Here is a 57,671-nt window from a genome sequence, read left to right as displayed (position 1 = left end):
GAGGCCGAGGATACCGAGGGTCTTGTTGTACAGTTCGATCCCGCCGCCGAATTCCTTCTTCGGCCACTTGCCGGCGCGCATCTCCATGGTGCTGAGATGGAGGAACCGGCTTACCGCCAGCATGTGCGCGAGGGCCATCTCGGCGACCGATATCGCGGATGCGCCGGGGGTATTGAGGACCGTGATATTGGCTGCGGCGGCCGCGGCCGCGTCGATGTTGTCCAGGCCGACCCCGCCACGGGCGATGACCCTGAGATTCCTGCCTGCCGCGATGACTTCCTTGGTGACCTTGGTGGCCGAGCGGACGAGGATGGCATCGTAGTCGCCGATCCGCTGCAACAACTCTTCCGGCGTGAGCTTCACGTTGTCGACGTGCAGCCCCGCATCCGTGAGGATCTTTGCTCCGTCAGGGGAGATGCCGTCTGAAATGAGGACCTTCATGGGAGACTCCGGTGGCGTTATGGATATGAACCGCAGGTGGAATGTCTCAAGATACCCAAACCACAATCAAGCCGCAACTCTGCCCTCCCGGACCGTCCGCTCTGTTCTCAAGAAATCAGCTCCAACGTTGTATTGATTCTCTGGATGCGTTTGGCTAGGTTGAACGTCAACAGAGTCCCATCCCTCCGTTCAGACAAGGAGCCATCATGCGATACATCCTCCCACGCTGTACGTACATCGTTGCGCTCACCCTGCTGCTGGTGCAGGGAGCCGTTGCTGCCGATACCACGCCGGTCTTCTTCCGGGATGCGGACCGCGCGCGGTTCCACGAGCTCTACATGCATCACCCGGCCTTTGCCGATCTCCGTAAGCAGATGGACACCGTTGACCGGGTACGCGAACGCGCATTCCTGCGCGGGGGTGTCAGGTACAATGACCATCTCTACGACATCGAGCGCATCGGCACACTTGCCCAGCGGATGGCATTGGTGTATCTCTTCACCGGCGATGGAGACGCCGCCGACCTGGCGGCCGAGTGCGTGTCGACGCTGATGAAGTTCCCGAAGTGGGACTACTTCCTGGAAGGCGGCACGGAGGTCATCGGGCTGCAGCGCGCACCCAACTCCGCCCTGGCTGTCGCGATGGTGGTGGAATCACTCGGGGACAGGGTCCCGCGCACAACACGAACCGAATGGTTGAAGACCATGGCGGCCCGGGGAACCGAGCCCTCCTTCCGCGCTGTGTACGGGATGCGGTATCCTGACCGCGTGAAGGGGTGGACGATGGACACGGCGAGCACGTATTTCGAGCACCGTCCTCTCGAACGGGTCACGTCCCTCGCTCGCTGGCCCATCATCCTGAATACGATCAACCTCAAGGCCATTCCTGCATCCGTCCTCGCGCTCAGTGCACTCGTGTACAGGAAGCATCTCGGGCCCGATGCCAATACCGAGCGCTGGCTCGAGCAGGCGGTGTACAGTGTCGGGACGTTCCGGGACATCTATGCGCGGGACGGATCGTACAACGAAGGTGTGTCGTATGCCCACTACACGACCCTGCACCTCATCCAGGCGGTGGAGGCGCTCAAGCTCGCAGGCGTCGCGGACCTTACCGATCTGCTGAACTGGCAGGGATATCAGGACTATCTCCTTGGAATGTCGCTTCCCGCGAAGGACGACCCGACGGCATCCGTGAACTTCGGCGATGCAAGCACCGGTGGCCATGCATCGGTGTCCTACTGGATCGCGCGACAAACGCGCGATGGTGTCGCTCAATGGTTCGGCTCGACGATGGCTGTCTCCCATGATGCGTGGTCGGTGCTGTACTATGATTCGACCGTCCAGGCGACCCCGCCGGTGGCCGGCACGCGGCTCTGGCACTCGGACCTTGACTGGATCGTCGGACGGACAGGATACGGACCGGACGATCTGGTCGTGGCGATGAGGAGCGGACCGCCATTCAATCATGAGCACGCCGACCGGAACGGGATCATCGTCAAAGCCTTCGGTGAACGGCTTGTGACCGATCCCATGCGGCCGCCGTACGCGCGTCTGGATTCCTCCTGGAAGATGAGGCTCACGCCGGGACACAGCGCCGCGCTCGTGGATGGGCAGGGGCATCAGTATGTGAGCGGCATTGACGGCACGAACGCCTCCGAAGCGCACGCCTCGCTCATACGCCACGGCGAACGCGACGGGTACTTCTTCTGGACGAGCGATGCGACACCGGCGTACCGGCTGGTGTTGCCCGACGTGGCCTTGATCACGCGCACGGTGATCACCATGACACGTCTCCCGGCGGTGATCGTGATCGACAAGCTCGTGAAGAAGACGACCCCATCAACATTGCAGGCACGCTTCTATGCGTACAACAATGATGGGAAGGGGAGTGTCGCAACATCCGAGGAGGGCTTCTCCATTACCCGGCCGCATGCGTCACTCCGCGGGCTGGCGATCGGCGGGACCGGTGTGAGTGTTCGCACCGCCGTGCCGGACATCCCCGCGGCGAAGGCGGCGATGTGGCCGTTCATCGAGGCGTCGACGGCACGTAGCGCGAAGGAGTCGTTCCTCGTGTCGGTGCTTGAGCCCGTGCGGGGCGGCGCGCGCGGAACGGCGACGGTGACGCATGAGAATGGCATCTACACCGTGGTCTTCCCGCGCGGCGGTGTCCCGGTGACCGTCCGGATCCAGGATGCGGGGCGCGTACCCGTTTTCGAAGTGCGGTGAGGCACGGGGGCCAGGGAGCAAAGAATCCGACGATCGGGCGATCGCGCCTGGCGCCGTTCTCTTTGCTCCTTTGCTTCCTTTTTCATAACTTCAAAAGAAATACACCCCACACCGTCACACCGTCCCCATGACCTCCAAAGAACGCGTCAAACTCGCCTTTGCTCACGAAATCCCGGATCGCGTACCGATCGACTACCTCGCCAATCCTGGCATCGATGCCCGTCTGAAAGCGCACTATGGCCTGGCGGCGAACGACGACGAAGGCCTGCGCCGCACGCTCGGCGTGGATTTCCGCGAGATCGTTCCGGCGTACATCGGACCAACCCTGCATGCCCCGGTGGAAGGCCGCATGATCGACCTCTGGGGGATCCATACGCGTTGGGTGGAGCATGAGAGCGGCGGGTACTGGGACTATTGCGACTTTCCGTTGAAAGACGCCGACGTTGAGGCGGTGAACGCCTGGCCGATGCCGTCGCCGGACGACTTCGATTATTCCGCCATCCCGGCAATGTGCAAAGCGATGGAAGGGTACTGTCTGATGGTCGGCAACCCCGGTGCCGGGGACATGATCAACACCGCCGGGATGATCCGTGGTGTGGAGCAGGTGCTTGTGGATCTCATGACCGATGATGAGGCCTGCCTACGCTTCATGACGCGGAAGAACGAAGTGCAACTGGCGATGCTCGAGCGTGCCCTGGAGGCAGCGAAGGGGGCGATCGACATCCTCTGGCTGGGTGAAGATCTCGGCACGCAACGGGGGCCGATGATCGGGCTGGACCTCTTCCGGAAGCATGTCCGTCCGCAACATCAGCGCTTCTCCGATCTTGCGCGGCATTTCGGCATACCCGTGATGATCCATTCCTGTGGCTCGAGCAGCTGGGCGTTCGATGATTTTCTCGAGATGGGGATCACCATTGCGGACACGCTGCAGCCGGAGGCGAAGGACATGGCGCCGGCCTATCTCAAGCAGCGCTATGGCGACCGGATGTCCTTCCACGGGTGCATTTCAACGGCCGGCGTGGTGGCGCGTGGAACGAAGGAAGAAACGGTGACGATGGTGAAGGAAACGCTCGAGATCATGATGCCCGGCGGAGGCTATGCGCTGTCGCCCACGCACATGCTGCAGGACAACTCGCCGACGGAGAATGTTGTTGCGCTGTATGATACTGCGAAGAAGTACGGAATCTACTAATTGCTCATTGCCTGTTCAATTCAGATATCTGAATTCAGATATCTGATATCTGAATTTCCTGGGAGGCTTTGCCATGCACATAGGAGTGCCTCGTGAGATCCGGGCCGACGAATATCGCGTTGGCCTGACCCCCGCCGGAGTGGAATTGTTGACCCACGGCGGGCATACGTGCTATGTGGAACGTGAGGCAGGGCTGGGTGCGGGTTTTTCGGACCTCGACTATGAACGCGCGGGGGCGCGCATCGTCTATTCTCCCTCCGAGCTCTACGGCCGTTCCGGGATGGTGATCAAGGTCGGACGTCCGACGGCCGAAGAGCTGGAGATGATCCAGGACGGGACCATCCTGATGGGCTTTCTGCATCTGCCCGTCACCCGCGCCGAGAAGATCGCCAGGATCCTCACAAAGAAGATCACGGCGTTCTCCTATGAGTTGATCCAGGAAGAAGATGGCACCCTGCCCGTCCAGGTGCCCCTCAGCATCGCCGCCGGCCGCATGTCGCCGCAGATCGCAGCGATCCTGATGCAGAACAATCATGGAGGGAAAGGGATCCTGCTCGGTGGTGTGCCGGGTGTCCCGCCGGCCGAGGTCGTGCTCATCGGCGCCGGACGGTATGGTACGTCGGCCGCCCAGGCGTTCCTGCGCCAGGGGGCGAGCGTGTATGTGCTCGATCAGGACCTGAAACGGCTGGAAGCGTTGGACGAACAGGCCGGTGGCGGTGGACGTCTTGTGACGATGGTGTCGCATCAATTCAATATCCGCAAGGTCATCAAGTTCGCGGATGTGGTGGTCGGTTCGGTGTTCGTTCCCGGCACCCGTTCCCCGATCCTCATCACCCGCGAGATGGTGAAGCTGATGAAGCCGCGGTCGATCATCATGGATGTGTGCATCGACCAGGGCGGGTGCGTCGAGACCAGCAGGCCGACGTCCCATCGCGATCCTGTCTTCATCGAAGAGAACATCATCCACTACTGCGTGCCCAACATGACCTCGGCGGTGGCGCGCACGGCGACGCATGCATTCAACAACGCCGCGTGGCCGTACATTCAACAGGTCGCGAAATACGGATTGGACGATGCGATGGCGCGCTCGCATCCCCTGTCGCTCGGCGTCGCGATCCACAACGGCCGCGTCCTCAATCCATCGCTTGCGGCGTCCCTCAGCGGGAAGGAGCGCCCCCGATGAGCTGGATGGATATCTATCGTGAGCGGACGGTCACGCCGGCACAGGCCGTGACGACCATCCAGTCGGGCTTCCGTGTGTTCCTGACGGGGAACTGCTCGGTGCCCCAGAAGGTCCTGGGCGCATTCGTTGCCCGCGCACCGGAATTGAAGGATGTGGAGGTGGTGCAGGTCCTCACGGTGGGCAGTGCGGACTATGTTGCGCCGGCGATGGCCGGACACATCCGTGTGAATACGCTCTTCATCAGCGACAATGTGCGCCTGGCCGTGAACGAAGGACGGGCGGACTTCACGCCGTGCTTCCTGTCCGAGATCCCCGGGCTGTTCAAGAACGGGCAACTCCCGCTCGATGCGGCGCTGATCCACGTCAGCCCGCCGGACGAACACGGCTTCTGTTCTCTCGGTGTCGAAGTGGGCGTTACCAAGACCGCCGCACAGTCGGCACGCATCGTGATCGCTGAAGTGAACCCGAACATGCCGCGCACGCTGGGGGATTCGTTCATCCACGTTTCCAAGATCACCCACATCGTGCCGGTCGATTATGAACTGCCCGAGACCCCGATGGGGGCGGTATCGGAGCTCTCGGACCGGATCGCCAGGCACATTGCCGCGATGATCCCGGACGGCGCCACGCTGCAGATGGGGATCGGCGGCATCCCGGATGCCGTCTTGAATCAGTTGAAGAATCACAAGCACCTCGGCGTGCACAGCGAGATGTTCTCGGACGGTGTCATCGACCTCGTCGAGCGTGGCGTGATCGACGGAGAAATGAAAACGCTGCATCCCGGGAAGATCGTCGCCGGTTTCATGCTCGGGACCAAACGGTTGTACAATTTCGTGCATGATAATCCGATCGTCGAACTGCATCCCACGGAATATGTGAACGATCCGTTCATCATCGCACGGAACGAGAAAATGATCGCGATCAACAGCGCGATCGAGGTGGACCTGACGGGCCAGGTCTGCGCGGATAGCATCGGTCCGCGGTTCTACAGCGGTGTGGGCGGGCAGGTGGATTTCATTTACGGTGCCTCGCGGAGCAAGGGCGGCATTCCGTTCATCGCCCTGTCCTCCACGGCCGATGTGAAGGGCGTTCCGACCAGCCGCATCGTCCCGACGATACGGCCGGGCGGCGGCGTGGTGACGACGCGGAGCCACGTGCGCTACGTCGTGACGGAGTACGGTGTCGCGGAGTTGTACGGGAAAAAGGTGCGGGAACGGGCGAAGGCGCTCATTGCCATCGCCGCTCCGGAATTCCAGGAAGACCTGGAACGGAAGGCCCGTGAGATGAAGTACATGTGAGGATGCCCGGCCGGCCCGATGGGTGCTGGCACACGACGATGGATAAGAAAGAGATCATCGATCTGCTGGAGGAGATGGGCACCCTGCTCGAGCTGCAGGGCGCCAATCCGTTCAAGTCGCGCGCGTTCCACAACGCCTCGCGCGCCCTCGAAGGGGTGACCGAAGATATCGCGCAGGCGGTGGAGTCCGGTTCCATCAGGTCCGTGAAGGGGATCGGCGAAGGGATCGCGCGGGTGATCACCGACCTTGTGCGCACCGGGAAGTCGAAGGACTATGATGAGGTCCGGGGGAAGATCCCCGATGGCGTGCTGGCGATGCTGCGCATCCAGGGCCTGGGCCCGAAGAAGGTCAAGCTGCTCTACGAGAAACTGAAGATCGATTCCGTGGAGGCACTCGAACGCGCTGCTGCTGCCGGGAAGTTGGCGGATATTGAAGGGTTCGGCGCCAAGACCGAAGCGAACATCCTCGCAGGGATCCAGGCCGTCAGGAGCAGGGGAGAGAAGGTCCTGTACCCGTTGGCGGCCGGGCATGCGCAGAGGGTGCTGGAGGAGGTGCGGAAAGTGCCGGGCGTCATCCGTTCGTCCCTCTGCGGGAGCCTCCGCCGCCACAAGGAAGTGATCGGTGATATCGATGTGCTCGTGAGCGCGGAAGAGCGGCACCGGCCGGCGATCATGGAACGCTTCGTCACGCTCCCCGGGGTCTCCAGGGTCATCGCGCGCGGAGACACGAAGTCGACCGTGGAACTGGACACAGCCATCACGTGCGACCTTCGCGTCGTTGCCGATGCGGAATTCCCTTTTGCCCAAAACTACTTTACCGGGAGCAAGGAACACAACGTCGAAATGCGCTCACGGGCCCGGAAGATCGGGCTGAGCCTCAATGAGTATGCGTTCACGCCGCTTGACGGCGCGAAAAAGAAACGCATGCCGCCGGTGAAGTCGGAGGAGGACCTGTACCGTGTGCTCGGGCTGGCATACATCCCGCCCGAGTTGCGCGAGAACACGAAGGAGTTCGAGGCAGCGGAGAAGGATGCGATCCCCGCGCTGATCGAGGCGAAGGACCTCCGTGGGACGTTCCATTGCCACACGACCTCCAGTGACGGTGTGAATACCCTCGAGCAGATGGTGTCCGGCGCGCGTGCGCTCGGATGGGAGTATCTCGGTATCGCGGACCATAGCCAGGCCGCGTCGTATGCGGGCGGACTCAAGCCTGCGGATGTCGTGCGGCAGGTGAAAGAGATCGATGCCGTGAACGATTCCCTCAAGGGGTTCACGGTCTTCAAGGGAACGGAGTGCGATATCCTTCCGGATGGTTCGCTGGATTGGCCCGAGAAGACGCTTGCGCTCTTCGACTATGTGGTCGTATCGGTCCACAGCAACTTCAAGATGACCGAAGCACAGATGACAAAGAGGATCATCACCGCGCTGAAGCACCCACGGGTGACGCTTCTGGGGCACCCGACGGGCCGGCTGCTCCTCTCGCGGGATCCCTACCCGGTGGACATGCTCCAGGTGATCCAGGCCGCCGCCGACTTCGGGAAAGCGATCGAGATCAATGCTCATCCGATGCGCCTCGATCTTGATTGGCGGCTCGTGGCCCACGCGCGCGACCTCGGTGTGCCGATCTTCATCGATCCTGATGCCCACAGCGTGGATGGCCTGCGGGACACATTCTACGGCGTCGGTATCGCCCGCAAGGGGTGGCTCACGGCGGCGGATGTGGTGAATACCCGGACGACCGCAGCGGTGCGTTCGTTCCTTGCCCAGAACAGGAAGTGAGGGGATGATGCGGCTGACCGGACGGGTATGGTGGGGAGTGTTGCTGATCGTGCTCGGCATCCTCTTCATCCTCGATGAACATTCGAAATTCCATATCAGCGCGGTCCTGCTCTCGCTCTGGCCCGTCGCGATCGTCGGCGCGGGTGTCTACCTCATCATGCACGCCCGCCGGCCGGTGGACGAGTCGGCCCTCGAGACCGCCCCTCTCGCGGATATAGGGATCGGACGCCGTGTCGTCGAGACAGCCTCCTCGAGTATCCGGGTGGCCAATGTCTTCGGAGAGGTCCGGTCACGGGTGGAGGCGCGCAATTTCACCGGGGGGTCTCTTTCCACCGTCATGGGGATCGCGACGGCGGATCTCACCAGGGCTGCTCTCGCGCCCGGTGAACACTCTCTCAAAGTGGATACCGTCATGGGATCGGTGATCGTGCGCCTCCCGCGGGGGATGGCGTATACGGTGACGGCGGACGGCGTCATGGGGACCGTGCGGGCGGGCACGGCGGTGCGCAACGGGTTCTTCCCCTCGGTGCACTATGTGTCGGAAGGGTACCGTGATGCTGCGAGCCGGATCCATCTCGACCTCTCGACCGTGTTCGGCGAGGTCCGTGTCGAAACGGATGCGGAGCCCTCGTAGATGCCTGTCGTACGGTTCATGCCCTCAGGGACGGAACGGGCCATACGCGCCGGGGCAACGATCCTGGCCGCCGCCAATCAGGCCGAGATGCCGATCGGTCAATCGTGCAGCGGTGATGGGATCTGTGGCTGGTGCCGCGTCACGCTCCTGGCGGGAGCGGAGAATATGCTTCCGCCGGGGCCGCTGGAGAAGAAGTTGATGAAGGAGAAGGAGTTCACGGGGAACGAACGTGCCGCGTGCCTCGCGAAAGTGAACGGTGACGTCACGGTCACGACAACATACTGGGGTCATGAACATGTATGAACGCCATGTCTTTGTCTGTACCAACGAACGGGCCAAGGATCATCCCCGCGGGTGCTGCCACGCGAAGGGATCGATCGAGGTCCGTGATGCGTTGAAGGTTGCGATCGGCGCCCGCGGACTGAACAAGATCGTTCGCGGCAACGCCGCGGGATGCCTGGATGCGTGCGAGCACGGGGTCTCCATGGTGATCTATCCGGAGGGGATCTGGTACGGGCATGTGACGGTTGCGGATGTCCCCGAGATCGTCGATCGTACGATCGTCCAGGGAGAGGTGATCGAACGCCTTCTCATCAAGGATGACCGGTACAAGCCCGCATCGCTGTCATTCCCGAAACTCACGATCTGAACCTCACTGCGGAGCACGAATGGCAGGGACACGAGCAGCGAAGACTCCCGTGCGTACGACCTCACGCGCGGAATCCATGGAGAAGAAGCAGCAGCGGGCGCTGAAGGTCGTCAAGTCGCTGCGCAAGGATTTTCCGGAAGCCCGCACGGCGCTCACGCACGGGACGCCCTTTCAGCTTCTGGTGGCAACGATCCTGTCCGCGCAATGTACGGATGAACGCGTGAACATGGTGACCCCCGTCCTCTTTGCACGGTACGCGGGGGTGCCTGCACTCGCCTCGGCCGACCAGGCCGAGCTGGAGGAGATCATCCGCTCGACCGGATTCTTCCGCATGAAGGCGAAGAACATCATCGCCTGTGCGAAGGGACTCATGGACCGGTTCGGTGGCGAGGTCCCGTCGACGATCGATGAGCTCGTCACTCTTCCCGGGGTGGGGAGGAAGACCGCGAACGTCGTCCTCGGCCAGGCGTTCGGTATCTCCTCCGGCGTGGTCGTTGACACCCACGTACACAGGCTCTCGCGCCGGTTGGGATTTTCCCAAAGAGAATACTCCCGAGAAGATCGAACAGGATCTCATGGAGGTGTTCCCGAAACGTACCTGGATCGAGATCTCGAATCTGCTGATATTGCACGGCCGCCGGACATGTCCGGCACGGAAGCCGAAATGCGATATGTGCCGTGTGGCGGAGGACTGTCCGCAGATCCTGTAGCGCATCCGGTCCTCTCGCATTGCTGGCCATGATCACCCGTCCTGTTGCAGAAATCAGCAGTTGCGCCTGTTTTGCATCTATAAGAACTTTACGGGGTGTTTCTTGTCATCGGTGCGAATGATGCATTGATGCATGGGTGGTCTTCCCCGGTTTGGCAGGTTTTTCGGCCTCCCTCAGTTGGCACACCTTCTGCACTTCAATACTATCCCATCGCATATCCATCCTTCCCATCGTCTGAGGCACGCACATGCAAATTGTGGAGCTCAACGATCTTCAGGACCTTCTCGCCGCACTTATGACGCAGGGCTATACCGTGATCGGACCGAAGATCCGGGACGGTGCCATCTCCTTTGACACGGTGGAGCGTGTGGAGGAATTCCCCCGGGGGTGGACGGATGTGCAGGATGCCGGCACGTATCGCATCGCCCCCGGTGCCGACGATAGCCTCTTCATGTTCACCGTAGGGCCACATTCCTGGAAACGCTACCTCTTTCCCTCGCGTCTCCGGCTTTTCGCAGCCCGGAAAGAAGGGAAAGGATTCGCTGTAGAGCCGGAGGACGCTGTTCCCGCGCGGCCGTTCGCATTCATTGGTGTACGCGCCTGTGAACTCGCTGCGCTGGCCATCCAGGACAAGATCTTCATGTCCGGCGCGTACAGGGACCGGCACTACGCACAGACGCGCTCTTCGGCGTTCATCGTTGCGGTCAATTGTGCACAGGCAGGAGGGACCTGCTTCTGTGCCTCCATGGGGACGGGTCCGCGTGCGCGCGAAGGCTTCGATCTCGCGTTGACGGAAGTGAGGGAGGGCACCCGCCACTATTTCGTTGTGGAGATGGGGAGTGACCGGGGACGGGAGGTCCTGGAGCACGTGACGCATCGCCCCGCGGAGAAGGAAGAAGCGGAACGCGCGGCGGCGGTCGCACGGCGTACCACGGCAGCCATGGGGCGCACGCTCGAGACAAAGGGCCTCGCAGGCATCCTCCGCGACAATTTCGAGCATCCCCGCTGGGATGACATCAGCAAGCGGTGCCTCTCGTGCGCGAACTGCACGATGGTATGTCCCACCTGTTTCTGCTCGACCGTGGAAGATCTCACAGACCTGACGGGCGATCACGCCGAGCGCTGGCGCCGGTGGGACTCCTGTTTCACTGCCGACTTCACCCGTGTCGCTGGTGGGAACATCCGCATGAGCACCCGCACGCGGTATAGACAATGGCTGACACACAAACTGTCGAATTGGGTTGAGCAATTCGGCACCTCGGGATGCGTCGGTTGTGGCCGGTGTATCACCTGGTGCCCTGTGGGGATCGATATCACTGCGGAGGCCACGGCCATCCGCGAATCCACCATCGCCACCACCAACGGATAGGAAGTGCGCCATGGAAAAAGACGACCTTTCAGAGATCATGCGCCAGCATCCCTTCCTGGCGGGATTGTCATTTGAACATATGCAGACCCTCATCGGTTGTGCGAGCAATGTGCGGTTCGCCGACGGTGACACGATCATTCACGAAGGACAGGTTGCCAATAAGTTCTACCTGATGCGCAGCGGCCGCGTGGCGCTCCAGATGGACGTCCCGGGAAAGACCGCGCTCCGGATCCAGACCGTCGGGCCGGGAGAGATCCTCGGCTGGTCGTGGCTGATCTCGCCCTTCCGGTGGCATTTCAGCGGCATCGTCGTCCTCGAAACGCGCGCGATCGCCCTGGACGGCGAATGTCTCCGCGCCAAATGTGAAAAGGACACGTCCTTCGGGTATGAGATGTTGAAGCGCCTCTCGCAGGTGATGGAACGAAGGCTCGATGCGACACGCCTGCAGCTGATCGATCTCTACGACACGACCGGCGGGGTTGCCCGATGACACGAAAGGTGCACACGCAACCGGAGATGATCGGCGACCCCATGACCACGCAGCCGGTCGTGATACGCAAGATCATCTGGGAGAATGACGACACATTCACGCTCACGCTGGACCTGGATGGGATCGGAGGGGGATATGCGTTCCTGCCGGGGCAATTCAATATGGTGTATGTGTTCGGTACGGGCGAGGCCGCGGTCTCGATCAGCTCCGATCCTGCGCGTCCGGGAACGCTCGACCACACCATCCACCGGGTCGGGTTGGTGACCTCAGCACTTGCGCAGAAGAAACGTGGGGACCTGATCGGGATCCGGGGGCCGTTCGGCTCCTCCTGGCCGATCGAGGTTGCGAAGGGGAAGGATGTGTGCATTGCTTCCGGCGGCATCGGCCTTGCGCCGCTCCGTCCGGTGATCTACAGCATGCTCAAGAACAGGAGCGCCTACGGCCGCATCATCGTTCTGTACGGAGGAAGGAGCCCTCTGGACCTGCTGTACCGCGTGGAACTCGAGCGGTGGGCGAATGATTTCGAAGTGGAAGTGCTCGTGACGGTGGATCGGGGCGATTCCTCGTGGAAGGGGCACATCGGGGTGGTGACGTCGCTCTTTCAATACATCAAGCTGGACGCGCGCGAGACCATCGCGTACGTCTGTGGGCCGGAGATCATGATGAAATACACGATCGACGAGCTTGAACGGCGCGGCGTTCCGCAGGAACAGATGTACGTGTCGATGGAACGCAATATGAAGTGTGCCATCGGATTCTGCGGCCACTGTCAGTACGGGCCCACATTCATTTGCAAAGAAGGGCCGGTCTATCCGGTCCCACGTGTGCGTCCACTCCTGGACAGGAAGGAACTCTGACATGGCCACCAAGAAACCGAAGATCGCCGTCTTCAAGTTTGCCTCCTGCGATGGCTGTCAGCTTTCGCTGCTCGATGCCGAAGACCATCTGCTTGCCGTTGCGGGGGCCGTGGATATCGCGAATTTCCCCGAGGCATCCCGGCGCGTGGTGAAGGGCCCCTATGATATCGGCCTCGTCGAGGGGAGCATCACCACGCCGCACGATGTGGAGCGGGTCCGCGAGATCCGGAAGTCCTGCCGCGTGCTCATCACGATCGGTGCCTGCGCGACCGCGGGTGGCATCCAGGCATTGCGCAACTGGAAGGACGTGAAGGAGTTCACGCGGCTGGTGTATGCATCGCCGGAGTACATCTCAACGCTCGACCGCTCGATGCCGGTCGGGTCCTATGTGCACGTGGACTTCGAGCTGCGCGGATGTCCGATCAATAAGTTCCAGCTCCTGGAAGTGTTGAACGCATCGTTGAACAAGCGGAAGCCGACGATACCGTCGCACAGCGTGTGCATGGAATGCAAACTCCGTGGCACCGTCTGCGTGCTGGTGGCGAAGCAGACCCCGTGTCTCGGTCCTGTCACACAGGCCGGATGTGGCGGGCTCTGTCCTTCGTACGACCGCGGATGCTATGGGTGCTTTGGACCGATGGAAAACCCGAACCCTCCTGCCCTCAGCAAGCGGTTCCTCGAGCTGGGGAAGGACCGCCGGGACGTGATGCTCATGTACCGCGGGTTCAACGCGTATGCGGAAGCATTCCGCAAGGAGAGCGACGCCCATGAAAAATAGGGTCATCAAGGTCGACACCCTCGCCCGCGTGGAAGGGGAAGGCGGGATCTTCATCAAGATCACGGACGGGAAGATCACCGACACGAAGGTGCGCATCTATGAGCCACCGCGCTTCTTCGAGGCATTCATGCGCGGCCGGAGCTTTGCCGAGGCACCCGACATCACGGCGCGCATCTGCGGCATCTGTCCCGTCGCCTATCAGATGAGTGCGGTGCACGCCATGGAGGACGCCTTCGGAGTGGTCGTGGACGGACAGCTGCGCGAGTTGCGCCGTTTGTTGTACTGCGGGGAATGGATCGAAAGCCATGTCCTGCACGTGTACATGCTGCATGCCCCTGACTTCCTCGGGTATGAGGATGCGCTGCAGCTGGCGAAGGACAAGCCGGAGCTCGTGCGGAATGCGCTGCGGATGAAGAAGATCGGGAACGAGATCGTGAGTGTGATCGGCGGACGCGAGATCCACCCGATCAGTGTCCGCGTCGGCGGCTTCTACAAGGTCCCGTCCCGACAGGATCTGGAGAGGCTGGTGGAAGACTTGAAGTGGGGCAGGGACATGGCGATCGCGACGGCAAAAGCTTGTCGCGACGTTCGAGTTCCCTGTGCTCGAAGTGGACTACGAGTACGTTGCGGTCCATCATCCGTCCGAGTATCCCATGCTTGGCAACCGGATCATGACGGGGCACGGACTCGACATTGCGGTGCGGGAGTACGAGTTCCACTTTGAGGAGCGGCATATCCCGCATTCCAATGCGCTCCACTCCGTGCTGAAAGGGCACGGGAACTACCATGTCGGCCCACTCGCGCGGTTCAATCTGAGCTTCGACAAGCTCTCTCCGATGGCCAGGCAAGTGGCCGCCGATGTCGGGGTCGTTCCGCCGGTCATGAATCCGTTCAAGAGCATCGTCGTGCGCGCCATCGAAACGGTCTACGCCTACGATCTGGCTCTCCAGATCATCGCGGACTATGAACCGCCGCCCGAACCCGCCGTCCCTGTCGCCCCGGTGCCGGGGATCGGGTTCGGAGCGAGTGAGGCCCCGCGCGGAATGCTCTATCATCGCTACCGCCTCGATGACGAAGGAGCCATCATGGACGCCAAGATCGTGCCGCCGACGGCCCAGAACCTCGGGACCATGGAGAGCGATCTGCGGAAGTTCGTGACAGCCAACATCGACATGGAGAGGGAACAGCTGACTTGGAAAGCCGAGCAGGCCGTGCGCAACTATGACCCCTGTATCTCCTGTGCGACCCACTTTGTGACGATCGAACGGGAATGAACAGCGGGATCCTTGTGATCGGCATCGGGAATGAGTTCCGTTCGGACGATGGGCTCGGACTGTATGCCGCGCGGGAGTTGAAACGGCGTGGCTGTGCCGGCGTGACCGTGATCGAGCATCCGGGCGAAGGGTCATCCCTTCACGAGGCCTGGCAGGGGTGCGGCTGCGCCATGCTCATCGATGCGGTCAGCTCCGGGGGTACGCCGGGCAGCGTCCACCGGGTCGATTGCCATCGTGATCCGGTCCCGCATTCGCTTTTTCGGTCCTCAAGTCATACCTTTGGGGTGTCAGAGGCGATCGCGCTCGGGCGAACCCTGGGGTCTCTCCCCGGTGTGCTGCTGCTGTACGGCGTCGAAGGGCGCACCTTTGAGCCCGGACGCGGCCTCAGTGAGGCCGTCGTGCGCGGCATTCCCGCGCTCATCGCCCGGATCGAGGAGGACATTGCCGACCTGACGCACCGTACGCAACCAGCCGGAGGATATGCGTGACACGACAGCAAGCACTCGACCTGCTCCACGAATACACTCTCACCGAACCCCTCCGCAAACATGCCCTTGCCGTGGAAGCGGCGATGAGCGCCTACGCCCGGAAGTTCGGGGAGGACGAAGAACTGTGGTGCGTTGTCGGCCTGCTGCATGACTTCGATTACGAACGGTTCCCTTCGTATCCTGACCATCCCACGAAGGGGTCGGAGATCCTGAAGGAGAAGGGGGTGGCTGACGAGGTGCGGCGCGTGATCATGTCGCACGTGCCGGACACAGGGATCCCCCGCGATACACGCATGGCGAAGGCGCTCTTCGCCTGCGACGAATTGTGTGGTTTCATCATGGCCGCTGCCGTGATCCGTCCGAACAAGATCGCCGACCTCGAGGTCTCGTCCGTCAAGAAGAAGCTGAAGGACAAGGCGTTCGCGCGTGCCGTGAGCCGGGAAGACATCACCGGCGGTGCCGCCGACCTCGGCGTCCCCCTCGAAGAACATATCGGCTTCGTCATCGCGGCGATGCGTGAGCGCGCGAGTGTCCTCGGCCTCTGATCCAGTTGTTACCGGGAAGGCGGCGCAGGGAATTCTCACGTGCTCCTTCCGCTGATCGCCGAGTGTCGCGTCCGTGCACACCTGCGCGCCTTCCTGGGAGCACCAACGTCGTTCCTTCCTGGCATCAGTCTTGCTATCCAACCGCGGGGGGGGGGAATTTTCCCCCCCCCCCCCCCCCCCCCCCCCCCCCCCCCCCCCCCCCCCCCCCCCCCCCCCCCCCCCCCCAAAAAAAAACCCCCCCCCCCCCCCCCCCCACCCCCCCCCCCCCCCCCCCCCCCCCCCCCCCCCCCCCCCCCCCCCCCCCCCCCCTCCCCCCCCCCCCCCCCCCCCCCCCCCCCCCCCCCCCCCCCGCCCCCCCCCCCCCCCCCCGGGGGGGGCCCCCCCCCCCCCCCCCCCCCCCCCCCCCCCCCCCCCCCCCCCCCGGGGGGCCCCCCCCCCCCCCCCCCCCCCCCCCCAGCGGCCCCCCTCCTCCCCCCCCCCCCCCCCCCCCCCCCCCCCCCCCCCCCCCCCCCCCCCCCGGGGCCGGGGGGCCCCCCCGGCCCGCGGGCCCCGCGCCCCCCCCCCCCCCCCCCCCCCCCCCCCCCCCCCCCCCCCCCCCCCCCGCCGGGGCCCCCCACCCCCCCGGCCCCCCCCCCCCCCCCCCCCCCCCCCCCCCCCCCCCCGCGCCCCCCCCCCCCCCCCCGGGGTCCCCCCCCCCCCCCCCCCCCCCCCGGGTTTTCCCCCCCCCCCCCCCCCCCCCCCCCCCGGCCCCCCCCGGGGGGGGGGGGGCCCCCCCCCCGCGGTCCCCCCCCCCCCCCCCCCCCCCCCCCCCCCCCCCCCCCCCCCCCCCCCCCCCCCCCCCCCCCCCCGGGGGCGGGGGGGGGGGGGGCCCCCCCCCCCCCCCCCCCCCCCCCCCCCCCCGCCCCCCTTTCCCCCCCCCCCCCCCCCCCCCCCCCCCCGGGGGGGGGGTTTTCCTTTTTTCTTTTTTTCCCCCCCCGCCGGGGGGGGGGGGGGCCCCCTTTTTCCCCCCCCCCGGGCCCCCCCCCCCCCGGGGGGGGGGGGGGGGGGGCCCCCGGGGGGGGGGGGGGCGGCGGGGTCCCCCCCCCGGGGGGTTTCCCCCCCCCCCCCCCCCCCCCCCCCCCCCCCCCCCCCCCCCCCCCCCCCCGCCCCCGCCCCCCCTTGGCCCGGCCCGGGGCCCCCCCCCCCCCCCCCCCCCCCCCCCCCCCCCCCCCCCCCCCCGCCCCCCCCCCCCCCCCCCCCCCCCCCCCCCCCCCCCCCCCCCCCCCCCCCCCCCCCCCCCCCCCCCCCCCCCCCCCCCCCCCCCCCCCCCCCCCCCCCCCCCCCCCCCCCCCCCCCCCCCCCCCCCCCCCCCCCCCCCCCCCCCCCCCCCCCCCCCCCCCCCCCCGCCCCCCCCCCCCCCCCCCCCCCCCCCCCCCCCCCCCCCCCCCCCCCCCCCCCCCCCCCCCCCCCCCCCCCCCCCCCCCCCCCCCCCCCCCCCCCCGCGCCCCCCCCCCCCCCCCCCCCCCCCCCCCCCCCCCCCCCCCCCCCCCCCCCCCGCCGCCCCCCCCCCCCCCCCCCCCCCCCCCCCCCCCCCCCCCCCCCCCCCCCCCCCCCCCCCCCCCCGCCCCCCCCCCCCCCCCCCCGCCCCCCCCCCCCCGCCCGGGCGGGGCCCCCCCCGCCCCCCCCCCCCCTGACCATGGCAAGCTCCAGGGAGCCGTCATTCAGCGCGAGGATCTTCCTCTCCACGTCACGCGCCTCGGCACCATTCCCCATCGCTTCGTGAACCTCCATGAGACGGAACAGGGTCCTCGCATTGGACAGGTTCGCATGCTGCAGGTCATCGAGCGCATCCTCGTACCGCTTGTCGGCCATAGCGATCATCGCGCGGACGGTCGCCGCATCCTGGAGTGCACGCGGGTCGCCGGTCTTTGATGCCAGGGCCCGGTGTTCATCCGCCTTCCGCCGTGCCGCGGTCAGGTCGTTCTCCTGCACTGCCGCCTCGATCTCCGTGAACAGCAGGCCAAGCCGCGTGCCGATCCTGGCAGGTTCCGGGACGGCGGCGCCGTCGAGCGTCCGGTACGCATCATGCAAGGTAGCGCGAACCTGGTTCGCTCTGCGGACATCGGCGGTTCGCGATTTCAGATAGACGCCGGTCTTTGGATCGGCGGAGCCCGAGGCAAGTATGAGTGTGCCGATGAGGTTCAGGTCTGCGGCCGCCGCCACGGCATTCTTTTCCTTGAGCGCCATGTCCCGCCGGCGTTTGGCTTCGGTGATGGCGCGTTCGAATTTACCTTCGGACACGAATGCCCGGATCAATCCGCTGAGCGCGGCGCGCTTCCACTCGGTCGTGCCGACGTTCTCATAGAGTGTCTGGAAGCGGAGCCGCGCTGCAGCGGGATGTCCCTGCAAGATCAGATCGTTGGCGATCCCGATCGTCGCGCTGTGAAAATGCTTATCGATCGCCAGCGCCTTTTCGTAGGAACGGATGGATTCATCAAAGCGTCCGAGTTTCATCAAGAACTCTGCATACGAGTCGTACGGATTGGGTTCATCGGGGATGGCCTCCACATACCGCTTGAATGCGGTCTCGGCGGCCTCGTTCCGGCCCAGGGCCATGTTCGCATACCCCAGAAGGTTCAGCGCCGGTGGGCAGCCGGGCTGTATGCTCAGGATGTTCTCAAACTCGGTGATGGCTTCGTCATTCCGGTGTGTGGTGTAGAGCAGCGTACCGAGTGTCAACCGTGCCCAGACATCCTCGGGATGCATCACGACAACATCCCGCGTCAATTCCTCGGTCCGTGTGGTACTGCCGGTGATGAGTGCGTGATGGGCCTCGATCAGAAGACGCTCTCCGTCGGTCACCTTCCCCGTGAGCGTCATCGCCGCTGCGATGTGGGTCATGGCCACCTCCTCGGACGGAGCGAGTACGGACAGGAGGTACCGGGCCATGGCGAACTCCTGGTCGAGGTTCGTGGCGTGGATGAGGACCGTGCGGGCCTCATCGAGCCGGGCGTTATATATGAGTGTGAGGGCCCTGGTGTATTCCGCGCGGGCCTCGGGCGATGTGGTGGTGATGCGTACCTCATCGGATACCGGCGAGGCGGACGCGGGAAGACTGATGACGGCGCACAGAGCCGCAACGAAGAGCAGAAGTACAACGCGTGCCTTCATGATGGGACCTCCGTAATGGTATGCACAGGGATGTCGCGGCACTGTGCGCGACATGGATCCGCTCTGACGGGTGGCACGCAGGGCGCCGTGCACCATCCGCGATGGAGCGTTCACTGCGACGTGTTCCGGGTATGGTCCTGCGAAGGAGGGGGAGAGGCGTCTGGCATGGTGCTGTCCTCGCGTCATGATCGTTGTCTCCGATCCGGAACACGCACGAAGCAAGGAAGGTGGGGTGATGGTGCGGCTTCACCCGCGGCGTAACGTACCGAGCAGCCCGATCAAAGTCAAGTGGTCGCGTTCGAAGAGAAACGTACGTGAGGCAACGGGGTGGTCACTGCAGGTGCGATCGCAGGAACCGGATATAACTCCGGCTTGCGAGGAGATATCCTTCGGTCTCCTCGATGCGGCGATGCACGATGTCGTGCGGGACGCCACGGAAGACGAGCCCATGCGTGTGCAGGTAGTGCAGGTATTCGTGCATGAAGGTGTCGTCGGATTCATCCTCGCCGACGAGGACGATAAGGGCGGGCGGAATGAATGCTCCGGTGAAATCCTTCCCCTGAAAGCGCCCCGGATTGGCGGCGATGATCCGGTCGCTGGTCTCCTGATCGACAAAAACGACATGCAGCCGTTCTCCGCTGCAGGTAACGCCCATCTCAGAATCGACCACGGCGCACAGCGCCGCATAATATGCCGTGCTCCTGTGCAGGCGTCCATCGTATGCGACGACATGCAGTCCGGGGGTTTCGTTGAAGCTGGACGGCAGACGATCCTGCGAAAGACCGGCAGCCGCGGTTCCTACGAGAAGCACATAGACCATCACTGCACAACGTGTCATCCCACCGATCCCTGGTTGTTCTAGTGTATCCGGTTCAGGAACCGTGCCAGACTGAAAACGGTGAGCACTGATCGGAAACAGCGATCCAGGGGGAGCGCGCCGGAAATCTGTACAATCGACCCAACAGGCGGACGCCAGCGGTCAGGTATCCATCCACTTCCGAAACGTCGCCGCGCGTTCCACGCTGACAAGGGCTTCGATGCCTTTCGGTTCGGCAGGTTCAAGTGTGAGCCGGAGCCGGGAGCGCGACCAGGGGACCATCGCGTGGATGGCCTTGAAAGAGACGATCATCTTCCGGTTGATCCTGAAGAAATGCTCCGGGTCGAGGAGCTCCTCCAGTGCATCCAGGGTCTGATCAACAGGGTAGCACTGGCGTGAGGTAGTGGTGAGGAATACGGAGCCCTCCAGGGCATGAAAGTACGCCACGTCGGGGGTCTCCACGATACGTATCTTTTCCCCGAACTGGATCAGGAACCGCCGCTTGTACTGCGGGGATGAACCCTTCACCTGCCGGAGCAACTCCTCCATATCGGGTTGCAGTGCCCGGGCCATGCTCCCGACCTTCGCCAGACTTTCCCGGAGATCGGCAGCGCGGATCGGCTTGAGGAGGTAATCGATGCTGTTGACCTTGAAGGCGCGAAGCGCATACTGGTCGTAGGCCGTCGTGAAGATGATCGGGCTCTTGACCGTGATGGAATCGAAGATGTCGAAGCTCAGTCCATCGGCAAGCTGGATATCCAGGAAGAGGAGGTCCGCCGTGTGCAGACGGAGCCATGCCACGGCGTCAGCCACCGATCCGTGTATTGCAGCGATGCGGATGGCCGGATCGATCTCGCGCAGGAGATCCGCGAGACGATCCGCGGCGAGCTGTTCATCTTCAACGATGAGAACGTCCATGGTCATTCGTGGATGATGAGTGGGAGTTCTGCTATGAACTGGTCATGCGCCAGTGTGAACCGTGGAGGAACTGTGCCAAGGTGGTCGAAGCGCTTGCGGAGATTGTTCAGGCCGATCCCCGTTGAATGGGTCCCTGCCGACCGGAGTTGCAGGTTGTTCCGCACGACCAGCAGGCCGTCCCTGGCTGCAATGGTGATGTGGAGGGGGGCTTCGGCCGTGGCCCTGTTGTGCTTGAAGGCGTTCTCCACCACCGTCTGCACGGCGAGAGGCGGAACGAGCAGGTCAAGCTGGTCGGTCGCGACCTCGATATCGACGTGCACCGCATCGGTGAACCGGAGAGATTGGAGGTACAGGTAGGATCGGACAAATGCCAACTCGCGGCGGAGTCCCACGAGCGGGAGGTCGATGACCTCCAGGATGTACCTGTAGGCGGCCGCGAACTCGTCCACGAATTGCTGCGCACGTGCAGGATCCCGGCCGATCAGTGAAGAGAGGACGTTCAGGCTGTTGAACAGGAAATGCGGATTCAATTGGGTCTTCAGCAACGTGAAGCGGATCTCCGCATTCTCGCGCTCAAGCACCTCGGCGCGCCGCCGCTCTTCCGCGGTCCTGCGCGATGCCATGAATGCCTCCAGGCCGGCCATGATGATGACGTTCAGGACCCCGGCGATCAAGGCGTTGTTGACCACATTCTTCATGAGGCTGTCCGCATAGGGGGCCAGCGCATGGACGGCAACAGTGAGAGCGGCCCCGGGCACGGAGCCGATCACGGTGGCCAGCAGAGCTTCGCCGGGGATCCGGGTGACAAACGCTCGCTCCCATGGCATGAGCCTGTCAAGCGTCCGGATGACAGCGCCGTTGATCAGGAACAACAGGATAGCAACAGGTGTCGCTGCGAAGGTGCCGAAGGCGAGCCGGAAGAGGAATTCGAGTGGCCCGCCCAGGAGGATGTAGCCTGTCGCATTGTTATACAGGATGATGATCGCCTCGATGGCGGCGACGATCGCAAGGATGAAGAGAAAGGATGTGCGGTTGAGTTTCATGATCGATCCAATGTCGGGAAAAAACACGAAAAATGCCGGAGGCGCCCGACGCATTGCGCGCCGGGCGCTTCCATGGCATGCCTGCTCAGAAGAGGTCCCACCGTGCGGTCATCCCGACGCCGCCCTTGCGGAAGATGGACTCGGATGTCCCGAGCAGCTGGACCGGTGACGTGTTGCGGATGGTTGCCGTGACGCCCAGCCAGAAGGAACCACCGAAGCGGTACTGGGCGCTGATGGCAGGCTCGAAGACCGCGAACGTGGTCTGGTCGATCACTTCGTCCCTCCATGCCTTCTGCGTACGGTATTCCTTGTCATACTGATACATGATGACCCCCTGGCCCATGAGCACGGACGCAGACGCAACAAAATCATCGCTGAAACGGAAGTATCGTTCGATGTAGATCCCCGAGTACCCGGTCGACATGTGATACGTCCCATCCGCGACGAGGGCGGTCAACCGCTTGTCCAGGTACGGTGCGGCAAAGCCGAAGCCGATGCCCCACGTCTGGTCGAGCACAATGCCTGCTTTCACGTCCAGGATCCCGGATGCCACGCCGTCGATCGTGGTGTAACGGCCTCCCACCGTGATGGTGCCGCCCACGGTTGTCGACCCGATCTTCAGCCCTTCCTGTTCGGTGGGCCCCTGTGCGCCCGCGGTGCCGGTGATGCTGAGTGCGATCGCGCAGGCGATGGCGAGTGTGCGCTTGAGTGTCATGATGTCCTCTCTTTCGTGATCGTGTGGTGTATGTTGATGCGTGGCCTGGTGAACACACGCAAGATACCACACGACCCCGGCGGGAGAAAACAAAAGGCAGTGAACCTGCAGAATGGGGAGATGAACCTGCGTACAGGAGGATGAACCGACGGGATGTGCCCCGGATCAGAGGTCGAGCGAGAACCCGATCCCGAGGTCATTACGCTTCACGTCGAAATATTGATGATACATTTCGACACCGCTGTGATAGCTGACGAACACCCGGATGCCGCTCTGTTCCCAGGTGCCGAACTTGATGCCCCCTTCGGCGACATTCGATCCGGACAGGGTGCCGACGCCGGTGAGGAGGAAATGATCCGCAAGGTAGAGCGTGGTGGCTTTTCCGAAGAGCGGGCCTGTCCATCCCGACGTGCGGGCAACAAATCCCTGAAAGGCGTTGAACCGGAGCATGCGTGCCGGGCGGCAGAACCATGCCTGCTGGAATCCTGCATAGAGCAAAACGCCCCAGGACTCGCCATGCGGTTCATATGCAGCAGTGAGTTCTCCGTAGTCGCGGGAATAGGGGCGGGGGAGTTGGCCATCGATCCAGGTCTCGGTCTCGAGACGGAAATGGCCATCGATGAAGTGAGAACTCAGGTGGAGGATGCGCATGCGGAGGTACACCGTGGATGACGCATGCTGCTTGCGGAGGGTGATATGCCCGCCGAAATATCCGTCCACCGCGTCGACCTGAAGATGCAGTCCCTGATACGACGTCGTGAGAGCGAAGACGAACATCTCGGCGCCGATGCGAAGGGATATGCCGGGATCGGATGCCGGCTCATAGCCGATCAGGTCCAGTGCGCTGCCGATATCGAGCCGCATGCGCGTAGACCCGAATTCCCGCCGCACCCCCACACGGACCTCCTCGGGATTGGCGGCCAGGGGGGTGAAAATGCTTGCCCCCGGAAGGAATGTGACGCCGCCCGTGCGTTCCGGTTCTCCGGCGGAGCATGCAACGGTCGAGGCGCAGGTGACGAGGATCGCACAAAGGGCCGCACGTGGTCGCACTGGGTTCCGCAGGGAGTGGCACAAGGATGGCATCATATGATGGCATCAATATAGAGAACGGTGGCTGGAGTGTCAATGCGCCGATTGAATGTCACTTCCCCGTTTCGTACATTCCACAATTCACATCAACACAGTCAGAGTCCACCCGGAGTACACCGATGAAACGCTTGCTGCTACTGCTTCTTTGTGCATCATTCATGGCACCGCTGGCAACGACCCAGGAGGAGCCCATTCCACCGAAGCGTTCGCGCATGGCGAAGATGGGGCTCTTCGGCGGGTTCACTCCCGGCTACCTGTTCATGGATGTGAAGCCGATCAATACCTTCCTCGCTGCAGGGAAGGGCGCTGCGTTGAGTGAAGGCGGCGTCTTCATGACGGGTGGGGCGGGTGCTGCCTACATCATGGTCCTTCAGAATGTCCGGGTCGGCGGTATGGGTCTGTCGGGCGGACTGAAGAGCTCTTCCCCGGATATCTCCGGCCTCCGCCGCGATGCGGAATTGAGTGTCGGCATGGGTGCGTTGACCGTGGAGTACGTGCTTCCCCTGGCCGTGCATCTTGACCTGGCGTTCGGTGCCACGTTGGGCTGGGGGTTCATGGACCTGACGTTGCGCCAGAGCAACGGCGGGTCGAACACCTGGATCGGGGAGCAGCAGGCCTTTGGCGGGACCGGCACAACGGCGGTACCGAATGGCACACGGATCCTGAACGGGTCCTTCCTCCTCTGGGCACCCACCGCGAACGTGGAGTATGCGGTGCTGAGCTGGCTCGCGCTCCGCGTCGGCGCCACGTACAGCATGATGTCGTTCCCGTCATGGCAGGTGGACGGCAAATATGAACTTCTCGGCGTTCCGTCGGAGGTGTCGGGAAAGGGACTGATGCTGCAGGGTGGGATACTGATAGGAACCTTCTAGGGATAACACCAATTGTCCATTGAGGATTGAAGATCGAGGATTGGCAATGAATTGTCAATCCTCGATCTTCAATGTTCCATCTTCAATTTCCTTTCCGGCCCTCCACAAAGAAGTACTTCCTGCCTTCGCCGTCGTATTTCCAGCTCCCCATGTCCCCGGTCATGAACCAACCATTCCGGAATGCCGCGCGGGTCGCCTCCGGGTCCGCATCGTAACACCGCATCACGTTGTGCCCGCGCACACCGATCTCGCCGCTCTGCCCTTCCTCCGTTTCCTTTCCCTCTCCGTCAAGCACGGTCACCTCGTTCACGGGCAGGGGCATGCCGACCGACGCATGCGCATGGCGCGTGAGCCATTGCTTGTGTTCGCCCGGTGGAAGATCCACGGGCACACAGCATGAGCATGCAGTTGCTTCGGACAGTCCGTACGCATGGATCACCGGACGCTTGAAGATGGTCTCGAAGCGTTGGACCAGCTCCACCGTGAGCGGGCCGGCCCCGCAGATGAGATGACGCAGGTGAGCGAGTCTATAGGCGTCGACGGACAGCTTGGCATGCAGGAGTGCCTCGAGCAATCCGGGATCGGTGCTGACCACCGTGATGCGGTCGGAAGCGATCCGTTCAAAGAACTTCTCAGCCTGGAATGACCGCGTGAGGACAACACCACCGCCGGCGGCGAGCGGAGTGATGAGAGAGAGGACGATGCCTTTGACATGGTGCACGGGGAGGATGCACATCAGCCGCTGGTCGCCGGACAGCCTGTGCCATTCGCCGATCGCAAGGGCTTCCGAGAGAAGATTCGCATGTTCGAGGACGACGCCTTTCGGCTTGCCGGACGGGGGACAGCTGTACATCACGAGTGCTTCATCGACGGCGCCGATGATGCGTTCGGGTGTGAACCGGGTACTCAACCTGGCAGCGTCCGATTGCACATGGGGGAGATCCTGCCGTAGCCGTGCACCCACCTGTACGATGGTGCGGCATGATGGGGCATGCTCGCGCAGGGCGGTGATGCGCCCCAGGTACGTATCGCGGACGCACGCATGCGAGGCACGGGACGTCCGGAGGATACAGGCAATGGCGGTGTCGTCGAATGTGGGATCGATGGGAACCACCGATGCCCCGAGGAGGAAGGCCGCGAAGTACATGATGACAAGGTCCGGGTGGTTGTCATCCACGGTCGCGATCCTGTCGCCCGGCCGGAGGCCCAACCCGGCGAAGAAATTCGCAGTGCGGCAGGCCTCCTCATAGATCTCACGGTAGGTGAATTCGCGCCGCTGGCCGTCGGCGCCGTAGAAGATCAGGAAGATCTTCTGTTCATGGACCTCTGCCTGCTCCTCCAGCAGATGGCCAAGGGTCCGGTAGGGCAGGCCCGCCTCTTCAATGGGGATATCATGGAGACTCCGCGCTCGCGCGATGGTTGCGGCCATCGCCTGGTCGATATCAGCCGTGGACACGTCAGCGTGCTCCCTGCAGTGGTCTGGATCGGACATGCCAAAGGATGTCCGCTACTTCCCCCTGAATTCTCTGTCGATGATGTCGATCTCGCCCGGATACGTGAGCGGCCCGAAATCCGTACGGATGGTCGGCTTCGCGCGCAGTGTGACTCGGGACGCCGACCCGCTGGAACCGCCAAGCGCCAGGGCAAGGTCGAGGATCTTCTCGTATCCTTTGTCCTTGAAGAAGGAGTAGAGATCGAGGTTCATCCGCAGGGGGATCATGGCCTCCTGTCCGGTGCCCGGGATGCTGATCGGTTCGGCGATGTCGCCGGCGATGGTCGGTGTGTCGTCGAGACGGAGGTTCCAGGCGAACGACGTCAGCGTCGCAGCGGTTTTGGTCGACCCGCCCGATCCGTCGTTGGGATTCTTTGCGGCGACGAACAGCGTGAACTGGGTCGGCAGTTCGCCCCTGGCAAATGCCGCGACCGCTCGCGCGCCATCGGCGAATCCGAGTTTCGACTTGCCGGTCAGGGTGATCCCGGCGACCTGGAAATCGCCGATGTGGTCAAGCTTGAAGGAGCAGCGCGAAAGATTCATCGCCGCGCCGCTGACCTGTTGCAGGACCGCGCAGGATGTGAGGGTGAGGGTCAGGGCCGCCAGCAGTACGAGTGCGGCGAAGGTGGGTATGAGGGTTCGTGACTGCATGGTGATTCCTTGTCTATGAAAGAACATACGAGAATGTACAAGCGTTCCGCACTATCCATGTCCGGTGGCCGGGAGGCACCGGATGGTCATCCGAAGATCCCGGCCGCTTTCAGGCTCGCCAGTGCCACCAACAGCATGGCATTCTGTTCTTGCGTTCCGATGGTGATGCGCAGGCAGTGGGGGAGCCCGAATGCCTTCAGGGGGCGGACGATCACGCCGTGCTGCAGCAGGCCGTTGAAGATCCTGTTGACGGCGTCCTCGCTCTGGAGCGGCACGCAGAAGAAGTTGGCTTCGGTCGGCACGACGGCCAGCCCGAGTGCCGTGAGGGCATCGCCGAGGGTTCTCTTCCCGGCGGCGTTCACGGCCAACGAACGGTGCAGGAACTCCGCATCTGCCAGTGCACCGATCCCGGCCGCGGAGGCGGGCGTGCTGGGCTCGAAGGGAAGCTTCACCTTCAAGAGGTTCCGTATGAGGGCATCGTGTGCGAACCCATAGCCGATGCGGATGCCCGCAAGCCCGTAGACCTTCGAGAATGTCCTGAGCGTGATCACGTTATCGTACCGGTAGTGCATGGAATCCGGATACGAGGGGTTGTCCCGTGCATACTCGAAGTAGGCCTCATCGAGGATGATGAGGACGTGTGCGGGAACCCTCCCCATGAAATCGTCGAATTCGCCGCGGGTGAAGATCGTTCCCGTGGGGTTATTCGGGTTGACAAGATAGATGATCTTCGTGTGCGCCGTGATGCGGTCGGCGATGGCCGGAAGGTCGAACCGGTACTCGCGCAGGGGAACCGTGATGAGCCGCGTCCCGCGTGAGCGTGCAAGGACGTAAAATCCGATGAATGTCCCTTCGGAGGTCAGCACCTCATCATCGTCGCACAGGAATGCGCGGATGATGTTGGACATGATGCCTTCGGAGCCGCTCCCGGCGATCACATTCTCGATCCGAAGGTTATACTGCCGGGCGAGCATGCCCCGCAGGTCCAACCCGCCGTTCGGGTAGAGCTGCAGATCGTCCATCGCGGCACGCATCGCAGCCAATCCCTGAGGAGACGCCCCGATGGGGTTCTCATTCGATGCCAGCTTGACAACGCGCGTGATGCCGAGTTCCTGCTGCAGCTCAGCAATGGGCTTGCCTGCCTTGTACGGCTCGAGGGACTCGATGTATGGAGGGACCAGTGGCACGGGTGCTATGCGATGTTCTTTCAAAAAGATACACGGATTGCGAGAAAAAGGCAAAGGGAAAAGGGCGTCAGTCCGCCTCGGTCACATCGAGATGCTGCATCTTTCCCTTCGCGATCAACCCCGTGATCACCGCATTGCCGGAAGCGTGCAGACGGAACGCGACGTCCCAATTCGCGGGCCATGCCGGCAACAGGATCGCTTCGCCGTCCTTCTCCTGCAGCACCATGTTCTGCAGCGCCAGCATCGCCACCGAGCCGTGGTCCTGGTCGGGGGTCCAGTCGTAGTTGGGCCCCCAGAATGCCGGGAAGCGGCAGAGAGTATCGCGCCGCGAAAAGTTGTCCACCATGAACGCCATCGCCGAGTTCGTCAGTCCGAGGATCGCCGCCTGGACGCTGTGCTGCTGCCAGCCGCCGTTCTCGGTGGTCACCCGTTTCGCAAAGCTCCGGCGCGCGAGCTGAAGCCCCGGTTTCTCCACGCCAAAGATCCGGTAGGGGAAGATAGCGTAGAGTTCGGGATTCTCAATGTTGCCGGTCTTGCCATAGTGCGCGGCCGGAGCAAGCAGCGTATCGCCCCCTTCGATCCGCAGTGGCAGGGGGGGAAGTGCTCTCAAGAGGCTGCGCCATTCATCGCGGAGAGCGGGTGTCGTCAGCGAGTCGGGCAGCGCGAGCATCCTCGATGCCACGACACGCACGCCGGCGACATCAGGCATCGGGTCAACAACACTGTCCTGGTAGGTTTCGAGTGCCTGCGACGGCGAGAACCGGATGATGCCCTCTGCGGTCCGGGGCCAGTGTTGCCCGAAGAAGCGGAGGACGTCCGAGGCGACCGGGAGGAGCGTTGTCTGCACGAACCGTCTGTTGGGACGGAATGCGTAATGGTCCAGCATCATCAACGAAAGTTCGAGTCCGCTATTCCAATGGTACCGTATGTAACGGTTCGCGGTCAACCCCGGCGTGAGGCCGGTGCGGTCCATGCCGTAGTTCGTGTTGGTATAGGTCCCCCAGAAATTCATGGTCTCGGGGAAGTACGCGCCGTCATGGCCGTAGTAGCGTTTGGTCGCGGCACGGCGCAGTGGGAGTGCGGCCGCATACATCGTGAAGAGCGGCTTCATCAGGTCGGGGTCGCCTGCCGCGAGCATGGGCCAGTACGCAAGCCGTGTGTTCTGGAACCAGTACGGTCCACCCCAACGGCGGAAGTCCGCGTCGAGTCCGCCTGCGGGCCCGGGCCGGCCGTAGGTATCCACGGTGAAGAGCGAACCGTTGAATTTGATCGGGTATGCTCCGCGCCCCGCGCACGCGAGCATGTAGCGTTGCAGGGCATATCCGCGTGTCACGGTCGCCGTCGCGGACCGCTGGGTGGAGTCCTCGGATGACACGATGATATAGCTCCGCTCCCAGAACGACGCCCACCATTTCTCGTGGGCAGCGCGCAGGTGCGTTTCCCTGGCCTTCGCAACGGCGGTCGCCCGGGCGTCTGCTTCGGCGAGCCATCGCCCCCTGGTATCACGCTCGGCCGTGTGCAGAGTGATCACCAGACGCATCGTGCGCGATGGTGCGCGGGTGACAAGGACAGAGTCTGATTGCGCAATGAATCCGGTACCTTCCATGATCCCGCCGGAGGTCGTGCCCAGCAACGGGTCGGGGCCCGCGGTGGCAGGATCGAGATCCTGGAGTCGCAGGTTGTCCGCCCACACGGACCGCTTGTTCCTATGGAACCAGCGGATGCGGTTCCCCTTCGTGCGCAGAATGGAATCCGGATCGACGACCACGGGAACGCTCTCGCCGTCGCTGAGGCCATACGCCGAATGGATCTCCTCGCCATCCTTCAGCGCACGCGGTGCGGTACGCCAGAGTTCGAGCGAGACCCGTGCGGAGAGGGGAACGGGGGATGTCAGGGTTGCGACCACTGCCGGGTGGTTCGCGTCAACCCGCAGGTCCAGTCGCGGTGCATCGGGCCCGGTGCCCGCCGAGATCGAGAACATCCCGCGGACGATGTTCAGCGCCTCGCGATAGGACGTCGTGGATCCGAACGGCGAAGGAGTGAGTGCGATACGGATCCGCCCCAGCTTCTGAAGGCGGCCGTTCTCCGACCAGGCATCCGACTTCGCGAGGTACAGCAAGATGTCACCCCGGTCATCCACCCACGCATTCACCGCACAATCGCCGTTGCCCAGGGGGATGGAGTTCAGGGAACTCATCCCGGGGGCGTCCCAGGAGAGGAGATAAACCCCTTCCATCGAAGCCGCGGTCAGTCGGGGCGACGTACCGCCGCTGTTCGGCTGTGCCGCAGCGTGGACAAGGACCAGGAGCGAGAGGACAGTGGTGGCAATGAGGAACTGCGCGAACTGTTTCAACAGGATGCCCTTGCCTTAGTGTGTTGAGCGTGTCAGTTGGACATCGATCCGCTTCCATCCGCTTTCCGGTGGCGTGACGCCCGTGAGGACCTGAGTATCATACCCCGGCCGGGAGACGATCACCTGATGAGGCGCAGGAGGCAGGAAGCGATACAGTGTACCGGTCGCGGGATCCGTCGTGCGCCGTCTGACCTCCTCCGTTTCGATCCGCGGAACCCATACGGTGGCTTCGAGGGCGACGCCTGTCGACGCGTCGGCCACGTGGATCGCGACGCCCGGCCCTTCCGCGCGGCGCAACATCGTGCGGATGCCGTTCAGATTCGCGTCGACGATCCCCTGCACTTCATGCGGAGGGAAGAAGGCGGCCCCGAGCCCCGTCTCGACGATGAAATCGAATGTGCCGAGCGTACCGTACAACCAGGGGTACGACTGTCCGACAAGCCCCGCGCCTGGTTCCGCGTGGTAGCTTGTATCTCCCTTCATCGTTGTGATCGCACCGGCAAGCGCACGGGCCATCGGGGTGAGGAGCGCATCATCCGGCGCGGCTCGCCCTCCCCAGTTCCACGGATAATAGATCACTTCACCCTGACTGTGGTAGGTGATGGAAAGAAGGAAGCGCTCCTTGCGCGCGAGTTCAGCGATCGCGCGGGGTTCATTCTCGGAGAAGGGGAACGGGCCGCGATACCGCCCGCTGGTGGGTTCTCCTGCGCCGCCCCCGCCCCAATTGAAATCGTAGTTCCGGTTGATGTCGACACCGTCCGGATGGTTCAGGACCCCGTTGCCATCCGTGTCGCGCGTGTTCTTCCGCCAGCGCGGATCCTGTCCGGACGTCACGATATCATGCCCGTCAACGTTCACCACCGGCACGACGATGATGCGGAGGTTGTCGACCCACCGTGTGACCTCCGGATCCGTCCCATACGTCGTCACGAGCATTTCCGCTGCAGCGAGGGAGATCTCCGCACCCATGAGCTCGTTGCTGTGATGACAGCCATCGATCATGAACGCGGGGACGTCGCGGCGTGTCCCGACATTCCTGGAGATCACGAAGGCGTGGATCGGTTGGCCCTTCTGCGAACTCTTGCCGATCTCGATCACGCGGACGAGGGAAGGGAATCGGGTTTCCAACTCCTTGCCCCTGCGGACGATCTCCGGATAGGTATGATACGGCTTCTGGATCCTCATGCCCGGCCCGTACATTGCACGGCGGACCAGGGTCACGAAGCTGGTATCTTCCATGACAAGAGTGGACGCAAGTCCACGCTCCGCCAGCAATGCCCGTTCAGCGGGAGTGACCACCAGGAGGGCGGTGTCGCGGACCAGCGTGGTGAATTTCCGGTAGTCGTAGTCGTCGAACGTGAATATCCCGGTCTTCCGCAGGGTCTCGGGCTTCACGTTATCGATGCGGATGAGCAGTGATCGTTGTGCCGGGGGCGGGGACCCCGCAGAGGAGTCCGGATGGACGAGACACATGGCAACGAGAACACAGAGGATCTGCTGGAGCATAGGCCGGCCTGTATGGAGGAAGAGGTTGAGGTACAGCTCGCAAGATAGAGACACCGTTCGACAGAAGCAACGAGAGGTCGCTCGCACCGCCTGCCCGTCGCCGCCCGGATCGATGCAGTGCGGGACCATCCCTGAGCGATGGTCCATCAGCGCGCGGGGATGGTGTGGCGATACCGGTCGTGGATCAACCCGATCTCGTCCATGGGTATCTGTTGGAAGGCCGCCTTCTCCGCGCGCGATCCCGGGCGCAGGCCGAAGTTCCCGTGCTCAGGATCGATGAAGGGGTGATCATCGATGACGTTGCCATGACGGAGAAGTTCGCCGGCCATCGCGGTATCGGTGCGGGTGTGCGTTGACGCGTATCCGATCGCGTACGGATCGTAGTCGGGTGTCCACTTTCTGGTGAACACGGCCAGCATCGAGTCTCCTATCAGGTTCCCTTCGATCTGCACATGCGTGAAGTCCATGCCTTCGGAAAGGTCCAGCCATGTCCCTCCGGCACTCACGTTGCGCACGACCCGGTGGCCGTACGGCATCCCGAGGCCCGCCGTGTCGAGGTAGTGGGGGAGCCGGGGATAACGGATGCTGTAGGGCGGCTGTGTGAAGTGGACGTCCTGGAGCTTCTCGTGGATCTTCCAGGCTCCCCCCGGAGCGAAGTAGGACCTGTGCGGCCAGATGTAGATGTTCACCGACGGGTGGCAGTTGTAGAAGATGTTGTTCTCCACCACATTGTCGCGCCCGCTGTTGAAGAAGACGCCGATGTCCACGTTCGCGAGGATGTTCCCGAAGATCGTCGTGTTGGATCCGGGAAGATCGAGATAGATCCCGCGGAACCCGCCCTCGCCATACCCGTGCGTATCGTGAATATAGTTGTGCCGTATGACGGTGCCCATCTCCGTATAGTCGCCACCGGTGTTGATGCCCCCCACATCCCCGGACTCGTGCGCAAGGTCGTACAGGTCATTGTATTCGATGCGATGGTCGTTGCCATAGTACTGGATCCCGGAGAACGGCGCATCATGGATGCGGTTGTGTGCCACGATGTTCCCGACCCCGTGAAGGAAGATGCCGCCGTTGAAGCTCTGCAGGATGCCACCGTACCGGGTGATATGATTGTTGATGGCGAAGTTCCCCGCGGGCGTGAGCGTCGTCCGGTCACCGCCAACGACCCTGATCCCTGTGCCGCCGATATCGTGGAGGTCACAACTCTGGACCCCGTTCTTCGTGCCCCCATCGATGATGATGCAGGTGTCGTTGTCAATGTTCCTGACCGTGCAACCGGCGATCAGGTTGTCGCTGCCGCCCCTGATCCTGACAGCGCTTGCCCTGGAGCTTTCGAAGATGATGTTCTCGATGCGGACGTGCGACGTCCCGATCATCTGCACCATCGGCTCCCTCAAGAGGGAGACCGTAACGTCGCCGGCCGTGGGAGGGGACGGAGGCCAGAAGTAGACAAGTCCGTGTGCGGCGTCAAGATACCATTCGCCCGTTTGGTCCAGCTCTTCGAGCACGTTCAGGAAACGGTAGCGTTGCCCCTTCTGATACCCATAGTGATGATGGGGAGGCTCGGGGTACACCGTGTGCGATGCCGTGTCGATCCTCGCCACCTTCTGATAGGCATCCCGCCAATCCCATACCCAGTAGCCATGCATCCAGACATCCGTCTGGTCCTTCCAGTCTGAGGGGTGTTCACCATCGTACCGGAACATCCCGCTGTGTCGTCCGGCAGGGAGGCCATTCTTGATCACTTTCCTGTCGCCCGGGTTGAGGATCTGTGCTTCGATGAGAGGGACATCGGCGATCCTGAGCCATCCTTCGTTCGGGTACCGTGCAACAGGCATCCGTGCGCCGCGGAAGAAGAGATTCATGCGGTCGGGCGGTGTGCCAACGTCGGTGATGCCCTGCGCGCGAAGATCGGCGACGAGGACGGACGAGCGGGCGTCCGGATGCAGCCGTGCCATGACGGCCGGGTCGCGGACAGGGGAGAATCCTTCGATGGTCTTGCCGCCCAGAAAGCGCACCGTCTCGCCCGGGTATGCGCTCCAGACAGCATCGTGTCCGGGGCTCCCCGAATCGGACGTATCCAGAGTAAGTGTGGCGGTGCACGCATAGTTTCCCCCACGGATGAGCACGGAAGGCCGAAGGCCTGCGCGCCGTTGCATGCGGGCTACGTCCCTGGCTTTGCCCGGCGTGGCGAGGGGCCCATCGGTCTTCGTGGCGTTGGGTGCAGGAAGCGCCCCTGACCAGAGATCGTTGCCGTTGGGAGCGACATACACGATCCCCGGATCATCCTGTTGCATGGTGGCAACGGCGCGGGGTACCGGCCAGGTCAGGTTCACGAGGAGCAGGGAGAGGCTGAACCACGTGCGGAACAGCAGGGCCGGGCGTGACCGGTGTGCACTATCATGCGAGATCGGGGTAGGTGTCATGCGGCTCCCATGCGAGAGATCGTCAGTAAGGTTCAGTGTCGGGCCGGTCCGGCGAATGCAGATCACGGCCGATCAGGCGGAGAGCGAACTCTTCTTTTCTTCCAGCTCGTGCCACCGGGCATAGATCCGCTCCACTTCGCTGCGTGCGCCATCGAGCTCCGCGGTGAGCTGTGCCGCCCGCTCACCGTGTTGCGTGTAGAAGTCCGGGGACATGAACAACGTCTCGATCCGCCGAACCTCATCCTCGGCCCGCTGGAGGTCCGTCTCGATCGTTGAGAGTTCCTTCGACTCCTTCCAGGTGAGCTTTGCGGTCTTCGGCTTCGAAGGACCTGCCGGCCTTGCGGTGGTCGGGGCAGGGGAGAGTGACGCGCGACGTGCGGCGCGCTTCTCCACATAGTAGTCGTAATCGCCTTCGCTGAAATGCACCACGCCGTCACCCTCGAATGCCAGGATGCCGTTGCAGACCCGGTTGAGGAAGTAGCGGTCGTGGCTGACCGCGATGACGCATCCCTGGAAATCGACGAGCGCCTCCTCCAGGATGCGCAGTGTGGCCAGATCGAGATCGTTGGTGGGCTCATCGAGGATCAGGAAGTTGCCGCCGTTCTTCAGGATCTTCGCAAGGAGCAACCGGCTGCGTTCGCCGCCCGAAAGGTTGCCGACCTTCGTATGCATGCGGTCGTCCTCGAAGAGGAACCGCCGCAGGTACTTCCACACCGTCACGCGCTCGTTGCCGATCTGGAGGTATTCGATCCCTTCCCCGATCTCCTCCAGGACAGTATTCCCCTCGTTCACGGAAGCGCGTGCCTGATCGATGTAGTTGAACTTTGTCCGTTCACCGACCACGACGGTGCCTGCCGCCGGTGCAAGCTCGTTGAGGATGATCTTCAGCAGGGTGGTCTTCCCGAGGCCATTGCGTCCGATGATCCCGAGCTTTCGCGTGTCGTTGAACTGGAACGTGAGTCCGCTGAACAGTTGACGCGCATGCCGTTCTGCGGCGAGGTCCTTGAATTCCAGGATGGTCGAGCCATGCTGGTCCGCCGGCGGGATGACCAGGTCCATGTCGCGCTGCCGCTCGCGTTCCGGCTCTGCCACCATGTCGAAGTACCGCTGGAGGCGGTCTTTGGATTTCGTGCGGCGTGCGCGCGGGCCCTTGCGCACCCATTCCAGTTCGCGCTTGAGATAGCTGCGGCGCTTGGAATCCTCGACATCGAGTTGTGCCTCGCGCTCGGTCTTGTCGAGGAGGAAGTCCGTATAGTTGCCGGTGTGCGTGGTGCACGTTCCGGCATCGAGCTCAACGATCCTGTTCGCGATGGAATCGAGGAAGTACCGGTCGTGGGTGATGAACAGGCACGCTGCCGGCCAGGTGTTCAGGAACAGTTCGATCCACTCGATCGACTCCGTATCCAGATGGTTGGTCGGCTCATCCAGCAGGAGCAGGTCGGGGCGTGCGATGATCGCACGGCAGAGTGCGACCCGCCTGCGCTCGCCGCCCGAAAGCGTCTGCACATCCCTGTCCTTGTCCGGAACGTTCAGGGAATGCATCGCCGTTTCGATCCGGTTCTCGAGGTTCCAGCCGTCGCGGTGCTGGATGAGGTGTTCCAGAATGTGGCGGCGGTCCGAGATGGGGGGGAGAGCTTCGTACTCTCTGAGGATATCGAGGACGTCGTGGGCACCTTCCCGGATGTTCTCGTACACCGTCAATGCGGGGTCCAGGGCGGAATCCTGTGAGAGGTATCCAACCACCGTGTCGCGCCGGAGCGAGACCGTCCCGTTGTCGGGTTGCATCAACCCGGCAATGATCCTGAGAAGGGTGGATTTACCGGACCCATTATTGCCAATGAGTCCTACCTTGTCGTTCTCATGGATGCTGAGGGAGGCGCCCCTCAGGACCTCGCGTTCTGCGTATGAAACCTCAATGGAATGGGCGGTCAGGAGGACTGCGCCCTGCTGCTCGGGCATGCTGCGGATCCGGTCGGTAGTGAATGCTACAGGGTACGAAGAATCGGGATGTAGGGCAATATGGCCCCGCAGCAGTTGCACATCAGCGAAAAATGAGGTAGGTTATATGACCGTTCATATATAAAGAGAGTAGGTAACCATTGGCTTTTTCGTTCATTAAGAAGATCGGGGACATCGTCCGCGGGCTGACAGGTAAGCCCCGTGGCACCCCGACAATTCCTCCCCAGGTGACACATATTCGCCCCGCTCCGGGTCCGGACCGTCCCGGGCGAAGCAGACGTACCTCCGGTGGGCCGCGCCAACCGCGTGAGCAGCAAGAAGGGCGCCGGGATCAGCGCGACAGTCGCGAACGCCGTGACCAGCGCGAACCCCGCGAGCCCCGCGAACCACGTGAGGCCCGCGAACCACGCGAAGGCAAGGTCCAGAGTGGCCGCCCTCCTCAGGAGCGGAAACCCCGCCCCCCGCGTACCCCGCGGCCGAAGGCCGAGCACGCAGGAACAGCTCCTGTCCTCGCTACACCATGGGATCCGTCAGCATTCATCGTTTCTCCAGCGGATGGCCGTGTCCGCTTTCATGACCTTGACCTTCCGGAAGAGATCATGCGCGCAGTCTATGATCTCGGATTCCAGTACTGCACCCCCATCCAGGCGGGCATCCTCCAGCACACGCTGGGCGGGGCCGATGCCACGGGCAGGGCGCAGACGGGAACGGGGAAGACCGCTGCGTTCCTGATCACGATCCTCACCCACCTGATGCGCAAGCCGATACAGGGGGAACGCAAGCCGGGCGTGCCACGCGCGCTCATCCTTGCGCCGACCCGCGAGCTCGTCCTCCAGATAGACAAGGATGCAGCGTTGCTCGCCAAGTACACGAACCACTCCAACCTGGCGGTGTTCGGCGGCATGGATTACAAGAAACAGCAAACACGGCTTTCTTCCTCGCCGATCGATATCATCGCCGCGACCCCGGGCCGGCTGCTGGATTTCAAGCGTCAGCACGCGATCGATCTGAGCAAGGTCGAGATCCTCGTGATCGATGAAGCGGACCGGATGCTGGACATGGGATTCATTCCCGATGTCCGCCGCATCATCGAAAGCACCCCGATGAAGGGGACCAGGCAGACGATGTTCTTCAGTGCCACGCTCACCCCCGAAGTGAACAGACTTGCGGCATCCTGGACACGCGACGCGGTGGAAGTGGATGTCACGCCGCCGAGTTCCCTCACGCTGGCGAGCATCGACCAGCGGGTGTACATCACGACCGACGACGAGAAGTTCACGTTGCTCTACAACATGGTCACGAAGCTGGGGCTCGACCGTGTGATGGTGTTCGCCAACCGGCGCGATGAGACGCAGTTCCTCAAGGACCGCCTCGCTGCGCGCGAGATCTCCTGCGGGCTGCTCTCCGGCGACGTCTCGCAGGAACAGCGCGTGCGCACCCTGGAGTCGTTCCGCAAAGGGAGCATCAAGGTGCTCGTGGCCACCGACGTTGCTGCCCGCGGCCTGCACATCGACAATGTGAGTCATGTCATCAATTACTCGCTACCGAAGGATCCCCAGGACTACGTCCACCGGATCGGCCGAACCGGCCGCGCGGGGGCGAGTGGCATCTCGGTGAGCTTCGCAACGGAAACGGAAGCCTACGAGATCCCTGCGATCGAGGAGTTCATCGGGCGGCCTCTCGGTGCAGTACATCCTGAGGAAGAAATGCTCACACCTCTGCCGGACCTTGCTGAGGGCGTGAAAGAACCCGGCAAGCGGCCGCGCAAGCGGACGGGCCCGGGTGGCAGCGGAGGCGGTGGGGGAAGAAGGCGTCCCGGGGGGCCCCGACGACATAGTTCGTGACGGCCGTCACTTGTGCATATCACGGAAAACCCTTATTTTTGATTCAGCATTCCCCCAACCAACAACATTTGTAAAAGGAGACACAGATGAAGAAGTTGCTCACCCTGTGCGCCGTCGTGCTGCTGGTGTCATCTCTGGCAATCACGGGTGCATCCGCTCAGGCCAAGAACGGCGAGAACGTCATCACCGCCGGCCTCGGACTCGGCTACCCCGGCCTCTATGGTACCTCCGGTATGCCGCCGGTATTCCTGGCCCTCGACCATGGTATCGTCTCGAACTTCTCGGTTGGCGGCATCGTGTCGTACTCCACGTCGTCCTATGACTATGGAACCGACTACAAGTGGTCCTATTCCTACATCTTCATCGGTGCACGTGGTGCATACCACTTTGGCCCGATGATGAAGGAACTGCCGAAGAACATCGATCTGTATGCCGGCCTGACCCTCGGCTACCACATCGTGAGCGCAAAGTACGATGGTCGTGGCGAAGAACGCCTCGCATCATTCTACTCTGCAGGCGCTTCCTACTTCGGATTCGGCTTCTTTGGCGGCGGTCGGTACTACTTCACGCCGAAGTTCGCGGCGACGGCCGAAGTCGGCTACGATATCGGCTATCTGAAGATCGGTATCTCGTACAACCTCTGATCCCCTGATCAGCAGCATGTGACTCAGAGCCCGTCCCGCTAAGCGGGATGGGCTCTGTCGTATTGCACCGGTCCCGGCCGCACACTCCGCAGGTGCGCCGAGGGGCCGGTCAGCATTCCCTACCACCCGTCACACGTCGTGCCTGGAGTCCAAGAGCGATGATACACTTTCCGTCCGGATTCACCTGGGGAACTGCCACCGCGAGCTATCAGATCGAAGGCGCGTGGCAGGAAGGAGGAAAGGGGCTTTCCATCTGGGATGCATTCAGTCACACGCCCGGTAAGATCATCGATGGCTCCACGGGCGATGTCTCCTGCGACCACTACCACCGCTGGAAGAACGATGTCGAGGGCATGGCATCCATGGGCCTCAAGGCCTACCGGTTCTCGATCGCCTGGTCAAGGATCCTCCCTGCGGGCCGCGGCGAGGTCAACCGGGAGGGTATCCGCTTCTATTCTGAGCTGATCGATGCACTTCTGGAGAAGGGCATCGAGCCCTGGGTAACGCTCTATCACTGGGACCTGCCGCTCGCACTCCAACTGGAAATGGACGGCTGGCTGGATCCACGCCTCGCCAGCATCTTCAAGGAGTACGCCGCAGTATGCTTCGAGCATTTCGGCGATCGCGTGAAGCACTGGATCACGTTCAATGAACCCTGGGTCGTGTCGATCCTCGGATATGGACAGGGGATCTTCGCTCCGGGCCGCGTGTCGAACGATGAACCGTACCTCGCTGCGCACACCATCCTCCGCGCTCACGGTATGGCCGTTCGCGAGTATCGCGAACGGTTCCAATCGGTGCAGAACGGTATCATCGGCATGACCAACAACTGCGATTGGCGCGAACCTCTCTCGCGCGCCCCTGCCGATGTGGAGGCCGCTGAACGGGCTCTGGAGTTCTTCCTCGGGTGGTTCGCCGATCCGTTGTATCGCGGTGACTACCCTGCGTGCATGCGCGACCGTGTGGGGACGCGGCTCCCCGCGTTCACCCCGGCTGACCGTGAGATGATCAAAGGCTCGCAGGACTTCTTCGGACTGAACCACTACACGACGATGTACGCCGCGCACCGGCGCGCGGATGCCACCGATGAGACCTCACCATTCGGCAATGGCGGGATCGCGGGTGATCAGGATGTCCATCTGTCCGCTCACCCCACCTGGCACACGACGGATATGGGATGGTCCATCGTGCCCTGGGGCTTGCGCAAGCTCCTGCACTGGATCGACGCGCGGTACGGGCATCCCCCCATCGTGATCACCGAGAATGGCTGCGCATTCCCGGATGTGCCCGCTCACGGCGTCATCGACGACACCCAGCGCATCGGATTCCTTGATGCGTATCTGTCGGAGGCGCACCGTGCCATGGACGAAGGCGTTGATCTCCGCGGGTACTTCCTCTGGTCGCTCATGGATAATTTCGAATGGTCGTCAGGGTTCACACGCCGGTTCGGCCTGTGGCATGTGGACTACGCGACGGGGGTGCGGACGCCGAAGTCGTCCGCTGCATGGTTCGCACGCCTGAGTGCAGACAACGGTTTCATTCCGATGGCCGGGAATCCGTATCGCTCCGTCGCGGGGGAGGCCGGCCATGATTGAGCGGACGCGCGTCGGCACCTGGGAGAAGGTCGCGTACGGGCTTGGCGATACCGCGACCAATCTTGTCTGGCGAACACTGATGGTGTTCCTGCCCGTCTTCTATACGGACGTCTTCGGTATCTCGGCTGCGGCCGTGGGCACCTTGTTGCTCGTCTGCCGGTACTTTGACGGCATCACCGATCTCCTCATGGGTCTCATCGCCGACCGGACCGACACGCGCTGGGGAAGATTCCGACCCTGGATCCTGTGGTCCACGATCCCATTCGGGATCGCAACCGTCGCAACGTTCACCGCCATCGACGCCACACCGGGTTGGAAACTGCTCTACGCGTACGTCACGTACAGCACACTGATCCTTGCGTTCACGGCGAATAATGTGCCGTATTCCGCTCTGACCGGCGTGCTGTCCGCCGATCCTGCAGAGCGGACCAGCATTTCGTCATTCAGGTTCTTCTTCGCGTTCCTCGGCGGGCTCCTGACACAGGGATTGAACGTGCCGCTCGTCGCCTTCTTCGGACAGGGCAATGATGTGGTCGGCTATAGCTGGACAATGTCGATCTTTGCCGTCGTCAGTGTCATCCTGCTCTTTGTCACATTCGCGTCAACGCGCGAACGGGTGATCACCCCCATCCCCACATCCGTCTCGTTGAGGTCGGATGTCGGCATGCTGCTGCGCAACCGCCCATGGGTGATCGTGTTTGTAACCGGACTCATCTTCGTGACGATGACGACGCTGAAACAGGGTGTCACGATGTACTACTTCAAGTACTTCGTCGGGAACACCGGTTTGGCAACCCTGTTCATGGTGACGGGGCTGCTCGCAGCGATGGCCGGGTCGGCCGCGACCGGTCCGCTCAGTCGATGGCTGGGGAAGAAGGCTCTCATGCAGGCCGCGTTCGGCGTCGCGCTTGTTTCCAGTGCGGCGTTGTATGTCGTGGGCCCGGGGGATGTGGCGCTCATGGTCATTCTCAGTTCGATCACGGAGTTCTCCACGGGCCCGATCGTTGTTCTGTTCTTCGCCATGCTCGGGGATGTCGCCGACTACGGGGAATGGACGCAGCATCGCCGCATGACCGGCCTGGTGTTCTCCGCCGGCACGCTCTCCATGAAATTCGGCACGGGCATCGCCGGGGCACTGACGGGGTGGCTGTTGACGGCATTCGGTTACGTCCCGAATGTGGCGCAGTCCTGTGAGGCTCTTCACGGGATCAGACTCCTTATCAGTGTCTTTCCGGCGATCGCTGCTGCCGCGGCGATGGTGGTGGTCTTCTTCTACCCGCTCACCGGGCACACAACAACCGAAATGGAACGGGCACTCTTGCACATACGGAAGGAAGGATCGGCATGACCAGGAAGCGGATGAACGCCCGTGGCTGGCTGGTGCTCGGTGCTCTGTCAGCATACGCTGCCTTCCCCGGATGGTCACAACCGGGAACAGTCCTGCGGACCGCGACCCTCTATCAGGAACCGGGCGTCTATTGTGCATGGCCTTCGATCGCACGCATGGCGAACGGCGACCTGCTGGTGGCGTTCACGGCCACCGAGGAACACCTCGCACCCGATGGCAGGATACTCATCATCCGATCGGCCGATGAAGGCCGGACATGGACCGGGCCGGATACCCTCCTGGACACGCCGATCGATGAACGCGAGTCGGGATTCACGGCGGGCGCAGACGGCGGGTTGGTCGCCCATCTCTGGTCAACCCGGCATACGCCGGAGTTCTACCGTGGATTGCCCCCGGGTGCGTACCGGAAGGGTGTCCTCGATCGTTGGATCGCCCGTGTTGGATCAGGTTCGTACCGCGTCTGCACGACGTTGCACGGCGCGTGGCAGCGGACGACGACCGACAATGGTCGGAACTGGTCCGATCCTGTGCGGAGCAGGGATGCCGTTCATGGAGGGATCCGGCTTCCGAACGGGACACTGCTCATCGCGAGTTATCGTGACGATCAACCGATGATCGGGATCCACGCCGCGGGGGCGGGCGACACAGGATACGTGCGGATCGCGACCGTCCGCTCCCCGCAACCCGACAGCATCGCATTCGGGGAGCCGCACCTTGCGTTGCTGTCGACGGGCAGGATCATCATGATGATCCGTGCGACGGCACTTCCGTACAACGACAGGGATCCGCGCTGCGTGCTCTGGGAAACCTACTCGGATGATGGCGGCGTAACGTGGGTACGGCCGTTTGCAACCAGGTTGTGGGGCTTTCCGCCGCATCTGCTGGTCCTCGAAGACGGCCGCGTCGTCTGCTCGTACGGGTACCGTCGCATGCCCTTCGGCGAACGGGCCTGTGTAAGCATCGACGGGGTCACATGGGACCCTGCGAACGAGACCGTGCTGTCGGATGAAGCGCCGAACGGGGACCTGGGATATCCCGCATCGGTCGAACTGCGCGATGGCTCCATCCTCACGGTGTACTACCAGCCGCCTGTCGTTGCGGGGACGGTGCAGGAGATGCATCCGCCGGATCCCGGGCGGACGAAACCCGCCATCATGGGTACGGTCTGGCGGCCAACGCCGCCGGTCAGCCGGTAAGCCGCTCCCGGCACGGAGGCGGCGCGCCGGGCCGGATACAGATGATAGCCGCTCTCAATCGAAAGGAGTTACTCTATGGAATCTGCACCGCAGGTCGAACGCTTTCGCCCGCTGCGCGCGCTTCTGAACGGGCTCGTCGCCGTGCTGCTGGGTTGGATCATTTTTCTTATTCCCGCGTTCACGATCGCGATCTCGATCGGATTTGACCTCGGGCCGCAGGGGGTGGAGCAAGCGGAGATAAGCAGGGTGATCTCGAACCGCATCAGCGAGTTGTATCGTGGCAGCCTGCTCGTCCAGCTCGGTGGCACACTCATCGTCGCTCTTCTGGTCTATTGGAGAGCCCGGGTATGTGCATCTGGCGCAGGTGCGCATGCCGTGCGCACCGGTCTCGTCGTTGCCGTCGTGCCCGTGATCTGGGACCTCATCTCCACCGCGATGACGGGCGCTGGTATCGTTGCATTCCTGATGCCTCTCGGCTATGTAGCGGCGGGATACTTCGGGGGCGCAGCGAAACGTGCGCGGGTGACTCCGGGAGCGTGAGTTGCATCCCCCCCCGCATTTTTTTATCTTAAGCATCATTCCACATTGTGAAGACCTTCATGCGCCTGAGTTCCGGATTCATTCCCACTGTCAAAGAGACCCCCGCGGAAGCGGTCATTCCCAGCCACCAGCTCATGATCCGTGCGGGCATGGTTCGCCCGCTGGCTGCAGGCATCTATTCGTTCCTTCCCCTGGGCTACCGGGTGATGAAGAAGGCCATGGAGGTGATCCGGGAGGAGATGGACGCCATCGGCGGGCAGGAATTGCATCTGCCGGCGCTGAGCCCCATCGAGCTCTGGGAATCCACCGGCCGCGTGAAGGCATTCGGCGACATTCTCTTCCATGTGAAGAACCGTCCGCTTGTTCTCGCCCCAACCCATGAAGAGGTGATCTGCTGGCTCGCGAAGAACAACGTCTCCTCCTACAAGGAGATGCCGCAGATCTGGTATCAGATCCAGACGAAGTTCCGGAATGAGCCCCGCCCGCGCTCCGGGGTGCTGCGCGGACGTCAGTTCCTGATGAAGGACAGCTACAGCCTGGATGCGACGTGGGAAGGGCTCGACAAGAGCTACGACCTGCACGCGGATGCCTACAAGAAGATCTTTACGCGGTGCGGACTGAAGTTCTTCATCGTGGGTGCCTCCAGCGGTGCGATGGGAGGAACGGGATCGCAGGAGTTCATGATGGAATCTGCCGCGGGCGAAGATGTGATCGCGGTGTCGGAAGACCTGAGCTACGCGGCGAACATGGAAGTGGCGACCTCGCTGGTGCCGCCGGCACCGCGCGAGTCTGCCAGTGCACCCATGGAGGAGATCCTGACACCGGGCGTGAAGACCATCGACGAGCTCGTGGCCTTCCTGAAGGTGGATGCATCCCGATTTGCAAAGTCGGTGGTGTACTGGTCGGAAGAGACCCCGGTACTCGTGCTGATGCTGGGCAACGACGAACTGAACGAGGCGAAGCTTTCCGGGGTGCTCGGAACGGATGTGCGTCCGATCGAAGCCGAGAAGCTGCTCGCGTTGACCGGCGCCGACGGCGGATCGATCGGCCCGGTGGGATTGCGCGAGCGGACACCCGCCGCGAAGAAGTTCCGTATCATTGCGGACAGGCGGCTCCAGGGGGCGAACAACCTGATCAGCGGCGCGAACAAGAACGACTATCACATCAAGAACATCGACCTCCAGCGCGACTGCACGATCGATGGCTATCACGACCTGCGCGTCGTGCAGGCGGGCGAGCCGAGCCCGAATGGTTCGGGAGCTCTCCGCGTCGTCCCCGGCGTCGAACTCGGCCACATCTTCAAGCTCGGGACGAAGTATGCGGATGCCATGCACGCGACGTTCCTGGATGAGCAGGGGAAAGAGAAACCGATCATCATGGGCAGCTACGGGATCGGCGTGGAACGCATCGTCGCCTGTCACATCGAGCAGAACCATGATGCCGATGGCATCACGTGGGATCCCGTCCTCGCACCCTTCCTCTTCCATCTCATCGCGGTGGGCACGAAGAGCGCTGCGGTCGTCCAGACCGCGGAAGAGTTGTACACGGACATGAACGCTGCGCGGATGGAAGTGCTCTTCGATGACCGGAAAGAGGTGAGCCCGGGGTTCAAGTTCAAGGACGCCGATCTGCTCGGGATGCCGTACCAGGTGATCGTGGGCGACAAGAACCTCTCTGCGGGCAACATCGAGGTGAAGGAGCGCCGGACGGGCAAGCGGTGGCTGCATCCGCGTGCGACCATCATGTCGCACCTCCAGGAACTCGCAGGAAAGAAGTGACCGATGGGGGCCCGACCGATCCTGGTGTGTGGCGCATGGCGCACCACCGCGCACACGCGCCCGGTGCTCAACCCCTTCGACGGATCGGTGGCGGGAGAGGTGTGTCAGGCGGGGAAGCGGGATATTGACGACGCCCTCGCCGGTGCCGTGCGTGCATTCCGGACGTCGCGCAGCCTCGCCAGCCATCAGCGCGTGGATGCGCTCTATGCCATCGCGCGGGGCATCGGGGCGCGGAAGGAGGCACTCGCTGCGATGATCACCCGGGAAACCGGCAAGCCGATCACGCTGTCCAGGATGGAAGTCGATAGGAGTGAGTTCACATTCCGGACGGCGGCGGAGGAGGCGGGGAGGATCTACGGCGAAATGCTCCCGCTCGACATGAATGCGGCGTCCGCCGGGCGGTTCGCCCTCGTCAAGCGCTTCCCGATCGGCCCCATCGCAGCCATCACGCCGTTCAATTTCCCCCTGAACCTCGTGGCGCATAAGGCGGCCCCGGCCTTTGCCACAGGGAACCCTGTGGTGGTGAAGCCATCATCGAACGCGCCCGGGACGGCACTCCTTTTGCGGAGATCATTCTGGAGAGTGGCCTTCCTGTGGAGATGATTTCAGTGCTACCCTGCGCGGGAGATGAAGCTGGTCAACTCATTGAAGATGAACGGGTTGCCCTTATCACCTTCACGGGAAGTCCTGCGATCGGTTGGCCGATGAAGTCCCGGGCAGGCAAGAAACGGGTGACGCTGGAATTGGGCGGGAATGCCGGAGTGATCATTGATCGGGGGGCGGACCTTGCGTTCGCTGCCGGGAAGGTGGTTGCGGGCGGTTTTGCGAATGCAGGCCAATCCTGCATCTCCGTGCAGAGGGTGTTTGTGCACCGGGAGCACGAAGAAGAATTCCTCGGGCTGCTCGTCCCGCAGGTGAAGGCCCTGGCAACCGGCGACCCCTGGGATGTGAATACCGTGGTGGGGCCGATGATCACCGCGCAGGCTGCTGAACAGGCGGAGGGATGGCTCACAGAGGCCATAGCCGGAGGTGCGAAAGTGTTATGTGGCGGACGGCGACACGGCGCCATCCTGGAGCCTACCATCCTTGCGGACGTTCGCCCGGACATGAAGGTATGCTCTCAGGAAGTGTTCGCACCGATCGTTACTGTCGGATCGTATGCGGAGTTCGATGAGGCCTTGGCGGGGGTCAATGACTCGATGTATGGATTGCAGGCAGGAGTGTTCACTCCGGATCTCCGGCACATGCTCCGCGCATTCGAAGAACTGGAAGTGGGCGGCGTGATCGTGAATGATGTCCCGACATACCGGATGGATCATATGCCGTACGGGGGCGTCAAAGGTTCCGGGTTCGGCAGGGAGGGCGTGCGCTATGCAATGGAGGAGATGACGGAGCGTAAGCTCCTGGCTGTCAACCCCCGGTGAAACATCACGTTATCTCACGCTGCCTCATGCCGGCTCTGCCGGCATTCGTGTGTTGAAGATCATCTGCAAAAGTTGTTCACAACTTCCCGCCCGGGCTCCTTGACTTTCCCTGACGACGTTGATACTATGAGCAAAGTCCTATCACAGAACCGTTCGCAATGAGCACGTTCGTCCACCTTCATAATCATTCTCACTACAGCCTCCTTGATGCGGCGACGCGCATTGATGATCTGATCCATGCTGCGGTTGCCGACGGGATGCCGGCGATCGCGCTGACCGATCACGGCGTGATGTTCGGTGCCCTCGAATTCTATAAGAAGGCGAAGAAGGCCGGGATCAAGCCGATCATCGGGATGGAAGCGTACATCGTCACGAAGGGGAGCCGTCTCGAAAAAAGTCTGCAGCAAACGGAAGGCGGCGGGCGACGCGGAGCATATCATCATATCGTCCTCCTCGCGAAGAATGCGACGGGCTACCAGAACCTCATCAAGCTGTGCTCGATAGGGCATCTGGAGGGATTCTACTACAAGCCGCGGATCGACACGGAAGTGCTCCGGCGGCACCGCGAGGGGATCATTGCGCTTTCCGCGTGTGCCGGCGGCGTGGTGTCAGCGCATCTTGCGAATGGGAACGATCAGGAGGCCCTCGAAGCCGCGGAGATCTACAAGGGGATCTTCGGTGACGACTTCTACATCGAGATCCAGGATCACGGGATCGACCGCGAAGCCACCATCCGGCAGAAGGCTCCGGCCCTTGCCCGGAAACTCGGGCTCAAGCTCGTGGCGACGAACGACATCCATTACATGAAGCAGGCGGATGCGATCGCGCACAACGTCCTCCTCCTGATCCCCGATTCGACCGGTGGTGGGACCACGGATTATACTCAACTACGGTATCAGACGGACCAGGCGTACTTCAAGACCAGCAAGGAGATGGCCGAGCTGTTCAAGGAATGGCCTGATGCCATCGGCAACACGTTGGAGATCGCTGAGAAGTGCAACCTCGAACTGAAACTCGGCGAGAATCACATGCCGAAGTTCCCGATCCCGGAAGAGGCGGGGGTCGAGACGTTGCCGGAGTACTTCGAGCTCCTTGCGAGGCAGGGCTTTGCGAACCGGTACCCCGGTGCGACGGAGGCGATGAAGGACCGCCTGGACCATGAGATCTCCGTCATCACCAAGATGGGGTATTCCGGATACTTCCTCATCGTTGCCGACTTCATACGGGCCGCGCGGGAGATGGGTGTCGCTGTTGGCCCCGGCCGCGGAAGCGCCGCCGGGAGCATCGTTTCGTATGCGCTCGGGATCACGAATGTCGATCCTCTGAAGTATGACCTGCTCTTCGAGCGCTTCCTCAACCCCGAGCGCGTGAGCATGCCCGATATCGACGTCGACTTTGCGGATGAGAAGCGCGAGCAGGTGATCCAGTATGTCCGTGATAAATACGGGGCCGAGTCGGTCTCGCAGATCATCACCTTCGGCACGCTGTCGGCGCGCGCCGTCCTCAAGGACGTCGGGCGCGTGCTCGGCATCCCGCTGAGCACGGTGGAATCCGTCACCAAACTGATCCCCGTCGAGCAGGGGAAGGTCCGCCCTCTCAAAGAAGCCATCGAGACGATCCCTGAACTGAAATGGGTCAAAGACAGCGATGACCCGAAGATACGGACGCTCGTTGAAGTATCGCTGACCCTGGAAGGATTGAACCGTGGGGCCGGCATGCACGCCGCCGGCGTGGTGATCGCGCCGGGGGTGATCAGCGACTATGTGCCGCTCTACCGGACCCCGCAGACCGAGGTCATGACGCAGTACAATATGAAGGATCTTGAGGCAGCCGGCCTTCTCAAGATGGACTTCCTCGGCCTGCGTACGCTGTCGGTGATGGAGAATGCCCTCCGGATGATCAGGGAAAACCATGGCGTGACCATCGATCTGGACACGTTGCCGGAGGATGATGCGGACACGTTCGCCCTGTTCACGAGGGGCGACACCGTCGCGGTGTTCCAGTTTGAAAGTTCCGGCATGCGCGATTGGATGCGGAAGCTGAAGCCGACGTGCATCAGCGATCTGGTCGCCATGAACGCCCTCTACCGGCCCGGGCCGATGGAGATGATCGGCGACTTCATCGCCAGGAAGCACGGCCAGCAGAAGATCGTGTATCCCCATCCGAAGCTCGAACCGATCCTGAAGGAGACCTACGGGGTCATCGTGTATCAGGAACAGGTCATGAAGATCGCGAGCGAGATCGGAGGGCTGTCGCTCGCCAAGGCCGATCTGATGCGCCGCGCGATGGGGAAGAAGGACGCCAAGTTGATGGCGGACATGAAGAAGGAGTTCGTGGACGGTGCCGTGCGGCTCGAAGTGCCGAAGAAGGCCGCCGAGGACATCTTCGACCTCATCGAGAAGTTCGCGAAGTACGGCTTCAACAAGTCGCATAGCGTCGCGTATTCCGTGATCGCGTACCAGACGGCGTACCTGAAGGCGCACTATGCCGCGGAATACATGGCCGCAACGCTCACCTCGGAGATCGGGGATACGGACAAGATCGTTCCCCTCATCGACGATTGCCGCCGCGCGGGCATCCGCGTGCTCCCGCCGGATATCAACGAGAGCGGGAAGGACTTCACCGTGGTCGGCGGGGTGATCCGCTTCGGCCTCGTCGCGATCAAGGGTGTCGGAGGGAGTGCGATCGAGACCGTGGTCGCGGCGCGCGTGAACGAGGGGCCGTTCACCAACATCTACGACTTCTGCCGCCGGGCCGACCTCCGCCTGGTGAACAAGAAGTGCCTCGAGAGCCTGGTGCAGGCGGGTGCCTTCGATTCCACCGGTGGCGGACGTGCGCAGGTCTTCGAGAGTGTCGAACGCGCGATGCAATACGGGCAGAGCATGCAGGCGCAGGCCGAACGGGGGCAGGACTCGTTGTTCGATATGCCCGGCACGTCCACGAAGCCGGAGCTGAGTGCTCCGCAACTCGCGGACGTACCCTCGTGGCCGGAGATGGAGAAACTTGCACGCGAGAAGAGCGTGATCGGCCTCTATGTGTCCGGCCATCCCCTCCTTAAATTCGAGCGCGAGGTCGAGGAATTCGCGAACGTGCGCCTCGGCGATCCGTCAGGGTTCACGAACCTGGCCGGTGTCCGCGCGTGCGGGATCATCACGGCTATCCGCCGCAAGGTGGACAAGCGGAACAATACGATGGCGTTCGTCACCATCGAGGATTTCAGCGGAAAGGCCGACTGCATCGTCTTCTCCGACCCGTTCACCAAGTTCCAATCGATCATCCAGCCTGATGCCATGGTGATGGTGGCAGGGAAGGGCGAACTGAATGGCGATGCCCTGCGCATCATTGTGACCGATGTGTTCCCGATCGAAAAGGTGCGCGAGAAATTCGCGCGGAGCGTGATCCTGTCGCTCCATGTCGATGCCGTTCAGGATCAGACCATCAAGGAACTCCGCTCGCTGCTCGAGCAACACCGCGGGAACTGCCCCTGCTACCTGAATGTTCAGGGATTGCCCGCACCACAGATGTTCGCTGCCCCCAGATACGGCGTGGATCCGTCCGTGCGTTTCCAGGAGGCGGTCACACGGGTGCTCGGAACGGACGCCGTGCGCTTTGTTGGAGAAGTCCAAACGTCACAAGAAAAATCAGGGAAGAGCAATGAAACCTATCGTCGTCACAGACAGCACGTTTGAAGCTGAAGTGTTGAAGTCCCCGATCCCGGTGCTGGTCGATTTCTGGGCCGTGTGGTGTGGCCCGTGCAAGACGATCGCACCCGTGGTGGAAGAACTCGCCGCGGAATACAACGGTAAACTCAAGGTCGTCAAACTCGACGTGGACGGCAATCCGGACACCTCCATGAAGTTCGCGATCCGCAGCATCCCGACGCTCATGGTGTTCAAGGGCGGCACGGTGGTGGAACAGATCATCGGTGCCGTGCCGAAACGGAGTCTGGTCGACAAGCTGGCCCCGCATGTCGGCTGATCGCGGTCAGGGTGTGTCCGATGTCGCCGCGCGGTTCCGTATAGCGCAGACCTATCAAGAGTACGAAGAAGGGTTGCGCGTGTACGACGAGACGCCCCTGCCGGCCGACGCATCAGCGGACGACAAGGCGCACAAGGCGTATGCGACGATCAATCTACAACGCGCGTCCCGCATAGCGCGGAGCTATACGCCCGGCGAAGAGATCACCGCGACGGTCCACGCACTTTCCGGTGGCCAACTCTGGGGTGTCATCTCCGAGGTCTGGTGCGGGGATTCCGCACAGATCATTCCGTATCTCGCGCGGATCGCCGCTCTGCGTGCGGATATCACGTTCCGTGTGATGGTGCGTGATGAGAATCCGGACATCATGGACCGTTATCTCACCAGCGGCAAGCGATGCATCCCGAAGTTCATTGTGTGGAATGCCGATGGGGAGGAGCTGTGCACCTGGGGGCCCCGCCCCGTGGGCGCACAAGCAGTGATCGATGAAGCCCTTGCCGGTGGTGTGCCCAAGGAACAGCGGCTGGAACGCCTTCACCTCTGGTACGGCCGCGACCGGGGAAAAAGCATCGAAGGGGAGATCGCCACGCTCTTGCGCGGCATCCGCTGAGGCACTCTGCATGCCACAAGGCCCGTTCCGCTGTTGCGGGACGGGCCTTCGTGTTCTTGGATCGTACGGATGCGCGAGGGGCGTCGTGAAGCGGGGCCGACCGCCTAGGAAGCCCCGGTCGCCGGCGCGCCTGCGAGCGCGTCCACCTGATCATCCGGGACGCCCCGCCGGCGGGCGATCTCATGGATGATCGACTGGCGGATCCGATCACGCAATACCGGGAGGTCTGCCTGCGTGAGGCCGTCGGTCGGCACCGGGTCCAGCACGTGGACATGGATATCGCTCGGTTTGCCGAATCGCCAGCTGTGCTTCGGCAGCGCATCCGAGGACCCTTCCACCGCCACGGGGAGGATCGGCGTGTGGGTCCGAATGGCGAGATGGAACGCGCCATCCGAGAACCGGCCGACCCGGCCGTCCGGCGAACGCGTCCCTTCGGGGAAGAACATCACCGGACATTTCTGCTCGAGATACTGTGAGGCACGGATGATCGTTCTCGCTCCGCTCCGCGCATCTTTGCGGTCCACGCTAATGTCGCCCGCGAGCTTCATCATCCATCCCATGACCGGGATCGCGAACAGCTCTGCCTTCCCGATCCACTTCATTTCCCACGGGATGTGGGAGATGAGAGGAATGTCCGCAAGCGACTGGTGGTTGCTGACGACCACGAAGGGCGTATGCTCCCGCGGCACGCTGAAGCCGGTCACGTGCAGGCTCCACAGGGGATTCACTTTCGTCATCGCAACGCCGAGATTCCTGAACCAGCGCCCGGTCGTGAACCGCACCGGGTTCCTGTCGAACAGGCGGATGAGTCCGAGCAACGGCAGCCAGACAATGACAAGGAGCGTGACCGCGAACCACACCCACGCGGAACGAATGACGGTAAGCATCGGGAGATCCTCTCAACAACGGCACGACAAGCGGTTAGTTCTCCAATGTACCATGGACTACGGCGGGAATCAAGGTGTACGGAGACAAGAGTGCGATGCGGCCACGGCCGCGGCCTGCGCAGAGCTGTAAACCCTTGCCATCATTGATACTTCGTTGTATCTTATGCCGTTGAACTTCCGCCCGTTCCCCGGTGTTGGAAGTGGGAGCCGATCCGTATCCTTGTCTTCGAAAATCTCGTGATCTGCGGGTAGAATGTACAAGACGTCTCTGGAGAACTCTATGAATACTACAAAAACGGTTTTTCTCATGGCGGTCATGACGGTCCTGCTGGTGTTCGCCGGCAGCCTGATCGGCGGCAAAGGCGGGATGATGATCGCGTTCGTGATGGCGTTGGTGATGAACGTGGGGTCGTACTGGTTCAGCGATAAGATCGTGCTGCGCATGTACGGCGGACAGGAGCTCACCCAGGCGGATGCGCCGGAACTGTTCCAGATCACCCGGGAACTTGCGGCCAACGGTGGGTTGCCGATGCCGAAAGTGTATCTCATCCGCGGCGACCAGCCGAATGCCTTTGCGACAGGGCGCGACCCGGATCATGCGGCCATTGCCGTGACCGAAGGTATCATGCGTTTGCTGTCGCGCGATGAACTGCGTGGCGTGATCGCGCATGAGCTTGCCCACGTGAAGCACCGCGATATCCTGATCGGGACGATCGCGGCGACGATGGCCGGTGCGATCAGTATGATCGCGAACATGGCCCAATGGGCGATGATCTTCGGCGGAGGCCGCAGCTCCGATGACCGTGAGGGCGGGAGCCCGATCGGGGGACTCGTCATGATGATCGTGGCGCCGTTCGCGGCGATGCTGATCCAGATGGCGATCTCGCGTTCCCGCGAGTTCATGGCCGATGAAGGGGGTGCGCAGATGGCCGGCAATCCCATGAGCCTCGCCAATGCGCTCCGCAAGCTTGAAGCGCGCGCACATCAGATACCGATGGACGCGTCGCCCAGCACCGCGCACATGTTCATCGTGAACCCGCTCAGCGGCGGCGGCGTCATGAAACTCTTCAGCACCCATCCGCCGATGGAAGAACGTATCGCACGCCTTGAGGCGATGGCCTCCGGGCGCGCGCTATGACCGAAGCCGCAGACGTCGCACGGCGTCCCGCGGGGGAAGTATCGGAGAAACACGGACAGCCGTGGCATTCCTTCCCCGTTGACGACGTTCTGCGACGCGTGAAGTCGGGGGCCGATGGCTTGCACCCCGACGAGGCTGCCCGGCGGCTGTCCTCGCAAGGCGCGAACGAGTTGCCGAAGGCGCAACAGGAATCCGTCATCGTCCTCTTCCTCCGGCAGTTTGCCAGCATCCTTATCCTGACGCTCTTCGCTGCCGCCGGGATCTCCGCGTTCATGGGGGAGTGGGTTGAAGCGATCGCGATCCTGGTCATCGTCATCCTGGCCGGGATCGTTGGCTTCATCCAGGAGTATCAGGCGGAACGCGCCCTCGAGGCCCTCCAGCGTCTTGCCGCGCCGAATGCCACCGTCCGGCGCGATGGCAAAGACCAGCTCGTTCCCGCACGCGAGGTCGTCCCGGGGGACGTCATCGTGCTGAAGACCGGTGATGCTGTTCCCGCGGACTCCCGGATCATCGATGCACCGCACCTTGAGGTGGACGAATCCACGCTCACCGGCGAGTCGCTCGCCACGCGCAAGACCACCCTTCCTCTCGACGGTGAAAACCTTCCCCTCGGCGACCGCACCAACATGGTGTTCAGCGGGACCTCCGTGGTGCAGGGGCGGGGGACCGCGGTTGTCATTGGTACCGGTGGCGCAACGGAGTTCGGAAAGATCGCCGCGTTGCTGCAGGGGACGGGGCAGACCAGGACGCCGTTGCAGGTCGTGCTCGATAAGCTCGGGCGCACGCTGGGGATCGCATCGTTCATCCTTGCTGTTGCCATGAGCGGGCTCGGATTATTACAGGGCTATCCTGTGCTGCAGATGTTCATCTGGGGCGTCGCGATCGCCGTCGCCGTGATCCCCGAGGCCCTGCCGGCCGTCGTCACGATCACGCTGGCGCTCGGTGTGAGGCGCATGGCGACCCGGAATGCGCTCATCCGCAAATTGCCCGCGGTGGAAACGCTGGGTGCGACGTCGATCATCTGTTCGGACAAGACCGGAACGCTCACCCAGAACGAGATGACCGTTCGCCGTCTCGTCTGCGGAGGTGTGACATACGGGATCACCGGTGCCGGGTTCGAGCCACGTGGATCCTTCCTGAAGGGGGGCAAGGCGATCCCCCCGCTTCCGGACCCGGTGATCAGGCAAATCCTGGTGACCGGGTTGTTGTGCAATGATGCGCTGTTGCAGGAACCGGCGCCGGGTCATTGGGTGATCATCGGGGATCCTACCGAGGGTGCGCTCGTGGTCGCCGCGGCGAAGGCCGGGCTCGATCACGGGGTGCTGACGCAGGAGTATCAACGCATCGACGAGATCCCGTTCACATCGGAACGGAAATGCATGACCACGGTCCACAACGATGGGAACGGCGCGCTGGTGTGCACCAAGGGTGCACCGGAGGTCGTCCTCGCTCTCTGCACCCATGAACACACCGCTGCGGGGGATGTGGCGTTGAACGAAGCACGCATCACTCTTCTCCTGCAACAGGCGAAGGAGATGGCACAGGATGCGCTCCGCGTGCTGGCACTCGGATACAAGCGGACCGGCCCACGGGAGGACCTCTCCGGGGCGGAACGGGGGCTCATCTTTGCAGGCCTTGTCGGGATCCAGGACCCGCCGCGTCCTGAAGTGTTCGACGCCATCCGTACGTGCAGGCAGGCCGGCATCCGTCCGGTGATGATCACCGGCGACCATCTCGTGACGGCGCTGGCGGTCGGCAGGGAACTCGGGATCCTCCGTGATGGGGCGGGTGCGCTTGCCGGAGCGGACCTCGACCGGATGTCGGACGATGAGCTCGCCGTGGCGGTGAAGACGACGGACATCTTTGCGCGCATCTCGCCGGAGCACAAACTCCGGATCGTGAACGCATTCCTGAGCCACGGAGAAGTAGTGGCGATGACGGGCGACGGCGTGAATGATGCGCCGTCGCTCAAGCGTGCGGATATCGGGGTGGCCATGGGGATCACCGGTACCGACGTGAGCAAAGAAGCGTCCGACATGATCCTCACGGACGACAATTTCGCGACGATCGTGGAAGCCGTCCGCGAAGGGCGCAGCATCTTTCAGAACATCCGGAAATATCTCGTCTTCCTTCTCAGCGGGAACCTTGGCACGGTCCTCGCGCTCGTCATCGCGTTGCTCGCCGGCATGCCGCTGCCGCTTGCCGCCGTGCAGGTGCTGTTCATCAACTTCATCATGGACGGCCTGATCGCGATCGCCCTGGGCGTCGAACCGCCGGAAAGCGGCATCATGCGTCATACGCCGCGCCGCCGGTCGGAAGGGATGCTCGACACGAACGCGCTCACGATGATCGGGGTGATCGGCCTGGTGATCGGTCTCGTGCCGCTCGGGGTGTACACACTCGCGCTCGATATGCAGATGTCCGAGATCTACGCCATGACCCTGTTCTACTGGGCGCTCATCGCGTCACGGCTCGTGAACGGCCTGAACTGCCGTTCGCTGACCGACTCGGTGGTCCGCGGCCGGGCCTCGCGGCATCCGAATCCGGTGTTGTATGCCAGCATGGCGATCACGGTCGTGCTCACCGGGCTGACGGTCTATGTGCCCGGCCTGGACGCGGTGTTCATGACCACGGCGCTGAAGCCGGCGCATGTGGGATACATCCTTGCAGCGTCGCTGCTGGTGTTGATCGTGGGGGAGACCGTGAAGGTGATACGGAAGCGCGCGGCGGGAGGGGGTGCCCCGGCTCCCGCCGGCAGGTGATCGCGGAGGTATCGTGACTAGGCCCGGCGGGTGCGCAGCCAGTCGATGGTCGCCGTGAAGCCGTCTTCCAGGGTGAAGGAGGGCGCGAATCCCAGCAGGGTGCGTGCCCGGGTCGTATCGGCGAGCGAGTGTTTCACGTCGCCCGCGCGCTCCTCGGCGTGGATGATGCGGCTGGAGGAGCCCGTGATCTTCTTCAGCGTGTCGGCGAGCGCGCGGATGCTCATGCTCCTGCCGCACGCGATGTTGTAGACTCCCGTGGCATTCCCTTCTGCGGCGGCCGCGTTCGCGGCAACGATATCCTTGACGTAGATGAAGTCTCTGGTCTGTTCGCCGTCGCCGTAGATCACCAGGTCCTCATTGCGCAGACAGCGGTCGATGAAGATGGGAACGGCGGCAGCGTACTGCGATTTCGGATTCTGGCGTGGGCCGAAGACGTTGAAGTACCGGAGGCAGGTGACCGGCTGATTGCAGTCCTCGGTGAACATGCGCGCGTAATACTCATCGTCGAGTTTGGTGATCGCATACGGGCTGCGCGGCTCGGGGACCATGCTCTCGAGTTTGGGCACCACGGGATTGTTGCCGTAGATCGCGGCGGAGGACGAGATCACGACCTTGCGCACGCCGCTTGCGCGCGCCGCTTCCAGGACATGGAGGGCACCGCGGACGTTGATGTCCACCGTTTCGCGTGGCTTCTCCATGGATTCCGGGACGCTCACCAGCGCAGCGAGGTGGAACACGTAGTCCACACCCTTCATGAGCTGATGGACAAGGGTTTCATCCGTCACGCTTCCTTCCACGAGGCGCACGTTGAAGCCTTCGAGGTTGTGACGGAACCCGGAGCGGAAGCTGTCGAGGACCGTTACGGACGCCTTCCGGTGATAGTGTTCAACGATATGGCTCCCGATGAAGCCGGAGCCTCCGGTCACGAGGATGTTCATGGTCATCTCCATTGTGCTCAGGAAGTTCGGGAAAATCCCGTGGAGATGCAACGTCATGCGAGGCCACAGGTAAAGCAGAAGGATCGGATATGAGATCGAACGGGAGGTACGGGCAGGTGGCGGACCGCGCACTGGGCATGTGGGTGAAGCTGGCCCGGGCGTACGCGACGATGAGCAGGTTGACCGCCGGGGACATCCGGCGGTACGGCCTGACGCAGGCCCAGTTCGGCGTTCTGGAATCCCTTGGCCACAAGGGGCGGATGACGCTGGGCGATCTGGCGCACACAAGCCTGTCGACGGGAGGGAACATCACCGTGGTGGTGAACAATCTCATCCGGGTGGGGCTGGTCAAGCGGACGGTCAGCACCCTGGACCGTCGCGTGGTCTTCGTGGCCCTGACGCCCCGGGGGACGAGGTTGTTCCGGCGGATCTTTCCGCGGCATGCGGAAGCGGTGGCGCGGATCGCCTCCGTCCTGTCCGCCGAGGAACAGGAACGCCTGGGGGACCTGCTGCGGAAGCTCGGCCGGGGGGCGGAAGAACAGGGAATTACTTCAAATTTAAAATAATTGCCCCGGCGGGGAACTTCCGCTTGCCTCTCCTGCGTTCCATAGGTATATCGGTACTCGACCCCAACGTCCATGTTCAGGAGCCGCCTATGCAGCGCACGATCCTTGCCGTCCTCACCCTCGTCCTCGCCATCAGCGGGGCCGTTGCCCAGACCACGTGGAAGCTTGACAATGCCCACAGCGCGGTCAAGTTCTCCGTCACCCATATGGTCATCGCCGAGGTCCCCGGGAATTTCCGCGAGTTCGACGTGACCTTCACGCAGAAGGGCACCGCCGACTTCGCAGGAAGCTCGCTGTCCGCCACGATCAAGACCGCCAGCATCAATACCGA

At 62.8% G+C, this 57,671-nt stretch carries 46 protein-coding genes and 4 pseudogenes (2 of these 50 only partly in view); 34 read left to right on the top strand and 16 right to left on the bottom strand.

What is annotated here, in order from left to right; translation table 11 throughout:
* A protein-coding gene (locus IPI01_03435) for a D-2-hydroxyacid dehydrogenase (protein MBK7256869.1) crosses the window boundary here: on the bottom strand, positions 1-441 show its 5' portion. The gene continues 483 nt to the left of window position 1, outside the view; only the first 441 of its 924 coding nucleotides appear in the window; it begins with the start codon at positions 439-441; its stop codon lies beyond the left edge, outside the window.
* 206 nt (positions 442-647) lie between these two features.
* On the opposite strand from IPI01_03435, the gene IPI01_03430 reads away from it, so the two are divergent.
* From IPI01_03430 to IPI01_03345, 18 genes and pseudogenes are all read left to right on the top strand, one after another.
* The gene (locus IPI01_03430) at positions 648-2,666 is read left to right on the top strand and encodes a heparinase II/III family protein (protein ID MBK7256868.1); all 2,019 of its coding nucleotides are present in this window, start codon (positions 648-650) and stop codon (positions 2,664-2,666) included.
* A gap of 127 nt (positions 2,667-2,793) precedes the next feature.
* Positions 2,794-3,858 (top strand): hypothetical protein, encoded by a 1,065-nt coding sequence (locus IPI01_03425; GenBank protein MBK7256867.1) that lies wholly within the window; start codon positions 2,794-2,796, stop codon positions 3,856-3,858.
* Between the two features lie 73 nt (positions 3,859-3,931).
* Positions 3,932-5,041 (top strand): alanine dehydrogenase, encoded by a 1,110-nt coding sequence (locus IPI01_03420; GenBank protein MBK7256866.1) that lies wholly within the window; start codon positions 3,932-3,934, stop codon positions 5,039-5,041.
* A gap of 5 nt (positions 5,042-5,046) precedes the next feature.
* Positions 5,047-6,339: an acetyl-CoA hydrolase/transferase family protein gene (locus IPI01_03415; GenBank protein ID MBK7256865.1), complete on the top strand. Its 1,293-nt coding sequence runs from the start codon at positions 5,047-5,049 to the stop codon at positions 6,337-6,339.
* Between the two features lie 38 nt (positions 6,340-6,377).
* Positions 6,378-8,117 (top strand): DNA polymerase/3'-5' exonuclease PolX, encoded by a 1,740-nt coding sequence (gene polX, locus IPI01_03410; protein ID MBK7256864.1) that lies wholly within the window; start codon positions 6,378-6,380, stop codon positions 8,115-8,117.
* A 4-nt stretch (positions 8,118-8,121) separates the two neighbouring features.
* Positions 8,122-8,751, top strand: coding sequence for a hypothetical protein (locus IPI01_03405; GenBank protein MBK7256863.1), 630 nt, complete (start codon positions 8,122-8,124; stop codon positions 8,749-8,751).
* Positions 8,752-9,054 carry a (2Fe-2S)-binding protein gene (locus IPI01_03400; GenBank protein MBK7256862.1) on the top strand — a complete coding sequence of 101 codons (303 nt, stop codon included), beginning with the start codon at positions 8,752-8,754 and terminating at the stop codon, positions 9,052-9,054. It abuts the gene before it with no gap.
* On the top strand, positions 9,041-9,400 hold the full coding sequence (locus tag IPI01_03395; protein ID MBK7256861.1) for a (2Fe-2S) ferredoxin domain-containing protein: 360 nt from the start codon (positions 9,041-9,043) through the stop codon (positions 9,398-9,400). The genes IPI01_03400 and IPI01_03395 overlap by 14 nt, the downstream gene beginning before the upstream one ends.
* Before the next feature lie 76 nt (positions 9,401-9,476).
* Positions 9,477-10,110, top strand: a pseudogene (gene nth / locus IPI01_03390) (endonuclease III).
* Between the two features lie 247 nt (positions 10,111-10,357).
* Positions 10,358-11,479 carry a 4Fe-4S dicluster domain-containing protein gene (locus IPI01_03385; GenBank protein ID MBK7256860.1) on the top strand — a complete coding sequence of 374 codons (1,122 nt, stop codon included), beginning with the start codon at positions 10,358-10,360 and terminating at the stop codon, positions 11,477-11,479.
* A 10-nt stretch (positions 11,480-11,489) separates the two neighbouring features.
* Positions 11,490-11,969 (top strand): cyclic nucleotide-binding domain-containing protein, encoded by a 480-nt coding sequence (locus IPI01_03380; GenBank protein ID MBK7256859.1) that lies wholly within the window; start codon positions 11,490-11,492, stop codon positions 11,967-11,969.
* A 26-nt stretch (positions 11,970-11,995) separates the two neighbouring features.
* A complete protein-coding gene (locus IPI01_03375) occupies positions 11,996-12,826 on the top strand; it encodes an FAD/NAD(P)-binding protein (protein ID MBK7256858.1) in 831 nt (276 codons plus the stop codon).
* A 1-nt stretch (position 12,827) separates the two neighbouring features.
* Entirely contained in the window at positions 12,828-13,604 is a 777-nt protein-coding gene (locus tag IPI01_03370) for an oxidoreductase (GenBank protein MBK7256857.1), read from the top strand.
* Positions 13,594-14,878, top strand: a pseudogene (locus IPI01_03365) (Ni/Fe hydrogenase subunit alpha). The gene IPI01_03370 and the pseudogene IPI01_03365 overlap by 11 nt, the downstream one beginning before the upstream one ends.
* Positions 14,875-15,366, top strand: coding sequence for a hydrogenase maturation protease (locus IPI01_03360; protein MBK7256856.1), 492 nt, complete (start codon positions 14,875-14,877; stop codon positions 15,364-15,366). The pseudogene IPI01_03365 and the gene IPI01_03360 overlap by 4 nt, the downstream one beginning before the upstream one ends.
* On the top strand, positions 15,363-15,911 hold the full coding sequence (locus IPI01_03355; GenBank protein ID MBK7256855.1) for an HDIG domain-containing protein: 549 nt from the start codon (positions 15,363-15,365) through the stop codon (positions 15,909-15,911). Before IPI01_03360 ends, IPI01_03355 begins: the two co-directional genes overlap by 4 nt.
* A gap of 1,768 nt (positions 15,912-17,679) precedes the next feature.
* Positions 17,680-18,036, top strand: a complete 357-nt coding sequence (locus IPI01_03350; protein ID MBK7256854.1) for a hypothetical protein — start codon at positions 17,680-17,682, stop codon at positions 18,034-18,036.
* 48 nt (positions 18,037-18,084) lie between these two features.
* Positions 18,085-18,255 (top strand): hypothetical protein, encoded by a 171-nt coding sequence (locus IPI01_03345; protein ID MBK7256853.1) that lies wholly within the window; start codon positions 18,085-18,087, stop codon positions 18,253-18,255.
* A gap of 86 nt (positions 18,256-18,341) precedes the next feature.
* Here the strand turns inward: IPI01_03345 and IPI01_03340 are convergent.
* Positions 18,342-18,506: pseudogene (locus IPI01_03340) on the bottom strand (tetratricopeptide repeat protein).
* A gap of 253 nt (positions 18,507-18,759) precedes the next feature.
* On the opposite strand from IPI01_03340, the gene IPI01_03335 reads away from it, so the two are divergent.
* Positions 18,760-19,077: a hypothetical protein gene (locus tag IPI01_03335; protein MBK7256852.1), complete on the top strand. Its 318-nt coding sequence runs from the start codon at positions 18,760-18,762 to the stop codon at positions 19,075-19,077.
* Between the two features lie 315 nt (positions 19,078-19,392).
* Here IPI01_03335 and IPI01_03330 read toward each other — a convergent pair whose 3' ends face one another.
* From IPI01_03330 to IPI01_03310, 5 genes are all read right to left on the bottom strand, one after another.
* Positions 19,393-19,899, bottom strand: a complete 507-nt coding sequence (locus tag IPI01_03330; GenBank protein MBK7256851.1) for a hypothetical protein — start codon at positions 19,897-19,899, stop codon at positions 19,393-19,395.
* Positions 19,900-20,040: 141 nt separating this feature from the next.
* Positions 20,041-20,796, bottom strand: a complete 756-nt coding sequence (locus tag IPI01_03325) for a response regulator transcription factor (protein ID MBK7256850.1) — start codon at positions 20,794-20,796, stop codon at positions 20,041-20,043.
* 2 nt (positions 20,797-20,798) lie between these two features.
* A complete protein-coding gene (locus IPI01_03320; GenBank protein MBK7256849.1) occupies positions 20,799-21,839 on the bottom strand; it encodes a histidine kinase in 1,041 nt (346 codons plus the stop codon).
* Between the two features lie 85 nt (positions 21,840-21,924).
* Positions 21,925-22,554, bottom strand: a complete 630-nt coding sequence (locus IPI01_03315; protein ID MBK7256848.1) for a hypothetical protein — start codon at positions 22,552-22,554, stop codon at positions 21,925-21,927.
* Between the two features lie 165 nt (positions 22,555-22,719).
* On the bottom strand, positions 22,720-23,604 hold the full coding sequence (locus IPI01_03310) for a hypothetical protein (GenBank protein ID MBK7256847.1): 885 nt from the start codon (positions 23,602-23,604) through the stop codon (positions 22,720-22,722).
* A gap of 158 nt (positions 23,605-23,762) precedes the next feature.
* Here IPI01_03310 and IPI01_03305 point away from each other — a divergent pair, with 158 nt between their 5' ends.
* Positions 23,763-24,515, top strand: a complete 753-nt coding sequence (locus IPI01_03305; protein MBK7256846.1) for a hypothetical protein — start codon at positions 23,763-23,765, stop codon at positions 24,513-24,515.
* Between the two features lie 82 nt (positions 24,516-24,597).
* Here the strand turns inward: IPI01_03305 and IPI01_03300 are convergent, their stop codons facing one another.
* The 7 genes from IPI01_03300 to IPI01_03270 form a co-directional block, all read right to left on the bottom strand.
* Positions 24,598-25,971, bottom strand: coding sequence for an acyl--CoA ligase (locus IPI01_03300; GenBank protein MBK7256845.1), 1,374 nt, complete (start codon positions 25,969-25,971; stop codon positions 24,598-24,600).
* Positions 25,972-26,022: 51 nt separating this feature from the next.
* Positions 26,023-26,658, bottom strand: coding sequence for a hypothetical protein (locus IPI01_03295; GenBank protein ID MBK7256844.1), 636 nt, complete (start codon positions 26,656-26,658; stop codon positions 26,023-26,025).
* Between the two features lie 86 nt (positions 26,659-26,744).
* A complete protein-coding gene (locus IPI01_03290) occupies positions 26,745-27,845 on the bottom strand; it encodes a histidinol-phosphate transaminase (GenBank protein MBK7256843.1) in 1,101 nt (366 codons plus the stop codon).
* A gap of 67 nt (positions 27,846-27,912) precedes the next feature.
* Positions 27,913-30,198: a hypothetical protein gene (locus IPI01_03285; protein MBK7256842.1), complete on the bottom strand. Its 2,286-nt coding sequence runs from the start codon at positions 30,196-30,198 to the stop codon at positions 27,913-27,915.
* 15 nt (positions 30,199-30,213) lie between these two features.
* A complete protein-coding gene (locus IPI01_03280; protein ID MBK7256841.1) occupies positions 30,214-31,704 on the bottom strand; it encodes a hypothetical protein in 1,491 nt (496 codons plus the stop codon).
* Between the two features lie 146 nt (positions 31,705-31,850).
* The gene (locus tag IPI01_03275; GenBank protein MBK7256840.1) at positions 31,851-34,133 is read right to left on the bottom strand and encodes a right-handed parallel beta-helix repeat-containing protein; all 2,283 of its coding nucleotides are present in this window, start codon (positions 34,131-34,133) and stop codon (positions 31,851-31,853) included.
* Positions 34,134-34,205: 72 nt separating this feature from the next.
* On the bottom strand, positions 34,206-36,092 hold the full coding sequence (locus tag IPI01_03270; GenBank protein MBK7256839.1) for an ATP-binding cassette domain-containing protein: 1,887 nt from the start codon (positions 36,090-36,092) through the stop codon (positions 34,206-34,208).
* 599 nt (positions 36,093-36,691) lie between these two features.
* Here IPI01_03270 and IPI01_03265 point away from each other — a divergent pair.
* The 10 genes and pseudogenes from IPI01_03265 to IPI01_03220 all read left to right on the top strand — a co-directional run bounded on the left by IPI01_03265 (position 36,692) and on the right by IPI01_03220 (position 51,049).
* Positions 36,692-37,936 (top strand): DEAD/DEAH box helicase, encoded by a 1,245-nt coding sequence (locus tag IPI01_03265; protein ID MBK7256838.1) that lies wholly within the window; start codon positions 36,692-36,694, stop codon positions 37,934-37,936.
* 86 nt (positions 37,937-38,022) lie between these two features.
* A complete protein-coding gene (locus IPI01_03260; protein ID MBK7256837.1) occupies positions 38,023-38,580 on the top strand; it encodes a hypothetical protein in 558 nt (185 codons plus the stop codon).
* 158 nt (positions 38,581-38,738) lie between these two features.
* Entirely contained in the window at positions 38,739-40,175 is a 1,437-nt protein-coding gene (locus IPI01_03255; protein ID MBK7256836.1) for a beta-glucosidase, read from the top strand.
* Positions 40,168-41,523, top strand: a complete 1,356-nt coding sequence (locus IPI01_03250; GenBank protein MBK7256835.1) for an MFS transporter — start codon at positions 40,168-40,170, stop codon at positions 41,521-41,523. The genes IPI01_03255 and IPI01_03250 overlap by 8 nt, the downstream gene beginning before the upstream one ends.
* Positions 41,520-42,719, top strand: a complete 1,200-nt coding sequence (locus tag IPI01_03245) for an exo-alpha-sialidase (GenBank protein MBK7256834.1) — start codon at positions 41,520-41,522, stop codon at positions 42,717-42,719. The genes IPI01_03250 and IPI01_03245 overlap by 4 nt, the downstream gene beginning before the upstream one ends.
* Before the next feature lie 75 nt (positions 42,720-42,794).
* Complete coding sequence (locus tag IPI01_03240) at positions 42,795-43,259, top strand: hypothetical protein (protein ID MBK7256833.1); 465 nt, start codon at positions 42,795-42,797, stop codon at positions 43,257-43,259.
* 59 nt (positions 43,260-43,318) lie between these two features.
* Complete coding sequence (locus IPI01_03235) at positions 43,319-45,037, top strand: proline--tRNA ligase (protein ID MBK7256832.1); 1,719 nt, start codon at positions 43,319-43,321, stop codon at positions 45,035-45,037.
* 3 nt (positions 45,038-45,040) lie between these two features.
* A pseudogene (locus IPI01_03230) lies at positions 45,041-46,461 on the top strand (aldehyde dehydrogenase family protein).
* Between the two features lie 3,495 nt (positions 46,462-49,956).
* A complete protein-coding gene (trxA, locus tag IPI01_03225; GenBank protein ID MBK7256831.1) occupies positions 49,957-50,439 on the top strand; it encodes a thioredoxin in 483 nt (160 codons plus the stop codon).
* The gene (locus IPI01_03220) at positions 50,429-51,049 is read left to right on the top strand and encodes a thioredoxin family protein (protein ID MBK7256830.1); all 621 of its coding nucleotides are present in this window, start codon (positions 50,429-50,431) and stop codon (positions 51,047-51,049) included. The genes trxA and IPI01_03220 overlap by 11 nt, the downstream gene beginning before the upstream one ends.
* A gap of 104 nt (positions 51,050-51,153) precedes the next feature.
* Here IPI01_03220 and IPI01_03215 read toward each other — a convergent pair whose 3' ends face one another.
* Entirely contained in the window at positions 51,154-51,936 is a 783-nt protein-coding gene (locus tag IPI01_03215; GenBank protein ID MBK7256829.1) for a 1-acyl-sn-glycerol-3-phosphate acyltransferase, read from the bottom strand.
* A gap of 280 nt (positions 51,937-52,216) precedes the next feature.
* Between IPI01_03215 and htpX the strand changes: the two genes are divergently transcribed.
* Positions 52,217-53,074 (top strand): zinc metalloprotease HtpX, encoded by an 858-nt coding sequence (gene htpX, locus IPI01_03210; protein MBK7256828.1) that lies wholly within the window; start codon positions 52,217-52,219, stop codon positions 53,072-53,074.
* Entirely contained in the window at positions 53,071-55,836 is a 2,766-nt protein-coding gene (locus tag IPI01_03205; protein MBK7256827.1) for a cation-translocating P-type ATPase, read from the top strand. Before htpX ends, IPI01_03205 begins: the two co-directional genes overlap by 4 nt.
* A gap of 17 nt (positions 55,837-55,853) precedes the next feature.
* On the opposite strand, the gene IPI01_03200 is transcribed toward IPI01_03205, so the two are convergent.
* The gene (locus tag IPI01_03200; protein ID MBK7256826.1) at positions 55,854-56,774 is read right to left on the bottom strand and encodes an NAD-dependent epimerase/dehydratase family protein; all 921 of its coding nucleotides are present in this window, start codon (positions 56,772-56,774) and stop codon (positions 55,854-55,856) included.
* Between the two features lie 89 nt (positions 56,775-56,863).
* On the opposite strand from IPI01_03200, the gene IPI01_03195 reads away from it, so the two are divergent.
* Together IPI01_03195 and IPI01_03190 are read left to right on the top strand one after the other, a co-directional pair.
* Complete coding sequence (locus IPI01_03195) at positions 56,864-57,340, top strand: MarR family transcriptional regulator (protein MBK7256825.1); 477 nt, start codon at positions 56,864-56,866, stop codon at positions 57,338-57,340.
* 89 nt (positions 57,341-57,429) lie between these two features.
* On the top strand, positions 57,430-57,671 hold the start of the coding sequence (locus IPI01_03190; protein MBK7256824.1) for a polyisoprenoid-binding protein. The gene runs 349 nt beyond the window's last position; only the first 242 of its 591 coding nucleotides appear in the window; the start codon lies at positions 57,430-57,432; its stop codon lies beyond the right edge, outside the window.

This window comes from Ignavibacteriota bacterium, from assembly GCA_016707525.1.
In the GTDB taxonomy this organism is placed as follows: Bacteria; Bacteroidota; Ignavibacteria; order UBA10030; family UBA6906; genus JAGDMK01.
The sequence above is the reverse complement of the archived record's forward strand: the minus strand, read 5'-3'. Positions and strand labels throughout refer to the sequence as shown.

Excerpts from the sequence above, each read along its gene's own strand:
- IPI01_03315 (MBK7256848.1), bottom strand. The coding sequence starts at position 22,554 with ATGACACTCAAGCGCACACTCGCCATCGCCTGCGCGATCGCACTCAGC.
- IPI01_03265 (MBK7256838.1), top strand. The coding sequence starts at position 36,692 with ATGCGCGCAGTCTATGATCTCGGATTCCAGTACTGCACCCCCATCCAG.
- IPI01_03250 (MBK7256835.1), top strand. The coding sequence starts at position 40,168 with ATGATTGAGCGGACGCGCGTCGGCACCTGGGAGAAGGTCGCGTACGGG.
- IPI01_03385 (MBK7256860.1), top strand. The coding sequence starts at position 10,358 with ATGCAAATTGTGGAGCTCAACGATCTTCAGGACCTTCTCGCCGCACTT.
- IPI01_03240 (MBK7256833.1), top strand. The coding sequence starts at position 42,795 with ATGGAATCTGCACCGCAGGTCGAACGCTTTCGCCCGCTGCGCGCGCTT.
- IPI01_03295 (MBK7256844.1), bottom strand. The coding sequence starts at position 26,658 with ATGCAGTCACGAACCCTCATACCCACCTTCGCCGCACTCGTACTGCTG.
- IPI01_03430 (MBK7256868.1), top strand. The coding sequence starts at position 648 with ATGCGATACATCCTCCCACGCTGTACGTACATCGTTGCGCTCACCCTG.
- IPI01_03345 (MBK7256853.1), top strand. The coding sequence starts at position 18,085 with ATGAGGTTCAGGTCTGCGGCCGCCGCCACGGCATTCTTTTCCTTGAGC.
- IPI01_03375 (MBK7256858.1), top strand. The coding sequence starts at position 11,996 with ATGATCGGCGACCCCATGACCACGCAGCCGGTCGTGATACGCAAGATC.
- IPI01_03235 (MBK7256832.1), top strand. The coding sequence starts at position 43,319 with ATGCGCCTGAGTTCCGGATTCATTCCCACTGTCAAAGAGACCCCCGCG.
- IPI01_03245 (MBK7256834.1), top strand. The coding sequence starts at position 41,520 with ATGACCAGGAAGCGGATGAACGCCCGTGGCTGGCTGGTGCTCGGTGCT.
- IPI01_03400 (MBK7256862.1), top strand. The coding sequence starts at position 8,752 with ATGCCTGTCGTACGGTTCATGCCCTCAGGGACGGAACGGGCCATACGC.
- trxA (MBK7256831.1), top strand. The coding sequence starts at position 49,957 with ATGTTCAGGGATTGCCCGCACCACAGATGTTCGCTGCCCCCAGATACG.
- IPI01_03405 (MBK7256863.1), top strand. The coding sequence starts at position 8,122 with ATGATGCGGCTGACCGGACGGGTATGGTGGGGAGTGTTGCTGATCGTG.
- IPI01_03200 (MBK7256826.1), bottom strand. The coding sequence starts at position 56,774 with ATGAACATCCTCGTGACCGGAGGCTCCGGCTTCATCGGGAGCCATATC.
- IPI01_03415 (MBK7256865.1), top strand. The coding sequence starts at position 5,047 with ATGGATATCTATCGTGAGCGGACGGTCACGCCGGCACAGGCCGTGACG.
- polX (MBK7256864.1), top strand. The coding sequence starts at position 6,378 with ATGGATAAGAAAGAGATCATCGATCTGCTGGAGGAGATGGGCACCCTG.
- IPI01_03195 (MBK7256825.1), top strand. The coding sequence starts at position 56,864 with ATGAGATCGAACGGGAGGTACGGGCAGGTGGCGGACCGCGCACTGGGC.
- IPI01_03305 (MBK7256846.1), top strand. The coding sequence starts at position 23,763 with ATGAAACGCTTGCTGCTACTGCTTCTTTGTGCATCATTCATGGCACCG.
- IPI01_03395 (MBK7256861.1), top strand. The coding sequence starts at position 9,041 with ATGAACATGTATGAACGCCATGTCTTTGTCTGTACCAACGAACGGGCC.
- IPI01_03255 (MBK7256836.1), top strand. The coding sequence starts at position 38,739 with ATGATACACTTTCCGTCCGGATTCACCTGGGGAACTGCCACCGCGAGC.
- IPI01_03320 (MBK7256849.1), bottom strand. The coding sequence starts at position 21,839 with ATGAAACTCAACCGCACATCCTTTCTCTTCATCCTTGCGATCGTCGCC.
- IPI01_03280 (MBK7256841.1), bottom strand. The coding sequence starts at position 31,704 with ATGCTCCAGCAGATCCTCTGTGTTCTCGTTGCCATGTGTCTCGTCCAT.
- IPI01_03205 (MBK7256827.1), top strand. The coding sequence starts at position 53,071 with ATGACCGAAGCCGCAGACGTCGCACGGCGTCCCGCGGGGGAAGTATCG.
- IPI01_03380 (MBK7256859.1), top strand. The coding sequence starts at position 11,490 with ATGGAAAAAGACGACCTTTCAGAGATCATGCGCCAGCATCCCTTCCTG.
- IPI01_03330 (MBK7256851.1), bottom strand. The coding sequence starts at position 19,899 with ATGACACGTTGTGCAGTGATGGTCTATGTGCTTCTCGTAGGAACCGCG.
- IPI01_03325 (MBK7256850.1), bottom strand. The coding sequence starts at position 20,796 with ATGGACGTTCTCATCGTTGAAGATGAACAGCTCGCCGCGGATCGTCTC.
- IPI01_03425 (MBK7256867.1), top strand. The coding sequence starts at position 2,794 with ATGACCTCCAAAGAACGCGTCAAACTCGCCTTTGCTCACGAAATCCCG.
- IPI01_03220 (MBK7256830.1), top strand. The coding sequence starts at position 50,429 with ATGTCGGCTGATCGCGGTCAGGGTGTGTCCGATGTCGCCGCGCGGTTC.
- IPI01_03350 (MBK7256854.1), top strand. The coding sequence starts at position 17,680 with ATGAGACGGAACAGGGTCCTCGCATTGGACAGGTTCGCATGCTGCAGG.
- htpX (MBK7256828.1), top strand. The coding sequence starts at position 52,217 with ATGAATACTACAAAAACGGTTTTTCTCATGGCGGTCATGACGGTCCTG.
- IPI01_03215 (MBK7256829.1), bottom strand. The coding sequence starts at position 51,936 with ATGCTTACCGTCATTCGTTCCGCGTGGGTGTGGTTCGCGGTCACGCTC.
- IPI01_03360 (MBK7256856.1), top strand. The coding sequence starts at position 14,875 with ATGAACAGCGGGATCCTTGTGATCGGCATCGGGAATGAGTTCCGTTCG.
- IPI01_03260 (MBK7256837.1), top strand. The coding sequence starts at position 38,023 with ATGAAGAAGTTGCTCACCCTGTGCGCCGTCGTGCTGCTGGTGTCATCT.
- IPI01_03370 (MBK7256857.1), top strand. The coding sequence starts at position 12,828 with ATGGCCACCAAGAAACCGAAGATCGCCGTCTTCAAGTTTGCCTCCTGC.
- IPI01_03420 (MBK7256866.1), top strand. The coding sequence starts at position 3,932 with ATGCACATAGGAGTGCCTCGTGAGATCCGGGCCGACGAATATCGCGTT.
- IPI01_03275 (MBK7256840.1), bottom strand. The coding sequence starts at position 34,133 with ATGACACCTACCCCGATCTCGCATGATAGTGCACACCGGTCACGCCCG.
- IPI01_03270 (MBK7256839.1), bottom strand. The coding sequence starts at position 36,092 with ATGCCCGAGCAGCAGGGCGCAGTCCTCCTGACCGCCCATTCCATTGAG.